The sequence below is a fragment of the Ruegeria sp. E1 genome (assembly GCF_056534225.1).
In genome coordinates this window covers 1-53,887 of the sequence record NZ_JBQFPE010000003.1, presented here as the reverse complement: position 1 = coordinate 53,887, position 53,887 = coordinate 1, and the positions used below count along the sequence as shown (strand labels likewise).

The following is a 53,887-nucleotide window of genomic DNA, read 5'->3' as shown; positions in this document are numbered from 1 at the left end:
GCAGGCGAAATCTTGAAAAGATTTCGGGGCCGCTTTCTTTTCAAGAAAGCGGTGCGTGGCTCAGGTGAGCCAGCGCACCGGGGCGCGGTTGCAGAAGATCACGATCTGGCCCGAGTTTTCGGCCACCTGATAACCGCGCCGGTGAATTTCGGCCATGAACCTGTCCCACCCCGCAAACCGTTCGATATCGCGCGCCTTGCGCCGGATCACGCCACCCTGCTGCACCGCCTTTGACGCAAAGAGATCCTGCAGCCAGATGTCAGGCGAGAGCGGTGAGTTTTGGTTCCACATGCCCGCAGTTTTGGGACGGTTGGGTTAATGTGGGGTTAAACCTCTTGTTCCGGGGCCTCGAGCCCGTCACTTTGGTCGCATGACCCGGGATGAATTCAATACGTTTTGTGCCAGCCTCAAGGCCACCACCCACGTGGTGCAGTGGGGCAATGCAGATGTGTGGAAGGTGGGCGGCAAGGTTTTTGCGATCTGCGGCTGGCACGAGGGCGCGGATGCGTTCACATTCAAGGCCAGTGATCTGGCCTTTGAGGTTTTGGGCGACGAACCCGGCATCCGCCCCGCGCCGTATCTGGCGTCACGGGGGATGAAATGGCTGCAGGTCTATGAGGAACGGGGCATGAACGATGCCTCGCTGCGCGAGCATATCGTGATGTCTTATGATCTGGTGGTGGCGAAGCTGACCAAGAAGTCGCGGGCTGAGTTGGGGATTTAGCCTTGCAACAGGCTTGCGCTGCAACCCTGAAGTGTCAGGCGGCGATCCCGGCTGAGGTGTCAGGTTGAAAATACCCTGAATCCACAAGTATCAATGCGAGATTTCGTGCCTCCATGCTAGGTTGCGCGCGGCGGGGTCGTTCCGGTCGCGCCCTATGGCAATTTCGCCAGATGAGGGAGGAAAGTGATGTTTGCACGTATTACCCAATACAAAATGAAGCCCGGCACGCGCGAGGCGGCGACGGCGAAAATGAATGAACTGAAATCCGAAATCATGGGCATGCCCGGTATGCACAGCTTTACCAATGTGATGAACGAGGACGGGTCGGGCTATGTGGTCTCGGTGGCCGAGCTGTGGGGCCATTTTGCCGAATTCATGGAAGGCCCGCCGACGCCGGTTGGGTATGATGTGATTGCCCATTGGGATAAGGGGTGAACGGCGGGGCGGGGGGTTCCCCGCCCTTTTTTGTGGGTTTGTAGGATGGGGTTTTACCCCATCATGATGCGGATGGGTGTCGAAGTGATGGGTTGGAAACCCATCCTACGGGTGTTTGAGGCACACTGCCATCACATCTTGACGGGTGTTCCCTCCGTAGCGTGTCGTGCTTGGCAAGGCCATCCAAGCCCTTTTTCGGTAACTCCACAGATAGGGCCAATTCTCGACATCGCAGGCAACGCCGTGGGGATACTGATAACCATCGGAGTGGTTCCGGATGGACTCAAAGAGAGATGAGCGTTTTATGATGCGAAGCTCGGATGCATTTGCATACCTGGTCATTTGCCACTGAACTTGCGCGTTTTGCAAAGCGACTGAACCCATCACTACGAGCATAGCGCCAACTATGATGGTCGGGATTTTTGCTTTGCCCGGCATGATCGCGATGGCTGTGCCAGCCAAGATAAGCAGTAGGGACGCGACTCCGAGAAAAATGAAGAGTTTCGCGCCGAAGGCAGCGCTTAGCAACAACAAAACTGAGGCTGGCCATAGTGCCAGGACGAGCCACCGAAGAGTGCCGTAATCTGTGTCCACTCCGAGGCCAAAGATAACGATCAGAAGGAGGAGGAGCCAAAACATCGCCAAGGCTCTGCCCGTGGAAGCCTCGCGCCATCCCGCAACCACGCTTACCCATATCCATGCCATCGCCGAGATAGATATTACGCCAAGAAATCCGACCACACTGAGAAACGCTATCAAAGATTTATCCTAAACCTGTTGTTTAGGGGCAGGTTCACTGAAGCGGCCGCAATTGCAACCATCAGTTGCGCGGCATTCTACCGCTTCCGCCTCTTCACATTCCCACCCCGTTGCCCCGGCCTGCCAGCCGTTGACCGCCCGCGCGACTTGACCGCATCCTCGGACGCTTTCTCAACCGCCCACTGCCGCGCCATGGGGTCGTCGGCGACGGCGAGGTCGACCGCTTCCAGGCGTTTGATCTCATCCCGGATATTGGCGGCCTCTTCGAATTCGAGGTTCTCGGCGGCTTTGCGCATTTGCTCGCGTAGGCCTTCCAGATGCGCCTCGAGATTCGCGCCGTGCATCGGTTTGTCGATGGTGGCGGTGACGCGGTTCATGTCGACGTCGCCTTCGTAAAGACCGGCCAGAACGTCCTCGACATTCTTTTTCACTGTCTCGGGTGTGATGCCGTGTTCCTGATTATAGGCGAGCTGTTTGGCGCGGCGGCGGTTGGTCTCGCCCAAGGCGCGCTCCATGGAACCGGTGATCTTGTCGGCATACATGATCACCCGGCCATCGGCGTTGCGCGCGGCGCGGCCGATGGTCTGGATCAGCGAGGTTTCCGAGCGCAGGAAGCCCTCTTTGTCGGCGTCCAGAATGGCGACCAGCCCGCATTCGGGGATGTCGAGCCCTTCGCGCAGCAGGTTGATGCCGACCAGCACGTCAAATGCCCCCAACCGCAGGTCGCGCAGAATCTCGATCCGTTCCAGAGTGTCGATGTCCGAGTGCATGTACCGCACTTTGATGCCCTGTTCGTGCAGGTACTCGGTCAGGTCCTCGGCCATGCGTTTGGTCAGCGTCGTGACCAGCGTGCGGAAGCCGTTGGCGGCCACTTTGCGCACCTCGTCCAGCAGGTCATCGACCTGCATCGAGACCGGGCGGATTTCGACCTCGGGGTCCAGCAGGCCGGTGGGCCGGATCACCTGTTCGGTGAAAACGCCGCCGGTCTGTTCGATCTCCCACTTCGCAGGCGTGGCTGAGACAAAGACGGATTGCGGGCGCATGGCGTCCCATTCCTCGAACTTCAGCGGGCGGTTATCCATGCAGGACGGCAGGCGGAAGCCGTGTTCGGCCAGTGTGAATTTGCGGCGATAGTCGCCGCGGTACATGCCGCCGATCTGCGGGACAGAGACGTGGGATTCGTCGGCGAAGACGATGGCGTTGTCGGGGATGAATTCGAACAGGGTTGGCGGCGGTTCGCCCGGCGCGCGGCCAGTGAGGTAACGCGAGTAGTTCTCGATCCCGTTGCAGACGCCGGTGGCCTCAAGCATCTCCAGATCGAAATTTGTGCGTTGCTCTAGACGTTGGGCTTCCAGCAGTTTGCCCTCGCCAACCAGTTGATCCAGCCGGATGCGGAGTTCCTTTTTGATGCCGATGATCGCCTGCTGCATCGTTGGTTTCGGCGTCACGTAGTGCGAGTTCGCGTAGACGCGCACTTGTTCCATCGTCGCGGCGCGTTCGCCGGTCAGGGGGTCGAACTCGGTGATCTGTTCCAGTTCCTCGCCGAAGAATGAAAGCTTCCATGCGCGGTCCTCAAGGTGGGCGGGCCAGATTTCCAAGCTGTCGCCGCGTACCCGGAACGAACCGCGCTGAAACGCCTGATCGTTGCGGCGGTATTGCTGGGCGACGAGATCGGCCATCACTTGCCGCTGGTCATATTCGTTTCCGACCTTCAGGTCCTGTGTCATCGCGCCGTAGGTTTCGACCGAACCGATACCGTAGATGCAGGAGACCGAGGCGACGATGATCACGTCATCCCGCTCCAACAGCGCACGCGTGGCCGAGTGGCGCATCCGGTCGATCTGTTCGTTGATCTGCGATTCCTTTTCTATGTAGGTATCGCTGCGCGGCACATACGCCTCGGGCTGGTAGTAGTCGTAGTACGAGACGAAGTATTCCACCGAGTTTTCCGGGAAGAAGCCTTTGAATTCGCCGTATAATTGCGCTGCCAGCGTTTTGTTGGGCGCAAGAATGATAGCGGGGCGCTGGGTTTCTTCGATCACCTTGGCCATGGTGAAGGTCTTGCCGGTACCGGTCGCGCCCAGCAGAACCTGATCGCGCTCGCCGTCATTCACGCCGCCCGCCAGTTCCTTGATGGCCGTTGGCTGATCGCCGGCCGGGTTGAACTCGGTATGCATCACGAACTGCTTGCCGCCTTCCAGTTTCAGTCGGGCGCGGACGTCTTCAGCGGTCAGCTGGGTCTTGTCGGAATGGGCGTAGGGCATCGGTGGGCTCCGGGGATCAGGCCCCTACATTTGTTCTTATTTTGTCCATCTGCAAGGGCTGATCGGGTTTCGCGCGGGCTGGGCCTGAACTTTCGCTGCTGGTGCGTTCAGGTTTTCGATCTAACGTAGCCTGATGACAATTCCTGACATCAGGTCGCCGCGACAATTGTCATCTTGTCCCGGCGCGTGCTGTGGCGCATAAACAGGCCCAGCCAAGTGAGTACGGAGAGGCGACATGCGCGCACGGATTTACCAGCCTTCGCGAAACGCGATGACCTCGGGGATGGCCAAGACCCGGCACTGGGTTCTGGAATATGCACCTGCGACTGCGCGTGAGGTTGATCCGCTGATGGGCTGGACCTCATCGAATGACACGCAGACGCAGGTGCGGCTGAAATTCGACAGCAAGAAAGAGGCGCTGGATTACGCCAAGGACAACGGCATCGATGCGCAGGTCAGCGAACCGCACACACGCAAGCCAAATGTGCGCGCAGGTGGCTATGGCGAGAATTTCGCCACTGGCAGGCGTACCCCCTGGACCCACTGAATGATCGAGCTTCGGCCCGCTGATCCAACGTCGAATGCGTTGCGCCCGCTGGTGCAGGCGCATTTTGCCCATAGTGAAACCGCAGGCCCTGCCGAGAGCAATCACACCATGGATGCCGAGGCGCTGGCCGGGCCGGGGATCCGGTTCTGGGCGCTGTACGAGGCGGATACGCCGCTGGGATGCGGGGCGCTGAAAACCTTGCCGGATGGCACTGCCGAGGTGAAATCGGTGCATGTGCTGACGGCAGCGCGCGGGCGGGGGCTGGCGCGGTTCATTATGCGGGAACTGGCCGATCTGGCGCGGGTCGAGGGGATTTCAGCGCTGGTTTTGGAAACCGGCGCGGATCATCTGCCGGAATATGATGCCGCGCGTCGCCTGTACGAATCACTTGGGTATTCCTATTGCGGCCCGATCCATGGATATGAGGCCGATCCAAACAGCGCCTTTATGCGCTTGCCCCTTGAATACCCGGCATAAAAACCGCAAGAAGGGCGCAGCGGTCCCGTAGCTCAACTGGATAGAGCAGCTGACTTCTAATCAGCAGGTTCGGGGTTCGAGTCCTCGCGGGATCGCCAAATCATTTCATACGCTTAGGTGGATAATGGGCCACCTAATTTACCTGCCTGCCCGTGCCTGGGGGACAAATGGGGGACAGTGCGCCCATTTTCCACCATTATAAAAAGGTGGTGCGTCCAACTCAGAACGTCTACGCGCGTAGACGTTTCTGCCCACGTGGGATCAACAGGCATATTTGCCGCTCGGACTAATGAGGGTGCGCAAATTTGCGCATGCTGGCTGTCTGCGGCCCTGCGAGACTTTCGGCAAATTTGCCGAAGGTTCCAGATCCGCGCGCTCAACCCTCTTAGCTGTTCGAACCGAACGCTCCGCAACGTTCAACATATCAGCGGCTTGTGCCTGAGTAGGACCAACAGGCAAATTTGCCGCTTGGTCGGACACGCGGTCACCGCCATGAGATAGCTTCGCCAGTTTCGCAGCAACCATAGCCCGTTGGCTTTCCGTGAGGTGGCGGCGGTGCAGGTTGTGCGAAATGACGTGAGAAAGAGGATCCGTACCCTCAAACTCAACGCGCGGATATTCAATCCCCAAATCCCGCGAAACTTGCGAAACACCTTACGCAGAAAATCACAACCGGGCTGCTATTCTCGCTATTCCTGCTATTCGCCCTTTCCTGCATAACGGAAAGCTCGGGCCGTCCTGGCCCTGTGCTTAACCTGCTTGCTGGTCAGGTTTTGCCCGTTTTTCCCCGTTAAAAAACGGTGCCGGTATCACTGTTTTCAGCGAAACAACCGGCCCATTTCTGGACCGGCTGCAAGCTGGGGCATTCAGCTTAACTCACGATACCATTCGTTCACTTCGTCCAAGTCCAGACTGTAGGGCGTGATTGGTGACGCAGGGTGCACCGCTCCGCCTGTGCTGTGGTCGGCAATCAGGTAGCCGCCGTCTTTCTTGGACAGCCGATAACCGAGTTTATCCAGTTTCCGGCGCAGTGTGGTTTCGCTCATGGCTTTCATGGTCATTCTCCTAATTGGGGTTTCGGCACGTTGCCGAGGGAAAAGAACCACGCCGGGGCTTGCCTTACCTTGACTAGCAGAGCCTAGACCCTGCCGCGCCTGCGTCCCGGTGCAGACGACTTACAATATACATGCGCAAAGAAACCGCCCGGTTCAAGGGGCGGCTTCCTGCAAAGCTGGAACAAGGGGGACTATCCAGCGTTGATTGCCTTGAGGGCTGGCGCGCTTCCTGACAGGCCGGACGCACCGGCACGGATAGAGCGCACCATCTGCCCGTAGTGGTCGTTTCCGGCATGAATGCAAATGGCGTCGTCATCCGCTTCAAGCGTAAGGATATCAAGCTGCGCGGCCAGTTCTTCGGGTGTGGTGGCGACCTTGCGGCTTGCGGCGCTGAAAACGTCCTGCCGCTTATCGAACAACAGTTCCTGCGCGACCTCATAGCCTGCATCGCTCATCTTGCCGAGTTGGCACAGTTCCCACAGTTCGCTTGACGCGCTCTTTAACTCGCTGTGAAGCTCTTTCATGTCCGTGAGTGCGGCTGGTACTTCCATGTTTTCCCCTCCTACGCCAGCAGGCCAACAGCATCGGAATGCAGGCGGCGATACTGGTCCGCGTCGTGCGCATCCTCAACCCCAAGCGCGATAATGACCTTGATTGCCAAATCCTGCGGGCCTTCAATCGGCTGCTGAATAATCCGGTCCTCAACCGCGACCATTGCCATGTAAGCAGGTGTAACAACCTCGTCATCGTGGTTGTGGGCATTGGTGCCCGTCAGGGCAATACCTTCATCAGCAAGGCGCTCATACTTGGCTGATGCGTCCTGCCATTCCTTGTAAAGCCGCTGGATGGGCGTTGCGCTGCTATCTGCAACAGCGCCCAGAGCGATAGACCCAGCAAGAGCCGGAATGCTCGATTTCAACAATGTGCGACGATGAATGGTCATGCTTGTCCCCTTTCTCTTGTGTGCGGTTAGGCGGTTCTGCGGTTGCGATTGCTGGCCAGAACCATGGGTTTCAGATCCCCGGTAAAGACCCAATCCAGTGACATGCCGGTGTCATCACAGAAGGCCATCAACTCAGGCGACGGTGCGCCGTCATCGCTGAGCAGACGGGCCGGGGGTTCTTTCCCCAATACGCTTGCGAAATAGGCCGCGCGGTCGGATGCCTCTTGGCGCTCGTCCTGTTCCGGCTGGATGGCTGCAACCTCGATACCTGACATGGCCTGCAACGTCCGCGACAGGGTGCGCAGCAATACGCATTCTGTGTCTGTGCTGGTCGCGTCTGTAATGCCAAACTCGGGATGTGCGGCAAGCTCTGCCTGCGCTGCAACGCCTTCAATCGTGGTGGCCGGTGTGGATGCAATGAGCCGTTCAAGTTCGTGATACGGCTTCCAGCGAGTGTCATTGTCATCAATAACCCCGACAGTCGCGTTCAGGTCGCGGCGAATTTCATGCCAGCGGTTCAGCCAGCCGGGGTGTGGGTCATTGTTCCCAGCAGATGCCCCAACGGCCAGCACGGCAACGGGTGCGGATTGAATGAGGGTACGGCGGTCAATCATGCGGTTGGTCCTTTCAGTTGGGGTTCGTCAGGCAGGCTCGCGAGGGACGCGGTAAGCTCTGACGACTTGGCTTTGATGGTGCGGATAAGTGCATCGGCTGCGCCCCATGTTTCGGGGTCGGGGCCTTCCCACGTCAGGCGGTACAGCGCGTTCGCGAGACCTTCCAACGTGGTTACATCCGTCAGAATTTCGTGGTTCTTTTTCATTGCTTCCCCTCTCATTGCGTGAAGTGGTGAATGTGGCCGTCTGCGGCGATACGGGACACGGTTGCGAGGTTCACAGAGCGCGGGGCCTGTGCCTCGGTATCCCAGACCGCCAACAGATGCGGGTGGCGACGTGCGCGCGTCTCGATGGCCTTGCGGGCCGCTTTTGATGCTGCATCGCCCTTGACGTTCTGGCGTAGGTTGGCGGGCTGAACGCGCATGGTGCGCTGTGTTCCGTCCTGTTTGGTGAAGGTGACAGAAACGAACCGGCCTTTTGCCTTGGCAATGAGTTCGCGTTTTTCGGCGTAGTCGTCTGCCTTGGTTTCGTGGTCCATGGCGACGGTCAGTGCCGCCGACAATTCGTCACGCTTGCGGTAATCGGCCTGTGTCCACGTGTCCTTGTTTTCCAGCATGTTGATTGCTTCGCGGATGTGGTCGGCCTCGGTCATGCTGGCACGGCGCACGGCTTCTTTCGCCTCACCCCATGCCTGCCACAGTGCATTGCGCCAGTTGATGCGGTTGAACGGACGATTGCCCAAGATGGCCCAAGCGCGGTTCATGATGTTCTGGCGGTCATACATGGTGGTTTTCCTTACTTGTCTCTGTGTGTTGCTTTCTTATGTCCTTGTGATAAGTTTTTAGAGCAATGACATACCTATGTCAACACTGTGTTATAACTTTTTATGTCAGGGATATAAGAATGACCCCAGAGCAGTTGAGAATGGCCCGCGCAGCGCTAAGGATTGGCGTTCGCGAACTGGCTGAAATGTCGGACACTGCACCGGCGACAATCACGCGATTTGAAACTGAAAAGGGCGGAATCCAACTCTCTACAGCCGAACGGATACAGGCCACGTTAGAGGGTGAGGGTGTTCAATTTCTCAGTGAGACAGATGCGGCTAAAGGGCCGGGTGTGGTATTGGTCAAGAAGTCTGACCAGTGAGCATATCCTACCACCCCAAGAGGGGCACGATTGTTACCGCCGAATTCGAGAAATTCGAATGGGCGAACAGGTAACGAACACGCTGTTCACGTTAGTTTAACTTGCAATTGGTCACTCTGCCTATCATATTGATAGGTATGAAGCAAGGTAAGGCCCCCGTAACTCGCCTGATGACGGCGGCACAATTTGAAGCCCATGTTAAGGATTACTCACGGTTTTCCAGCATGGTTTTCATTGGGGATCATGTCTTTGTGGACAACGCTGACAGGCGTCTAACGCGCAGAAGCATAATTCGAGCACTAACGAAAGGAACTGTAAGAGGAAACCCCACTTGGGATTCGGACCATCAAAACTGGGTGGGGAAAATGCACTATTTGGGAACGGGTATGGGATTGGAGGTGGTCTGTGCGATACAAGACAATGTTCTCACAGTTACCGTTGTGACGGCATACCCGAAGTTCAGATAGGCTGAAAGGAGTATACATGACTGACTTCATGCACGTTTCGGAGGGACGGACCCGCTATCACTACACTGATTGCGGCCTGGATAACGTGTGGTTGATTGGTGGGGTGGAGCGTAAGGATACACCTTACGGTCCAGCAACTTCTATTCATGATTTGGATGAACTTCATCATGCAATAGCACTAGACATTGTTTCCGGTAAGGAGATGACAGGCGCGGAATTTCGGTTCCTGCGCGTGGAACTTGAACTATCCCAAAAGGCCCTAGCTGGTATTCTCAGAGCGACTGAGCAACAGATTCACCGCTGGGAAAACGGCAAGACCGAAATATCCGGGCCAGCACAGGTTGCATTATCCAGCTATTATCTTGAGTCTACGGACGAAAGTAGCAGGATGAAAGACTTGCTGGATCGATACGCCGAACTTGACGACATGATTGACTACGCCGGGGACCGCCTATTTTCCCTGAACAATGACCATTGGGAAGCATCTGGACAACCAGAGGCGGCCTAAAATGCAAGCCTTCGGCTATTACTGAATACGGCCCCGCTTCGGCGGGGCCTTTGCTTTTCCGAGACTGCAGATTCCAGCCTTCAGTCAAGTTCTCTTCCATATGCTGGCATTTCATTCAAACCAACGGTGTTCCCATCACCCCCAATATTCAAACAGTTCGGACTGTAGTACCAACCGGTCTTTCCACCATCAATGTGCTGCCATCCAGCGACGATTCCCGTGCCGCTTTCGTGGGGGAACAGGCCTTGAATGTTGTGGTTGTTTTCTTGGTAAGCGTGAACCGTTTTCCCGCCTCCGCCGCCGACGAATCTACAATCTGGGCTGAAGTACGCCCAGTCAAAATTACCAGGAAAAATTCCACTTCGGAAAACCGAAACGACTCCGCCGTTACATTGCGAAATCGCCGAAAGCGTATTTGTGCCTTCGTAAACAATCTCAACCTCACCTGATGATTTTCTCCACTCCACAAAGCGCTTCTTTCCGTCACTTATTGGAACCAAAGTGCCACCACCACACTGGGCGGTACGCTCCGTTGCAAATGCAGGGTTTGTATTAAAATAAGAAAGAAATGCGACTGCAGTAACCGATAACTTCAAAATAACATTCAGCATACATGGCTCCTAATGTTAGAAATTTCTTTTCAAATTGGCCTTTTGGATAGTGTGCCAATGCCGAAGGTAAAAGGCAACTTTCCTGTCTTTAGCCATAAAATCCCCTCAGAGGGGAATACGGACCCGGCAACCGCGTAACAGTCACACGCGCGCGTATTGCGCAGAAATCCCGGTTTCGACGGTCTACCCGTGCTAAAACCGCTAAACCTGCTAAACGGCTGCATGGGAGCCTTGAATCAGGGCTCCCCGCTTTTCACCGCTGGAAAGCGGGCTTTTGCTCAATTGTGAGCGAAAGCCAAAACGGCGGTTTTGTTGCCTGCATTCAGGCATGGGCGGAGCGGAGCAGTGGGCCAACTGTTCCCACTGGTGACGGCAAGAAACTGGAACAAGTTGTTCCAGTTTAACCGAACACGAATAGGCTCAATCTGGCTGAGGGTATTCGGATCTGAATGGGGTGAGATTGTGTGCGCGCGCACACGGTTCAGCCCGTAAATCACCGCAAATACGGTGCGGCACCTTGAATACCTTGATTGTTTATCAAGTTGGGGTCGCGCCAAATGTGGATTGGCAATCCAGTTTTCCCGCCTCCTGCCCCTGTAAATCCCTGTATTAACAGGAAGCGGTGACACGCTGGCCGAGCCGGTATCTCCCGGTATTAACCGGCGTTGCCGAGTTGTCGGTATCGGTTATTCAGGGGATTGCAAAAAACTCAGATTCCGACCTGACCCCCTGCTACATCTGCTACTTCTGCTACATGGGATATGCTCCACGGTGGAGCGAAGCCATGCATATCTGCATAGAATGTCTAAACTGGAGATAATCTCCACATTTACCAAGTGGCCAACTTGGCCAGTCCAACCGGCAGGGGTCACGTTCCGTTACTCCCCCTCAGACTCGATATGCGGGGCTGTGGGCGCGATACTGGGCGTTTGACGATGTGCTAGCGTCCGAACCCCGTTAATGTGCCTGACGGGCATATTTGGGGCCTGTGCAGTGAAATGCGGGATCATCCCATATTTGTGACACCGTGGAACAATCTCCCCCGCTGTTTGTCCGCTGTATTATCAACGGGGCCGCCCCAAAGCTGGGGGCGTTGTGCATATCGGCAATTATTGCCGATTTACTGGGGCGTCGGGATTCACGACCCCTCTAATGTTCGTCCGCCATTGGCGGTTGTACGATTTGCGCAATAATTGCGCTTTTGGCAGGGTGCGGGAAACACGCACCCCTACGGATGGGGTGCTATATTTTAGCATCCTGTTTCCTACATTGAGGAAAGGACCACAGTCCGTCTATTCCTTCCAATGGAATGCGAGAACCTGAGTATCCACTGAAAGCCCCTGTTCGCGTCGAACCTTTTGCACATGCGCTTCAAGTTGCGCTTCAGTCAATCCGGGCTCCACCCATGTGTAGTGAATTTTTGGCTCTGATGACCGATTTTCCAAATTGCTGATACGTTTCCTCATACTCATTTTGCCGTCTCCAATGCTGTAATCCGGCGCTCTAGTTCAGTCGTTTCCAGCACTCGCCTGTACTGTTCCACCAGCCCCATGACGGTTGCGCCCTCAAGCGGGGTTACATCACCCTGAGAAACAGCATGTAGCACCGCTTGCGCGGCCTCTGAGGCGTCCTCAGCGGATTTGATGGGTGGAAGGTCGAAATTGACGGGCGCATCCTTTCTCGCGGGCGCTACCCGCTCCAGGCACAGCCGCAGGGCCGTTGTGTCGCCCTCTAGGGCTTTGCTGATTGCGCTCTGCGTCAGTTCTTCGACTTGCCCCTGTAGCAACTTCTCAACGGCTTGTGTCGCCCTGTTGCGTGTCCCTTTGGGCTTACCGGGGTTGCCCGTTGCAAAGGTGCCGTTGGGATTTCTATCCCCCGTATTCTCGCCGCTATTTCGGTTTGCCATGGGTGTGTTCCTTCAGTCCCGTCATCAGGTTGCGGCAAGTTCAATTTCACGCGCCAGCGCCATCAGGCGATTGCGCTCCGCCCATAGTACCTTTGCACCCTCAGACTGCCGCTTGCGTCCCTCTGGCGTCTTTGACCCAGTGGATGCGCCACCGTGCCTGTGGCAGCGTGTCTTGCCCTCTACGGGCGCTGCCATGCACCGGGAACCGTCGGGCATTTTGGCTCCGCAAATCTTTGTTTCGCTGGTCATGTTGTGCCTCCTGTCTGGACGTTGTACGCCGGGGCGCTTAGATAGGGGTATGCGTCGATTTTTTGTAACCCTTGCTATTGTCATTGTTTTGCTTTGCAGCCCGATAACGGTGCTTGCGGTAGGGTGGGGATATACACAAATCTATCATCAGTTTGGCATGATCCCCTTCGTTGTCGCTTGCTTCAGCGGCCTTGTGTGCGTTCTAGCTGCTGCGTGGCGGTATGAAAGAGACCCAACGCACCGGAACCGGCAACCACACGCCCGATAAGCTCTGCCTGAGCGTCTTTGACGGGTTGTCCTGCCATTGCCCTTTTCACCGCTGCTAATGCCCTTCTGGCCTCCGGGCCTTCAATCCCCACTAGGGCTTCCGCAATCTCATCGAACATAGCTTTCTCACGCCTGCTTAAGCTGCGCGGATCGACCGATGCGACCTGACTGGTTATTTTCCGGGCCGCCTCCAATGGGTTTCCGACATTCCCGATTGCATCGCGCAGAATGCCGGGTTGGGCCTCATGCGCGGCTTGGCCTTGAATGGACTGGCGGATTGCAGTCTTAGAGTTCTGCGCTACTGCTGCGCGAAGGTCTAAAGCAGTTGCCGCTCGGTCCAATTCGTTCAACAACCTATCGGTTCGGGGGCCGCCAAGAATGAGTCGCAGCTTTTCTGTATTTGCTCGGCTGGACATTTCCTTGACCAGTTGCATCGCTTCCCGAGCGTCCGTGTTCGGATCAGTGATTGTCCGGCGAACATTTGAGAGGTTCTGTTCGATACTCTCACGTACACCTTGGCGCACAGCTTGGCGGGCCTCGTTCGACACACCCTGATTCATGAAGGCTTTCACATCCTCAACAGTGGTCCTTTTGAACAACAGGTTCTTGCCCAAAGCCAAGCCTTCGTCCTGCTGAACCTTGTCGCCGCCAATCCGCAGCGCCCGCCCATAAATGGGGTTGGCTTCCTTCAGCGCCTCGCGGAGCTCACCGGCAAGCTTTCTGGCGCGCAGTCCCTTTGCCGTCATCCTGCCGAACTGGTCAACCGACTCTCGGGCGATCCCGTCTAGGGCCTTCTTGATTTCGTCCAGTTGCTGAACATTCGGCATTTCCCGAAATGTCACGCTGCCATCATCCGCAATCTGCGCCATGATTTGCTGATTGCGTTGACCCGCTGCGGTCATGGCTTCGTTTGCCTCTCCTATCGCTTCATTAAGCGTTTTTGCAGGGATACGAGACAAGGCACCTTCGATATTGCGACCGGCTGTGCTGGCATAGTCGATGGGTTGGGCATAGGCCATCTGGTAAGCCCTCTGCCTTCCGGCTGCTGTGCCCTTCGATATCTCTTTAGCGGCGGTTTTGACGCCCTTGGGCTTGCCAAACACCTTGTCCAGAACTCGGGGAATATGCTGTCCGACCTTGGCCGCTCTGCGTTCCGTCGCATCTCGCGCCACCTTGAGAGCGGTCCCGCCGGTATTGGCAGATGCATCCAGCAAAGCAGCAGTAGACGGCCCTGCATCCGCAAGCATTGCATCGTCGCCTAGTCTGGATAGCTGCCCGAGCGCTGCGTCAAGGTCATCGTTATCAAGAGATGTTTTCACTGTTCTGGCAGCCGCCGGGGTTAGGCCAAATTCTTCCATGATTGTCCGAATATCCAGGCCCTTGATGCGCCGAGCCAAGCCAACAATCTGTTCACCGGAAATTGAGGCAACTGGACCTAACAACGCGCCCAAGGCTCCGCCGAACGTAGCGCCTTTTGCGCCTTCGACCGCGCGACTATCATCATGTGCCCGCCCTGCAAAGCTGGCAGCACCTTCCACAGCACCAGCAGGGGCAGCTACCATGCCCGCCCGAGCGCCACGCGTGAGCATGTTTGTGCCTTTGGCAATGTAGTCTGCCGCCTTAGTCGCTCCAGCCCCTGCCGCAAGCGGAATCGCTGTTGCGATACCACCTGTGACGTTCAATGCCGCTGATTGACCGGGATGCTGGCGCTCCATTGCGTCGGATGTCAGGCGCATGTTTTCCGCTGCCTGTGGACTAACCAATCCAACGGCCTCGTCTGCCCATTCACCAACAAGCGGGGCACCCTGTACGAATTCCTGAGCCCGCGCCGCAATCGGGTTTTCTGCGATGCGTTCCCGGTCTACATCCCGCTGCACCAGATCCACCGACTTTGCGCCCTGCATGATTTCCTGAATCCGGGCTTGGTCATTCGTGGCGTACCCCGGGGATTTGAACGACAACGACCCGTCTTCAAGCTTGAACACCTGTCCGCCGTCATCTGTGGTGGCAACAACCTCTCCTGAAAGCTGCTGCCTGCGCTTGGCAATCCGGTCCTGAATGCCCGCCGTATCGCCCTGCTGAGCCAGTTGTGCGCGCCGGTCAGCGATGCGCTGCTGAATATCACCATTCATAGGCCCATCTCCTGAAAACGGCGCTCCAAAGCGTCAAGCTGGGGGCCGGTCATTTTCTCAATCGGCACCTGCATAAGCTGCTCTTGGCTCATCTGCATGATGCTTTCGGGTGTGTATGCCATGGCGGGTTGGCGGTTGAGGTAGCTTTGCCAATCGCCTTCAGGGTTGGCTTTGACGCCTTTACCGGCTTCAGCAATGAGCGGATTGTCCCTCATGTACTCGGACCAGACTTCTTGTGCGCCCTCAAGGCTACCGTGCTTACGCGCCCAGTTTTCGAAGAAGGCAGCCCGGGATTGCGCCCGTGCGGCTCCGGCCTTCATGACCTGAGCAATGGCCATGTTGCCCTCTTTGGTCTGGCTGAGGTTTGGAACAGCAGCCCGGAACATACCCATTTCCCTGTCCGTGATTGCGCCCTTCGTCTTCTCGGTGAAGGTCAGTTGCGCTTCCATGGCCAGCGACTTGAACGCGCCACGTGCGCCGCTGTCACCGGGGAGGAAGCCAACCATATCATCAACGAAGCCATACGCATCTCCACCGGGGCCGGTATATCCAACCTGCGGTGTGATGGTCTCAAGCTGGGTCGCAAGGCTCTCAAGGTCAGTAGCGGTACGTCCCGCTGTGTTGATTTCCTCAAGGGCGGCAGCGTCTTTCTTGGAAAGCTCACTGCTAAGCTTGCCCGAGTCGCGCGGGGTGCCTGTAGCGTCGGGGTTCTGACCCGGTGGCGTACCGAACTGTTGCCCGCCGCCATAGGATACAACCATGCCGTCAGGTGTGGTGACATTGAAGCCGTTGCCCTTTTTGGCGTTGGCGTAGTCAATCCGGCTTAGAGGCGTTCGGCCTGCCGCTCGTTCTTCAGCCGCATAACGTCCGTATTCGTCAGCAGGGTCGGGCGGTGTTGGCGTGACATTGGGCGCAACCAAGCGCGGGTCTTGTCTGCCGGTCGGATCAATGTAGTAGTAACGTCCATCCGCCAGCTTCGTGACCTGCATTTTCTCAGGGTCTTGTGGCCGGAACTGTTCGACCGCCATTTGCTTCAATTCCGAGGGCACATAGTCGCTGCTAAGAACTTGTGCCAAGCGCTCCGGTGACAGGTTCGCAAATCTCGGTTGAGGTGTATCACCCGGCATTTGAATGCTGCGCGCAATCTGCTCCACCTTCTGGCGGTATTGCGGATCTGTTGCATACCCAGAATTGCCCAGAGCTTCCAACTGTGCGTCCAGACCTTCAGCGGCCAGCATATTGGAATAGCGGGGATTGCTTTGGAGAAAATCGACGTACCCGGCAACAGAGTCACCCATGCCGCCATACTGACGGAAGCTGTCGCGGGTTGAAAGCCGAGTGCCGTTGTTGAACTCAGTCGTCGCCAACACGTTGCCACCCGGTAAGCCGTGAGACTTGATGCCAAAGAAATTGTTGCCCGGTGCAGACCTTCCATAGCCAGTTTCCAGCGCCGATTGTGCCACGATTAGGCGCGGGTCCAAGCCTGTGGTTTCTCCCGCCTCGCGGGCATAGGGCAGCATAGCCGTAATGAAGCTATCCCGGTCCCCCGGCGTGAATGATTCCTTGCCGAGTGCTTTCATAGTGTCCGCGCCGATTCCTGCCGGTGAATTTGGATCAGGCGGCGTGTAAGAGGCAGTGTTGCCCTGAATGTCTCTGAATACATCAGTTGTCAGCTTCAGGGCCTCTGTGCGCTCTGCCTTTTCGCGCGCGGCCTCCTGTTTAAGAAGGTTTGACTGCATCATATGGTTCATGACCGGAGCCACGCTGTTACCTTTGAGGATTTCCCCAAGGCCGAATAGAGCCATTGCCCGCTTTTCTCGGTTCTCTGGCCCCATAATCGAAGCAAGCGCACTACCGCCCCCAGGTGCGCCGCCAAACATCTTGGTTAGTGCTCCCTGCCGGTCTTGCGATGCAATATCCGTGAGTGTCATTGTTAAGTCCCTGTCCAAATCGATTTCATTGCCGCAACCGCCAGCCGATGAGGCAGTGATTGCCTGACGTGGCGGGGATAGAGCCATTGACGACAAAGCCCGCCTGTAGGGCGTGCCAAAGGCTGTCCACTGTTTCGGTGATAGTTGCTGTCACGTAGTCCGGTTGTTCAGAAAGCCAGAAGGCGCGAAGGATTGAACCAACGATTTCGCCCTCTCGGTCCCATTCCTTGAAGTCATCCAGCAGCATGAATGTTGCGTGCCAAACGCCGTTAACTTCAGTCTGGCGCAACGTGACCAAGATACCTTGGCCTTCCCAGAACTGATACAAGTCATCAAAGACTGATGCATCCAGCGAGAACGCGGCAACGCTCGGCATTTGCTCAGGCAGTACCCGTCTCGGCTTGCCGCCTTCAACCTGTGTTTCCTGTGTGCCTGTCATTGCCGCCTCCGTTTGCTCTAGAGGTATCATAATACCACACGAAAAGCAAGAACGGACGCAGAACGCCCGCGCATATATGAGGTAAAATAGCACCTCAAATCGGCTGGAGATTTCTCTTTGTTTTCAATGTAGGGTTTACATGGTAGCGAGATGGAATTTCAGCAGGTTTTCAATTGACTTTAGAAGAAGTACAGCAACTCGCATCTCAGTACGCGGTGATAATAGGATCGATTACGGCCTGCGCTGGTCTAATCGGACTGCTCTACAAGGCAACGAGCGTTTTAGTTCTGAAGTTTCAAGCCTTTCAGCGTCGGAAGAGGCTTAGAGGTCTTTTAGTCGTGCCAACGCCAGACGAAATTGCAAAATACTCGAAGAAAACTGCAAACCATATCAGCCCTGAAGAACGGGCATATGAAAAGTGGTTGCGAGAGCGGAAGCAGATGGTTCAGGTGATATATCGAAGAATAGCCACAAGGCGGATGCTGGTGTTGGCATTTTCCATTGTCTCATTGTTCTTTTTATTGGGTGGATGGATAGCAGTCATTGCCTTGTCATGATGTTGCATTTTTTCACATGCGCCTGTTGCCAAAACGGACCGGAGCATTCTTAGTAAGAAAAACTTGCACATAGACCGCCTGCAATAAACCGGCAGGGGCTGTATGACCTCATGAGCCATCATGCCGCCACCGAGTCGACCAAAGGCAATCCAAAGCTGACTGAGCAAAGCTGCGCCTCAAGCAAAGCCCTGCCATAGCTCGGGCCATCCCACAGCACCAATTCTGCGCCGTCCTCATTGAGCGAGACACAATAAAGCTGCTGCCCTATATCCTCACCTTTGGTGATAACCCCGCCGTCAATCTCGATTCTATCCATTCTGCTTTTCCCACTGCTGAGTTTTTCCGTTCCACACGCGCCCGTCTGGGCCGTGGCGCTCCCAATCCGTCAGACGCCGCCACTCATCCAGACTGACTACCTTGCCGGTCCATGTGACGGGCCTGCCGCCAACGCCGACCTTATCGGGCACTGGCCCCGGATTTGGGGACTGCTGGGGTGGTTCGCGTTCCTTTACGGTATCTACCCGCCGACACATGGCAGAAACCGGCAAAAAGGTCTGAGCCGCCTTATTTGCAGGGGTTTCGTCGTCTCCGCTCGTTGCGGCAGAAAGTGGCAGAAAGTCCCCGGCTTGGTTTTGCTCTGGGGTTTCTGCCGGTTCTTGCCGGTTCGGCTCTGGTTTGCCAAAGCCCTTGTTTTCAACGCTCTGAACCCTTTTTGCCGGTTTTGGCCGGTTGTCGGTAAAGGTAACAGGGTTAGTGTCATACTTTCGTGCGAGTTCAGACCAACGCCCCATAACTTAACCTCCCAACTTCGGATTGACGGCATAGACCACAGACGGACGGCCCCCGGTGTCGATTTTGATTTCTTGCAGCCAATCCGCATCAACCAGAACAGACAACGCGGCCTGCACCTGCTTAGCGGTCCCTAAGCCGGAGCGGTTGCGGTGCTGTATGTCACGGACCTTCAAGCCGGTCAGTTGTTCGTCTTGGATGATACGGGCAATCACTCGTGCACCCTCGACCTCTGGCGCGGGCTTAATCGCTCCATAGGCTCGGAAGGCATGAAGCCTAAGATAGTCGCCTACGAGGTCACACGCACGGCCAACATGGAACGCCTCAATCTGTGACGGGCAGTCTGTCCCGGTAGTTGCTGCCCAGTCGAGATGGGCCAAGACATTGGCGATGCGCACCACAAGCCCCGGCATTTTGCCGATATGGCTTTTGAACAGGCCTGCTGCATCAGTTTCCCATTCCCGACACTGGGCGCGAAACTTGTCCAGGATATCGGCTGCACCATCGCTGAAATGGACGTAGAAGGGACGCTTGCCGCCATCTTCACACACGGAGTGCTGTAAACCCCGAAGGCGATTTATTGCGTCAATCATGCTCTGGTCGCTCATGCCTCGTGAAGGGCGGGAAAGTGGAACCGGGTCAGGGAAAACAACCATGAACCGGGCAAGCAACCCGTCATCGTCCGCTTTGACGAGAAGATCCGAGAGGCGGTCAGGCTGTGTGCCGCCAACTATCGAAACGCTCAAGTGTTCGACAATAATGGGCTCGGGGCTGTTTTTGCGGTCTATGGTGTAACTGCGACCGCCGTAGGCTTCCAACCAGAACGGACGGTCACCGCCACCGTTGTAGCGGTCCATACTGGACAACCAGCCAGACAACTCGTCACGCGCCAGCAACAACCCACGCCATGTAGATGACAGCAGGTCGGCAACTTTTTCCGTGGTGATATCGGTGATGCTGATACGTTCACGAACGGGCGGTTTGCCTGCATCTGCTTCTGTTGGCTTTGCAGGGGGTTCGGCACCATCAGCCAGCGCGGTTTTGGCATCTGCTTTCCATTGTGCCAGAGCGAATGATGCGAGTTCGTTTTCACTCTCCCATTCATCGCGCGCGCGCCTGTAGTCTTCGGATAGGCTGCGTTCTATTTCCTTAACCGGGTCCAGCACACTATCAAGCGCGGGACTTTTGCCTGCGGAGGGATCACCAACCAGCATCGACCAAAGCACCGGGGGCTCTTTCCAGCCCTCCCAAGGCACCGCCCATCGAGAGTTGCCAATGGCAGCACTGGCAGCGCTTAATAGGGTCAGGGCGATGTAATCCCTTGGTGTGCCCTTCACCTCGGCGGCTGTGGTAATCCAATCTGCCCAAGGTCCATAGACATGGTTGAATTCATCCGGCGACATGACCGGCGCGGCGGGCCGACTTGGTTGCCCAATGTTCATATCCGGGTCCGGCCATTGGGTTGCGGGTTCAAATGGTACTGCCTGTGCTACGTTCATTTCACTGCTCCGTCTCTTAGGACGTCATTCCAATCCTGCCCGTCTGGTGCGGGCATCAATGATACATCCCAGCCAAGGGCATGTGCCCGAGATGCAAGCTTGTCGCCCGCTTCCCGTCCGGCTGGTTCTCCGTCTGTTGCGATAATCAGCGCCCCGGGTTTGTTCGGCAGGCGCAGGGCCTTCATTCCCGAGCTACTGAGCGCGCTCCACACCGTTGCAGGACCGCTGAGCAGCCCAGACAGCAGGGAAAGGCCAGTTTCTATGCCCTCGGCCACCACAAGCGGCCCATCGGCCTCTGACAGAGGCACAGCGCCGCCAGCGCAGCTACCCAGCATCATTTTCGGGCTGGTCGTGAGCCTGACGCCCTTCTTATCGAAGAATGTCCGGTGAATTGCGCCGGTCGTGACGTTGGCCACCATTGCCATTGCCCACGATGTTGTCGGGCCGTGGAAGATATCAGGGACAAATCGCAGGGACGGAGGAAGGGGGCAGGTGATGCCCCGCGCCCTTAGATAAGCCTCGGCCTTGGTGCGCTCAATGGGCCGGGATGCCTCCCAGATACCGCGCGCCTGCCGCAATTTGTTTTCTGCGTATTCCTTTCGCTTCTGTTCGGCCTCACGCTGTGCCTGCGGGTCAATCCGCGCAGAACTGGCGGGAACATTGGCCGCGTCGGCAATGTCGTTGAACACGCAACCGGACTTGAAACAGTAGAGCAATAGCTTGCCCCCGGATTCAGACACGGAAAGCGCGTTCTGGTCTTTGCGGCGCTCCTGCTGGCAGACAGGACAGGGCGCAGAGCCCCGTCCATTGCGCCAGACACCACCGAGGTTGAATGTCAGCGATTCAGCGTTCATGGCGTGACTCCCCGTAGTGCAACAGGGCAACCAGTCTTGCTGCGGCCTCTGATAAACCGTATTGGCGGCGTAGAATCTGGACTTGGAGGGTAAAGGTACTCATGACAGCACCCCCAAATCCACGCCGAACCAGTGACACGCCAGAATGGGGCAGTCGCGCAGCATCTCGCGCGGCGGGTTGTTGTCGTTGTTGGGGTTGAACACCGGGGCTACGCCAAAGCGTTTGGCGGGTTCGCGGCGATTGTCATTGCTGAAATATTTCAAGCTCATGCTCTATTCCTCAAGCTTGCGCTTTAGGTCAGAACACGTTACATTTGTTGCAGTCCTGCCAATGACTGAAAACGAAATGCCCCGTGCCCATATTGACCTATGGTGCGCGGGTTTCGTTTATGCGGCAGACGCTTTTACCTTCGCATCAAACCATCGGTCTAACTCGCCATATTCCAGACGAGTTGCGCCACCAAGTTTGACGAACTTCAGATTGCCTGCCTTCATCTCGGCATACAGAGTTGCGCGAGACATGCCGGTGTATTGAGATGCGCCATTCACATCCGTAGCCCTTGGCCTTGGATGGTCCCTGCGCGGCTCGGTATCGGTGGAATTGATTTGATCGTTTCTATCCATCCTGCTCACCTCTGCGTTGCTTCGATACACAGAGGGTGGCAGGTGCTATTCGCGCCGAAAATGCCGCCGAATTCGCGCCATTCGCGCCATTTACGAATATGGATAGATTCTCGCGCGAATTAGCCCTTTTTGGGTTTCACCCCCGGCTTTGAGCCATCCTCGGGTTTGTGTGTCTCCCACATGTGGCGTTCTACATCTCGCCTGATGCCGTGCGCATTGCGCCACGCCTCACGCTGACTAACGGTGGGATTTCTGCCGGGGATCGTATCAAGCCAATTATTATATGCGGATTCTCTTTCGGCGGTCGTGGAAAACGGGTTTCCGGGCTTCGCTTCAAGCATTTGAAATTGCGCCAGCCAGGAGGTTGCATCTTCAATCGGTACCACGGGAAGGTGTCCGCGAAAGCCTCGGCAGTCCTCATCGCGCTCAATAGCGCCGCACCAAAAATCGGCGTCAAACGCCTCAGACGCTGTTTCGATTTCAGTTGGCCATGAATCACCGGGGATGACTGTGTTTGTTTCCTGCGTCCTTGCAGTAACCTCGCAATCGCCCAGCGCCCTCAATAGCTTTAATTGAGACACTGGCATCCAGTCTTGCATTGGCCGCTCAAGGTTGCCGCTGAGGATTTCTATTGCATGGCAAATCTGATGAAGAAGCACATAAGTGTCAGAATCTATCTTGAACCGACGCATCCCCCAAAGGTTCTCTTTCTGGGCAGTCTCGATAACCTCGTATGCCCTTCGCTTTTCCGGGCTCATTTTTCGCCCCCAATCGCAACCACGTTAGCGCTTTCCTGTGTGACCAGTTCTGCCCACTTGTCCAGCGCAACGGCGCGCTCAGCCAGCAATTCAGCCTGATTGTAGACACGGGCAACCGCACTGGCCTTTGACGCCGTGGCGGCGTGGTTTAAGACACGATCCACCACCGATTCAGATACTCCACGTTCGGCCATATGGGTTGCAAACGCGGTGCGGAAATCGTGAAGCCGCCAAGGTTCGAAATCATCACCAAGAAGCTCATCAAGGCTTTCTTTCATGTCACTCCACCCTGACACAGGGGTGCGGCCTGTGGTTGTGAACAGATATTCCGGTGTAGCAGAAGTAGCAGATGTAGCAGGGGGCCTGCCGCGTTTCCGCTTTTTCTGAACCTCCCCATTCTCGGCCCTCATCTGTTCAAGCCGCTCTATCGCTGCCTGTACTTCCGCAAGAGCAGGCGGGGAAAGGTGTGTTGTATGCCCTCGGTCGTTCTTTTCTTGAGAAACGGATTTTTTGAAGCGGCTGTTATCAATCTCCACCTCTGCCAACTCAAGCGCGCCTATAGATCCCCGGCGCTGAACAGTTAGTATCAGCAACCGTATCACAGGCCCCCAAAGGTCTCCCATATCAAAAGACTTGGCCCAGATTTCCCGCACCTCATCCAGTGATAGCACCCGGTCGCGGATTCTCTCTTTCGTAGCCCGCTCCAACCTGCTGCCGGGGTCTTGGTCGATGTATTCCCTACGCCACGCCCAGCGCGTCATTGCCTTGAGTGCCGCACGAATGCGGTTAGCCATTATCAGGCGTCCCTCTTTGGCCTTGTCGTCAATGGCCTTCTGTAGGATGGATCGCGTCAGGCTCGGGAAGGGTTCGGATAGATGCGCATCAAGGGCCAGTTCCAATTGTCGCTTTCGCTCACCGCCTGTTTTCAGGTTCTTGAGCTTCAAATCAGAATACAGATTGATGACTTCCTGAACGGTTTGGATTCGAGCCGCTGCGCGCTCTTTTTCCAAGCGTTGCTCTTGAGCCTCTAGCACCCGGTCAAAACCTCTTGCCGCTTCGGCTTCGATTTCCAGAGCCAAAGCGCGGGCATCTGAAAGACCGATTCCCCCATCCTCTCGCTTACCGGCAGGGGACCATGTGCAGTAAGTGCCAAAGGTGTGCTTTCGCTTGGCTCCACCCTTAACGCGCTTCTCATACATCCAAACCGCCCGAGTCGGGTAAACCCTCAAACGCAGGCCTGCGCGCTTCATATCGGATATCTCGATTCGCCCCGTATCTGGCCGTTTCAGCTTAGATAGAAATCCGTGTGTGAGTTCTATTTTCACTGATTGATTCCTTTGGGGGACATCTGGGGGACAAGGTGGGCTGGATACTGGTGGACGAGTATGGACAACTATATACGCTTTTTGATTGGGGGACAATACAGGCAATGCCCTAAAATATATGAATTTACTGTAGCAATTGGACCGGGGCAGATTGTCATGGACGAATATGGACAATCACAGGATTTTACGCCGCTTCTGACTTCTAATCAGCAGGTTCGGGGTTCGAGTCCTCGCGGGATCGCCAATCATTTCATACGTTTAACCCCCCAAATATAGCGGGGCGATTTTGGTGGGGTTTTGTGCTATAGTAACCTTGCGGCCCGGATCGGGCCTGCAGGGGAGAAACCGCCGTCTCACAAATGATTGAGAGTGAAAGGTGGTGCGAGGGGCTGGGTGAGGGGGTCTTGACCAGCCCCTCTCTCTATTTTTCTTGGAGGGGGTACACGGATCGATGAAAGTGGTCCGTTGAATTCAACCTATCAAATCCCAGTGATCCTGAATATTGGGGGTTTCCCGTAGGGTCGGATTTCACTGTTCAGACATATTTCAGACATTCTGACGCGATAGGAAGAACAGGCGACGCGCCCGATCCTGTCTGATGATTGACCGAGGGGGTAGCGAGTTCGGCGCGTCGCACCCCTTTTTTGCAGGTGGTGCGCGAACCCGGCTTAAAGCGCCCGGTATTAAACCTGAGACACGAATATCCTGCCACGCCTTTGGCGTTCTTGCGACATTCGTTTCGCTTGCGATTCAGGTCAAAGCCGGGCGCTACAGTTAGCTGACGCCAAACTCACCCAGCACCTGCTCTGCTTGATCCGGGGGCAGTGCGAATTCATCTATGTACCTGATTTTATAAGGCAAACGCCCTTTGGTCTGCTGAATATTCTCACCGTGGCCGACCACATAAACCATGGCGTTGAAGGGCACGGGGTGCAGGCGCATCAGGCCATCCTGATTGGCGGGCAGGATCAGCCTGTGGTCGATCTCGGGCATGATGATGTTGGCCTGGTCTTTGTCGCCGCAGCGATAGCGCCAGGCCACGCAGGACCCGCAGGTCGAGCCGAATGAACGCATCTTGGACAGGCGCGGCGGGAATTTGGCCAGGTTTCGGCCGGTTACCCTGCGAAACAGATCATTCAGGCGCCGGGGAATCATGGCCAGCCCCAGCGGGCCTTCCTGCGCGCGGATCGCCTCTTTTGTCGCGCGGTTCAGAGGTGCGATCCGGTGCGATGCGGTGTCGAACATATAGCCGCGATCGATCAGATAACCTTCGGTCGCGCGGGTTTCGATCAAATGCTCCACCAGCGCGGGATGGGCAAAATCATCGGCGTCGAGCTTGAACAGGTAGATGTCGCCTGTTTCCGTGCTTTGGCAATGATTGGCGATTTCCCTGCGCTTGCGTGTGCTGTCATTGCCGTCGATCTGTTCCGAGAAGGGCAGGAACCGGACCTGATCATCAAAGGTGATGCCATCGGGTTTGGACTGACTGCAGATGACGGCCTTCCAGTTCGGATTTGTCTGCCGCTGCAGGGTTCCGATCGTGCGCTTGAGGTTGGCGCAAACCTGCGCCCAGTCATGCGCCTTGTCGCGGGCAATGAGGGGAATGGCAAAAATCACCACCGGTGTACCCGAGATCGGCTCCTGCGCCATCACGGTCCGCCATGGGTCGATGCGGGATGTGCAATAGCTGCGTTGGGCGCTGGTCAGGGGCATAGAGGCGATCTTTTCATTAGCGTCTTGCTGCGGCGCAGCCTGACCGGACCCTATTGGGCGATGTCTGTCTTTTCAAGCTGGTGTGGGTCTATGCCCGCCCCGAGGCCCCAAGTCCGCGGATCACCGCGCGGGCGGTGGCCTCGACCGGGTCGTGCGTGTCTTTCAGGATCGCCACGCGGTCAAATCGGTCGGGATCGGCCATGACCGCATCCCGCAGTGCCGAACCAAAGGCCATGCGCAGTTCGGTGCCGATGTTGAATTTGCAGATCTTCGACTGGGCCGACAAGTCAGCCCGCTGGGCCAGTGGCACGCCCGAGCCGCCGTGAATGACCAATGGGATGTCCGTTACGGCCTCGATCGAGCGGATGCGATCTACGTCCAGACCGCCTTCTTTGTTTTGTTGCAGGTGCACGTTGCCGACGGAAATCGCCATCGCATCAACGCCGGTGTCGCGGGCGAATTTGGCAGCCTCGTCCGGGTCGGTGCCTGCCGATTCCTTGCCGCCGGAATAGCCGACAAAGCCAATCTCGCCCTCGCAGGAAATCCCGGCCTGAGCCGCGATCTGCGCGACGGTCGCGGTTTCCTCGATATTCTGCTGCAGGGGCTTTTGCGATCCGTCATACATGAGCGAGGTAAAGCCTGCATCCCGCGCTTCGCGGCATTCATCCAGCGTATAGCCGTGATCCAGATGCGCGACCACTGGTACGTCGACCGCGGCGGCCAGATTGCGGAACATGGCCCCCAGAACCGGCAGCGGGGTATGGGCGCGGCAGGACGGACCGGCCTGCAGGATAACCGGTGCGCGTTCGGCCTGTGCCGCCATCGCAAAGGCGCGCATGTCTTCCCAGCCCAGACAAACCAGACCGGGCACCGCATAGCCCCCAGCCAACGCAGGGCGAAGAACGTCGGAAAGGGTCGCCAATGTCATTTGAACTTGGCCACCATGTCCATGATCCCGGGGATGGTGTGCAACTGCTCGGCATGGGTGGGTTGGAAATACTGTTTCAGGCTGCGCTGGCTTTGCCCGCCTAGGATAGTGAAATAGTACATCTGGTACCCCGGCAGAACACAGCAGGGGTGATAGCCCTTGTCGATCAGTACGGTCGAGCCATCGACGATGTGATAGGCATCGCCCGGTTCATTATCGACCCGCTGTAGCATTTGCAGCCCCGAGCCGTAGTTCGGTTTGAACCGGAAGTTATAGCATTCGTCGTGGCGGCTTTCGTCAGGCAAACGGTCGGTGTCGTGCTTGTGGCTGGGAAAGCCCGACCACCCGCCCTCGCCAACGGTGAACAGCTCGCTGACCAGCAGGCGGCCAACGCGGTCGTGATGCGCCGCGCCAAGGATGTGCTTGATCTTGCGATGGGTTTTCGTGTCGTCCGAGCCGTATTGGACAAGGTCCAGCTCGGCCTGTCGTACGGCAAAGGGTTTCAGGGTCTCGGCGAATTTTGCGCCGGCGATGAACACTTCGGTATCGGTTCGAGCGGTGATCCGCGCGCCGGTGTCGGTGGGGATATAGACGCCTTCGGGTTCACCATCCCAGACATCCTCGCCCCGGTTGCCGATATCGGCATAGGTTTCCCCGGCCGTTTCCACTGTGACCGTGCCGGTCGCAGGGACGACGCAGGTTTCATACCCTGCAACGCGATAGTCGAAATGCTCACCGGCTTTCAGTTTGACGATGTTGAAATAGACCAGCGGAACATGCGCGTCATCCACGTCTACGATTGGGGCTTGCTGGTTGTCGAAGGGGGCTATGTGCATGGCGTATCCTTTCAGGCCGCGTTCGGGCCAGCATGTTGGGCGCGGAACTGGTCAAGCTCGGCGCGTGTCGGCATCGCCGGGGCGCAGCCGACGCGGGCGACGACCATGGCGGCACTGGCCGAGCCTTGCAGAACGGCGTCGCGTACCGAAAGACCATCTGCCAGACCCGAGACAAACCCGCCCATGAAACTGTCGCCAGCGCCGGTGGGTTTCAGGGCCTCGGTCCGATAGATGCCGGTCTCAATCTCGCCCTCGGGCGTGATCGTGATCGCGCCTTTCTCGCCCATTTTGTAGACCGCGATGGCAGCGCCGTTGGCGACCAATTCGCGCGCCTTGTCGAGGCCACGGTCGTAGTCTCCGGCCATGAAGCCGAATTCGACATCATTGCCGACGATCACGTCGCACATCGCCCCGGCGCGGGAATAGACATCTGCCGCGACCTGCGCTGAGGGCCAGGAATAGGGGCGATAGTCGACGTCGAAGATCAGCGGCAGCCCGGCCTGTTTCGCCAGATCAAAGGCGTGAAAGGCTGCACTGCGCGAGGGCTCGGCGGCCAGCACCGTGCCGGTGGTGATCAGGGCCGAATAGGCGCTGTAATCCACGGCGTCCACATCGTCCTTGGTCATTTCGAAATCAGCGGCACCATTGCGGTATATGACCGACTGATGATCCTCGACCCGGGTTTCCACAACCGCCAGTGAATTGCGGGCCTCGCCACCGACTGAGCGCACATGAGCGCGTCCGATCCCGTATTTGTCCAGCTCGTTCAGGGCAAAGCGCCCGATGGCGTCATCCGCGACGCAGGTGACAAGATCGGCCTTTGCACCCAGTTTGGTCAGGGCGACCCCGATATTGGCGGAGGAGCCGCCTAGGCAGGAAAAGAACTGCGTCGCCTCTTCGGTTTTGGTGCCGGGCGGGTCTGGGTACAGGTCCATGCCCGCGCGTCCGATGATCACGAAGGTGTTGCCGGAAAGACGTGAGAGATCGGTCATCACACGCCCTGCCTTTGCTTGGCGCGTTCGGCTTCGATCTCGGCATGTTTTTCGCGGACATTGGGGTTGTCGGAGACCTCAGGCGTGCCGACCTCCCACCAGGTATGGCCTTGTGTGGTCCAGCCGTCATAGGCGTCGACATTCATGACAATAACACTGGTCTTGTCCGATGCTTTGGCGCGTTTGAACGCATCACCCAGCTCTGCCGGGTTGGCGACGGTTTCGGCGTTGGCCCCCATGGCGGCGGCGTGCTGGGCAAAATCCACCGCAAAGGCCTCGGGGATCGTTGGGCAATCCTTGATCAGGTTGTTGAAGCTTTCGTTCCCGGTGTTGTTTTGCAGCTTGTTGATCACCGCAAAGCCGCCATTGTCGAGCACCAGAATGATCAGTTTCTTCTGCGACAGCACCGAGGAATAGATATCCGAGTTCATCAGCAGATAGCTGCCATCGCCGGTAAAGACGATTGTGTCCTGATCCGCCTCACCCTCGGACTGCGCAATGCGCGCACCCCAGCCGCCTGCGATTTCGTAACCCATGCAGGAAAAGCCGAACTCAACATCGACGGTGCCGATATCCAGCGTGCGCCAGTTGGCGGTGACCTCGGCAGGCAATCCGCCCGCAGCCGCCACCACCCGGTCGCGCGGGTCGCAGAGGGCGTTTACGACGCCAATGGCCTGCGCGTAGGAATTGGGCCGGTTGCCGTAGGATGTGTTTTCTTCGACATAGGCATCCCATGTCTTGCGCTCGGCCTGCGCCTGCGCGGTCCAACTGTCCGGGGCGCGATAGCCGTCCATGGCGGCTTGCAGTGCAGAAAGCGCAAGTTTGGCGTCGCCGACTACGGGATGCGACAGGTGTTTGATCGCATCATGCCGTCCTACGTTCAGGCCGATAAATTTCGAGTCTTTGGCAAAGGCGGTCCAGGATCCTGTAGTGAAGTCCTGCAACCTTGTGCCAACGGCCAGAACCACATCTGCGCGCTCGGCAATCGCGTTTGCGCTGTCCGAGCCGGTGACGCCGATGGGGCCGATGTTCAGGGCGTGGTCCGCCAACAGATTGGCGCGTCCTGCGATGGTTTCGACAACAGGGATGCCGTGGGTTTCGGCAAAACTCGTCAGTTCCGCAACCGCGCCGGAATATTGCACCCCGCCGCCCGCGATGATCATCGGGCGTTCGGCGTTGCGCAGCAATGCGGCAGCATCGGCGATTTCGGCAACATCCGGGGCCTGACGGCGGATGCGGTGGACGCGGCGGGCAAAGAACTCTTCGGGGTAGTCATAGGTCCAGCCTTGCACGTCCTGCGGCAGGCCAAGAAAGGCGGGTCCGCAATCGGCGGGGTCCAGCATTGTGGCCAGTGCCGCGGGAAGGGACTGAATGACCTGCGCAGGATGCGTGATGCGGTCCCAGAACCGGGTCACGGATTTGAACGCGTCGTTTACGCCCAGTGTCGGGTTCCCGAAATGCTCAAGCTGTTGCAGGACAGGATCGGGCAGGCGGGTCAGAAAGGTGTCGCCGCACAGCATCAGCATCGGCAGCCGGTTGGCATGGGCCAATGCCGAGGCTGTCAGCAGATTCGCGGTGCCGGGGCCGGCGCTGGCGGTGCAAAACATGATTCGGCGGCGCAGGTGGTATTTGGCATAGGCGGCAGCAGCGAAGCCCATGCTTTGTTCGTTCTGCCCGCGATAGAGCGGCAGGATGTCCTGAACCGGATACAGCGCCTCGCCCAGACAAGGGACGTTGCCGTGACCAAAAATGCCGAAACCCCCGCCGAATATACGGGTTTCAACGCCATCGATCTCGATGAACTGATTGACGAGATACCGCACAATCGCCTGGGCTGTCGTCAGTTTGATCGTTTTTCCTGACGGGGTCATGTTACCTCCTTGCGGGTCGAAATGCGGCGCGGTGCCGTCGATTGACAGTTGCGAAGCGCCCGCGCTCAGGATACGACTTTTGCAACCGGTTGCAACAAGATGATGAAGGGGAGGGCGCGTCATGGCTGAAATCGGGATCGGCCTGATCGGCGGCGGCTACATGGGCAAGGCCCATGCTGTGGCTATGTCTGCGGTCGGCGCGGTGTTCGACACCGAGTTGCGCCCGCGGCTGGAAATGATTGCCGCATCCAGCCCCGCATCGGCCGAACGGTACCGCAAGGCTTATGGCTTTGCGCGGGCAGGGGCCGACTGGCAAGAGGTTGTTGCAGACCCGGCGGTCGAGGCCATTGTGATTGCCTCGCCCCAGCACACGCACCGCGCCATTGCCGAGGCTGCTTTTGCGCGGGGCAAACCAGTGTTCTGCGAAAAACCGCTGGGCGCGTCGCTAGAGGATGGCGAGGCTATGGTTGCCGCTGCCGAGGCATCGGGCCTGACCAACATGATCGGGTTCAACTATGTGCGCACCCCCGCAACGCAGCTTGTGCGCAAGCTGCTGGCGGATGGGGTGATCGGCGACGTGACCTGGTTTCGCGGCGAGCATACCGAAGATTTTCTGGCCGATCCCGAGTTGGCCGCCAATTGGCGGACCGAAGGCCGAGCCAATGGCACGATGGGGGATCTTGCGCCGCATATGGTCAATTGCGCACTGGCGCTGATGGGGCCGATCGATACGCTCTCAGCCCAGATCGAGACCATCCATGCGACCCGACCGGGTGCCGAGGGTCCGGTTGCGGTCGACAATGACGATCAGGCGCAGATGATGGTGCGGTTCGCAAGCGGGGCCTCGGGCCATCTGCATTTCAGCCGCACCGCGACGGGCCGCAAGATGGGATACGCCTATGACATCCACGGCACCAAGGGCGCGATCCGCTTTGATCAGGAGGATCAGAATGCCGTCTGGCTGTATCAGGCCGAAGGCCCGGATGCGACGCGCGGGTTCACCAAGATCCTGACTGGGCCGGATCACCCCGATTACCTGCAATTCTGTCAGGGGCCGGGGCATGGGACCGGCTATCAGGATCAGATCATTATCGAAGCGCGGGATTTCCTGCAGGCCATTGCGACGCAGACGCCAATCTGGCCGACGTTCCGCGATGGGCTGGCCGTTTCGCGCGTCATTGACACTGCATTTGCCTCGGCCGAAACCGGTCGCTGGCTACCCGTACCGCAAGATTGAAAGGACCCCGGGTATGACAATTCGTATCGGCAATGCGCCCTGTTCCTGGGGTGTTGAGTTTGCCAATGACCCCCGCAATCCGGAATGGCGCAGCGTTTTGAAAGACTGCGCCGAAGCCGGGTACAAAGGGATCGAGCTGGGACCGGTGGGCTTCATGCCCGAAGACCCGGCCATTCTGTCCGAGGCACTGTCGGAGCATGAACTGGACCTGATCGGAGGCGTCGTGTTCCGCGCGTTCCACGACGCGGACCAGTGGGACGATGTGTTGGATGGCGCGGTGCGGACCTGCAAGGCGCTGGTGGCGCATGGGGCGCAGCATCTGGTGCTGATCGATTCAATCTCGCCCCGCCGCGCACCCACGGCGGGTCGCGCCGACGCGGCAGAGCAAATGAACCAGCAGGAGTGGGAGGCGTATCGCGACCGGATTGCCCATGTCGCCAAGATGGGGGCCGAAGAATATGGTCTGACTGTGGGTATCCATGCCCACGCTGCGGGGTTCATGGACTTTGAGCCGGAACTGGAACGCCTGCTGGATGAGGTCGATGAGAGCATTCTGAAGATCTGTTTTGACACCGGCCATCATTCCTATGCCGGGTTCGATCCGGTGGCATTCATGAAGCGCCATATCGACCGTATCTCGTATATGCATTTCAAGGATATTGATCCGGTCGTAAAGGCGGATGTGATCGACAAGGGCACCGGGTTTTATGATGCCTGCGGTCAGGGGATTTTCTGTAATCTCGGGCAGGGGGATGTCGATTTCCCGGCGGTGCGCCAGATCCTGCTGGATGCAGGTTTCAAAGGGTGGTGCACCGTCGAGCAGGATTGCGATCCGACGCTGGATGTCAGCCCCATCGATGATGCGCGGGCCAACCGTGAATATCTTGAATCCACCGGTTTCAACTGAGGAACACTGCCATGGCGAAACTGAAATGGGGCCTTATCGGAGGCGGCGAAGGAAGTCAGATCGGGCCGGCGCACCGCTTGGGCGCTGGGCTGGATGGCGCGTTTGAATTCGCAGCCGGAGCGCTGGATCATCGCCCGGACGCGGGCCGCGAATATGGGCAGCGATTGGGTCTGGCCGCTGACCGGGCCTATGGTGACTGGCGCGAGATGCTGGAGGGGGAACGCAACCGCCCCGACCGTATCGATCTGGTGACCATCGCGACGCCAAACGCGACGCATTACGAGATTACCAAGGGTTTTCTTGAGGCCGGGTTCAACGTGCTGTGTGAAAAGCCCATGACCATGACCGTTGAAGAGGGCGAGGAGATTGTCAGGATTGCCCAGTCCGTCGGGCGCATTTGCGCGGTGAATTACGGCTATTCCGGCTATTCCCTTGTACGACATATGAGGGCGATGGTGGCGCGGGGTGATCTGGGGGCGATCCGGCTGGTGGTGGCCGAGTTTGCTCACGGCCACCATGCCGATGCGGCGGATGCAGATAATCCGCGCGTGCGCTGGCGGTACGATCCCGCGCAGGCCGGGGTTTCGGCACAGTTTGCCGATTGCGGCATTCACGCGCTGCATATGGCGTCGTTTGTCATCAACCAGCAGGTGTCGCGTCTGTCGTCCGACATCGCGTCCTGTATCTCAAGTCGGGTTCTTGAGGATGATGCGCAGGTCAATCTGCGGTTTGATGGCGGGGCTGTGGGGCGGCTGTGGACCTCATCCGTGGCCATTGGGCGTCAGCATGGCTTGACCTTACAGGTGTTCGGGGAAAAGGGCGGTTTGCGGTGGTCGCAAGAGCATCCGAACCAGTTGTACTGGATGCCTTTGGGCGGGCGGTTGCAGGTGCTGGAACGTGGCGAGGCCAATCTGAGCCCCGAAGCGGATCGCACAACCCGCGTCACCATTGGCCATGCCGAAGGGATGCCGCTGGCTTTTGCCAATATCTACAAGGATCTTGCCGAGGTTATCAGTGCGGCCAATGCGGGTGTAAGCCCCGATCCGGCGGCTGATCTTTACCCCCGAGCTGAAGATGGGTTGCGGTCGATGGCGGCGGTATATGCGGTTGCGGAAAGCGGCAAGCAGGAGGGCGCATGGCTGGACGCCCGCCCACCGATGTTTCAGGATTGAACCGAGTCTGACGGCGGGCGCAGGGTCCGCCGTTCAATGATCCGGCAGGGAAACAGCCGGGTTTCGGCAAGCCGGTCGGGGTTTTCAATCGTGTCGATTACAAGGTCGATCGAGGCGCGGATGATCTCGGACACCGGCTGCCGGATCGTGGTCAGATCAATGTTCTGCCAGCTTGCCATCTCCATGTCATTCAGGCCGATCAGGCCGACGTCATCCGGCACGGACAGGCCCGCATCCCGCACCGCGCTGAGCGCGCCGATGGCAATCACGTCATCGCCGCAGAAATACGCCTGAGCCGGGTTCTCGAAGAGTTGTTTTGTCATCTCTGCGCGGCCTGCTTCAAACGAATAGGCCGACGCGCAGCTGGTGCTGACCGTGATGTTGGGATTCGTTTTGGCAGCTTCCACAAACCCCCGCGTGCGATCCTGAGTCGATGTGGCGGATTCGGGCCCGCCCAGAAAGGCGATGCGTGTGTATCCGCGAGATATCAGCACGTCGGCGGCCATGCGCCCACAGGCCACGTTGTCGATGCCAACCACATGCACATGCGGCGAGGGCGTGAAACGGCCAAAGGAATGCACCACCGGAACGCCCGCGTTTTTGAACGCCTCGGCAAAGCTGGGCGGCAGGGTCGAGGATGCGACGATCACCCCATCAACCGAATACTGACGCAACATGCGGATCGAGTTCACCGGGTCGGTCTCATCTGTGAGATTAACCAGCAGCGGGCGCAGGCCGCGATCCTGTAACCCCCGGGTAAACAGATCAAAAACCTCAAGCAGCAGAGGGTTGTGAAAGTTGTTCGAGACCAGCCCGATCAGTTTGGTTCGCCCGGTCGTCAGGCTGGAGGCCAGCGCATTGGGGCTGTAGCCAAGTTCGGCAGCGGCGCGTTTGACTTTGGTGCGCGTCTTTTCCGAAACCGAGGCGCCTTCGGTGAATGTCCGTGAAACGGCCGAGCGGGAAACGCCTGCCTTTTTCGCCACATCCTTGAGGGTTACTGCCATCGTTTTCTTTCACCACGCCCAGATCAGCACGCGGCTTAGCACGGACCGCGCCCAGATTACAGACTGCGCTGAGCCTGTGAAAATTGCAACCGGTTGCAAAATGATCTGATCGGCGTTACCGTTTTGCCTGAGGCACCGGGCCTGTCCCGGAACCTGCCTTTGAAAGCTTGGGAGGACATCATGAAATCATTTATTGCATCCGTTGCGATTGGCGTGGGCGCATTGACGGCACCGGTCGCTGCGGTGGCTGACGGCCATGGCTCGTTGAACTATGTGCTGGTAAGCCATGCACCTGACAGCGATACCTGGTGGAACACGATCAAGAACGGCATCGCGCTTGCGGGCGAGCAGATGGGAGTCGAGGTCGAATACCGCAACCCGCCCACCGGTGACATTGCCGACATGGCGCGAATCATCGATCAGGCGGCGGCATCGAGCCCCGATGGCATCATCACCACGCTGGCTGATTTCGACGTGCTGAAAGGCCCGATCCAGAATGCGGTCGATCAGGGGATCGACGTAATCATCATGAACACCGGCACGCCCGAGCAGGCACGTGAGGTTGGTGCGCTGATGTATGTGGGCCAGCCCGAATATGACGCGGGCTTTGCCGCCGGTCAGCGGGCCAAGGGCGAAGGTGTGACCAAGTTCCTGTGCGTGAACCACGCGATCCAACAGCCAACTGTGGGCGAACGCTGCCGGGGCTATGCCGATGGTCTGGGCATCGAACTGGGCGACGCGATGATGGATTCCGGCACCGACCCGGCGGAAATCAAGAACAAGGTCAAAGCCTATCTGACCGCAAACGAAGATGTGGACGGCGTTCTGACACTGGGCCCGGTTTCGGCTGACCCGACCATCGCTGCGCTGGATGAGATGGGGCTGGCTGGTGAGATCCACTTTGGCACGTTCGATCTGGGCGAAGAGATCGTCAAAGGCATCAAGGGTGGCACGATCAACTGGGGTATCGACCAGCAGCCGTTCCTGCAGGCCTATATGCCGGTCATCATCCTGACCAACTGGGACCGCTATGGCGTGCTGCCGGGCAACAACATCAACTCTGGCCCCGGTTTCGTAACCGCCGCCGGTCTTGAAAAAGTCGAAGAGTTCGCGGGCGAATACCGCTGACCCTGTAAGCTGGGGCAGCGCGCAATTCAGCGCCGCCCCAGCGCAAAACTTGCCAAAAACACCATACCGGAGGACCTGAGATGGCTGAGACTGCCACATCCGGGGACGAACGGGTAAAAGAGTTACCCGCGTGGCGCCGCGCGCTGATCCGCCCAGAGCTGGGTGGGATATGCGGAACCGTGCTCGTCTTCACCTTCTTTCTGCTGACCGCGTTCGACAGCGGTATGTTCGAGCCACAGGGCATCATGAACTGGACCCTGGTTTCGGCGCAGTTCATGATCATTGCCGTCGGCGCCTGCCTGCTGATGATCTCGGGCGAGTTCGATCTGAGCGTGGGCTCGATGATCGGGTTTGCGGGCATGATGATCGCGGTCTTTGGCGTGGTTCTGGCCTGGCCCATGTGGCTGGCCATCATTGTGACCTTTGTCATGTGCACATTGATTGGGGCGATCAACGGGTTCATCGTTATCCGCACCGGTCTGCCCAGTTTTATCGTGACGCTGGCGTCATTGTTTATTCTGCGCGGCTTTACCATCTACATTCCGCAGAAGGTGGAAAGCAAAACCATCATTGGCGGCATCCGGGACGCAGCCGAGGGCGACTGGCTTGCGCCGATCTTCGGCGGCAAGATCGGGCAGGGCTTTTTCCAGTGGCTGGGCGATATGGGCGTGATCGAGGTCTTCACACGCGGCAGCCGTCAGGGCCAGCCTGTTGTGGACGGATTGCCGATGCTGGTGGTCTGGGCCATCGTTCTGATCGTCTTCGGCCATATTCTTTTGACCCGCACGCGCTTTGGCAACTGGATCTTTGCGGCTGGCGGCGATGCCGAAGCCGCGCGCAATTCGGGTGTTCCGGTGAACCGGGTCAAGGTTTCGATGTTCATGTTCACCGCCTTCTGCGCCTGTGTTTTTGCGACCTGTCAGGTGATGGAGTTCGGATCAGCCGGGGCCGACCGGGGCCTGCTGAAAGAATTCGAGGCGATCATTGCCGTGGTCATTGGCGGAGCGTTGCTAACCGGCGGATATGGCTCGGTCATCGGGGCCGCTTTGGGTGCTTTGATCTTTGGCGTTGTACAGCAGGGCCTGTTCTTTGCGGGCGTCGAATCCAGTCTGTTCCGGGTGTTCCTGGGCGTTATCCTTTTGGGCGCTGTGGTGCTGAACACCTATATCCGCCGCATGATTACCGGAGAGCGTTAAGATGAACACACGCAGCGAACACGCCCCGATCATCCAGATGAAGAACATCGAGAAGCACTTTGGCAGCGTCATTGCGCTCGCCGGGGTGTCGGTGGACGTCTATCCCGGCGAATGCCATTGCCTGTTGGGCGACAATGGCGCGGGCAAGTCGACCTTTATCAAAACCATGTCGGGTGTTCACAAGCCCACCAAGGGCGAGATCATCTTTGAAGGCGCGCCGATGCATTTCGAAGACCCGCGCGATGCGATTTCCGCCGGGATCGCCACCGTGCATCAGCATCTGGCAATGATCCCGCTGATGTCCGTCAGCCGCAATTTCTTCATGGGCAACGAGCCCACCAAGAAACAGTTCGGGCTGTCGTTCTTTGACCATGAGTTCGCGGATCGCGTGACCATGGAAGAGATGAAGAAAATGGGCATCAACCTGCGCGGCCCGGATCAGGCGGTGGGTACTCTGTCAGGGGGTGAACGCCAAACCGTCGCCATTTCCCGCGCGGTCTATTTCGGGGCCAAGGTGCTTATTCTGGACGAGCCGACCTCGGCCCTGGGGGTTCGTCAGACCTCGAACGTGTTGGCCACTATCGACCGGGTGCGCAAACAGGACATTGCGGTCGTCTTCATCACTCACAACGTCCGCCACGCCATGGCCGTCGGGGATCGTTTCACGGTGCTGAACCGGGGTCAGACCCTGGGCACCGCCCAACGCGGCCAGATCACCCCGGACGAGTTGCAGGACATGATGGCTGGCGGGCAGGAACTGGCAACGCTGGAGGGCTCGCTGGGCGGGACGGTTTGAGCGGATAACCCGGAAATCCGGCACGCGGTTTGCGGGTGCCGGGTTTTTGACGCTTGCAAGGTCAGGATGGTGGGTGATGAGAGACTCGAACTCCCGACATCTTCGGTGTAAACGAAGCGCTCTACCAACTGAGCTAATCACCCGTGAGGGGGGATTTAGCCAAGCCTGCGGGCGGGCGCAAGAGGGTTGAGGAGAATTTCTTTTCCAATCTCGTGCCCGTCGCTGAGTCAGCCGCCCAAATTCTTCAGAGCGGCCAGCAATTGGGCGACTTCGTGCTCGGTATTGTAGTGGCACAGCGAAATGCGGATGCAGTCGCTGAGCCCCAGAGGGGTCAGAACATTGCCGCTGTAGTGGTCGGCCTTGCGGGTGTGGGTGCGAATCCCCTGCGCGTTCAGCCGCGTCACAACATCGGCCGAGGCCATGTCGCGGACCACGATCGAGACCAGCCCCTCGCGCGCGGGGTTATCGGCCCCGGCCAGGATGGTGATGTGGTCCATGTCGCGCAGGCCGGGCAGGTTTCCGGTGCCGTTGATCATGGCTTGTGTCAGGTGGGTTTCATAGGCGTGGATGGCGCGGCCTGCGGCCTCGATCCGCGCGCGTTGGTCGACGGTGTCTGACACTTGTGCACCAAGCCAGTCGAAATAGCCCACAACGTCCGACATTGTGGCATAGGCACCGGTGTCGCGGGTGCCGAACTCCCACCCCTCAGCCGGGGCGTTGATCAGTTGGTCGTGGGGCAGAGCCGTCAGCCGGTCCGAGATCCAGGCGATGCCGTAGCCGTGGCGCGAGAACACTTTGTAGGGCGAAATCGCATAGCCATCGACGCCGTAGCTGTCGATATCCATCTGGCCGTGGGCGGCGTGCTGGATGCCGTCGACGACGATAAAGCAGTCAGGCGCGACCGCGCGGATCGCCTGCGCGATTGCTGCCACGTCCATGCCCATGCCGGTCACGGGTGAGGCGTGCAGGATCGTCGCCACTGCGACATCCGGTGTCATCAGCGCTCGGTAGTCATTCGCCGTGACCAGCCCTGTTGCGTCGTCATGCGGGATGTTCACATAGTCCAGCCCCGCGATCCCGGCCCAACGGTGCGCGGCGCTGCGGCTGGCGGGGTGCTCGATCGAGCTGCCGATGACCTTGCTGCCTTTGGGCGCGTTCACACAGGCGGTGCGGATCATGCGGAACAACAGCTCGGTGCCGCTTTCGCCGACAAAGAACTGGCCGGCGCTTGCGTTCATGAAGACTGAAAGGTCTGCCTTGGCGGTGTTGATGATATCAACCAGCGCATGGCTGGCGATGTTATCGCGCCCCTGATTGTCCGGAATCGCCGCAAATTTCGCCGAGGTTTCAACGACCGAATTCAGGGTCAGCGCCCCTCCGGCATTTTCGAAAAAAATGCGCGGACCCTGAAACGGACAGGTGTCGACATGGGCGAAGCGTGCCCGGATTGCGTCGATAAGGTCAGGGTTTTGATGCAGCATGAGGCAGGTCCAATCTTCTTTGAGAGCAGATCAGCTTGTATTCGGGGCGGGATCAATCCAATTTGCGACAGAAAATGGACCAATCCAACCCGTGCGGCGCATATCCGGGGCCTTGTCTGCCGGATGCCGCAACCCATTGAAGCGGAGGCAAAGATGACCCGTGCGTTTCGCTGTCTCATTGCGGCCCTGTGCCTGTGGGGCGCGCTGCCGGTTTCGGCGCGGGCGGACGGGGTTTTGGTGTTCGCGGCGGCCAGTCTGAAAACCGCGTTGGATCGGGTTGCCGAACAGTATGAAGACGAGAGCGGGCAAGAGGTGACAGTCTCTTACGCGGCCTCATCGGTGTTGGCGCGGCAGATTCAGTTGGGGGCCCCGGCGGATCTGTTTATCTCGGCCAATGTGGATTGGATGGATGTGCTTGAGCGCGACGGGTTTGTGGATGCGGCGTCACGGGTTGATCTGCTAGGCAATCGGCTGGTTCTAATCGGACCGGAAGGCAGCGAGCCAGCCGGGATCAGTTCCGGGCTGGACTTGCCCGCCCGACTGCAAAATGGATTTCTGGCGATGGCGCTGGTTGAGGCAGTTCCGGCCGGGGTCTATGGCAAATCAGCCCTCGAATGGCTGGGTCTTTGGAATGGCGTGCAGAATCAAGTGGCACAGGCCGACAATGTCCGTGCGGCGCTGGCGCTGGTTGCAACAGGGGCTGCGCCGCTGGGCGTGGTTTACCATTCGGATGCGCTGGCTGAGCCAAGGGTCAGCGTGATCGGCACCTTCCCCGAGGGCTCTCATGCACGGATCGTCTATCCTGCGGCTCTGACCACGGATGCAGGCCCCGACCCGGGGGCATTTTTGGCCTATCTCACCACGGACAAGGCGCAGGCGGAATTCCAGAGGCAGGGGTTTACCCTGCCGGGGCAGTAAGCGCATGGGGTGGCTAGGGCCTGCCGAGGTTGAGGCGTTGCGCCTGTCGCTGCGGGTGTCGTTCTGGGCCACGCTGGTCACGTTGCCCTTTGGGATTTTGGTGGCATATGCGCTGGCGCGTTGGCGGTTTCCGGGGCGGCAGGTCTTGAACGGGCTGGTGCACTTGCCGTTGATCCTGCCGCCGGTGGTGACGGGGTATCTGCTGCTGTTGACCTTTGGGGTGCAGGGGCCGTTGGGCAGGCTGCTGTCCGAGATCGGCATCGTCGTCGCCTTTCGCTGGACCGGTGCTGCGTTGGCCGCCGGGATCATGGCGTTTCCGTTGATGGTCCGCGCCATCCGCCTGTCGATTGAGGCTGTCGATCCCCGCTTGGAGCAGGCAGGTGCGACGCTGGGGGCGCCGCGGTTTCTGGTCTTTCTGACCGTTACGCTGCCGATGATCCTGCCCGGTGTCATCGCCGGTGCCATTCTGGCCTTCGCCAAAGCGATGGGAGAGTTCGGGGCCACGATTACCTTTGTCTCGAACATCCCCGGGCAGACGCAGACCTTGCCCTCTGCGGTCTATGCGTTCCTGCAGGTGCCGGGCGGTGAGGCTGCGGCGACACGACTGGTCATCATTTCGATTGTGATCGCGATGACCGCGCTGCTGCTGTCGGAATTTGTCGGACGGCGCGTCGCGAAACGGGTGGCCGGATCGTGAGCCTGTCTGTCCGCCTGCAACACCAATTGCCGGGGCTTGCTCTGGATCTGGATTTCGACGCGCCGCCGGGTGTGACCGTTCTGTTCGGGCGTTCGGGCGCGGGCAAGACAACGGTGGTGAATGCTGTGGCGGGGTTGTTACGTCCCGAGGCCGGACGGGTGGTGATTGACGACCGGGTCTTGTTCGACACTGAACAGGGCATCTGGCTGCCACCGCACCGGCGGCGCTTGGGGTATATCTTTCAGGAAGGACGGCTGTTTCCGCATCTGAACGTGCGTCAGAACCTCGCCTATGGCCGTTGGTTTGCACCGCGCAACGCGCGGCGTGAGGACCCGGATCGGGTGATTGAGATGCTGGGGATCGGCCATCTGCTGGATCGCCGCCCCGCCAAGCTGTCGGGGGGTGAAAAACAACGCGTCGCCATTGGCCGGGCGCTGTTGGCGGCCCCTCGCCTCATTCTGGCGGACGAACCGCTTGCGGCGTTGGATGAGGCGCGAAAGGCTGAAATTCTGCCTTATTTCGAACGGCTGCGGGACGAGGTGTCGGTGCCAATCCTATATGTCACCCACGCAGCGGCCGAGGTAGCGCGTCTGGCGACTTCGGTCGTGGCGCTTCAGGATGGCAAGGTCGTTCGGCAGGGGCCTGCCTCGGATGTGCTGGCCGACCCGTCGGTTGCACCAGCGGGCATCCGTGCGGTTGGCGCGGTTCTGCGGGTCCGCGTTGCGTGCCACCATGACGACGGGTTGTCCGAACTGGATGCCAACGGTGCGTGTCTGTTTCTGCCGCGCGTTCCGCACCGGGTCGGAGAAGAGCTGCGCATCCGCATACCCGCGCAAGAGGTCATTCTATCCGCCAAAAACCCCGAAGGGCTTTCGGCCCTGAACGTGTTGAGTGGTCACGTTGAGGCGATCCGCGCCGGAGAGGGGCCGGGCGCGATTGTGTCGGTGAAAACGCAAGCGGGTGTCGTTCTGGCACGGGTCACGCGCCGCTCGATCGAGGCGTTGGCGTTGAAGCCGGGATGCCCGTGCCATGCCGTGATCAAAACCGTCGCATTGGCCCCACAAGATGTGGGCGGGGTTGTCGCGCGTTAACCCAATGCAATCGCTTCGTGTTCGCGCAGGATCAGACGCGCCGCATGGCCAAAACCCGGCCCATCCTCGGTCGGGCGATCCGGGAAGATGGCCGCCAGTTCCTGCAGCGCATCGGATGACAGGCTGTGCAGGGCCTCCTCGCCCAGAAACAGACTTTCGGCAAGGGCCCCTTCGGCGGTCAGCAACTCGTGACGATCCAGCAGAATATGCAGGTATTCGACGGGTTCGTCCGACATGTCGATTCCGATACCGGGCCATGAACACAGGTGTTTGGCGGCCACAAGAACTTCGGGCGCGCCAAACAGGATCTCGACCTTTGGGCCGCTGATCAGGACGCGATGCTGTTGCGAGACCAGCAGATCGCGCTTTGGTGTGTCGCGATCCAGACTGCCCGCAGTGATCCGAACCGGCCGCATCGCGGGGTTTTCGCGCAATCGTCGCCTGTCCAATCGATTGCTTTCGATCCATCGGATCGGTTGCGCCCCATGATCGGCGGTTTCAACGACATCTCCGGCCGACAGTGTTTCGATGCGGCGCTGCCCGTCCGGGGTTTTGATCCAAGTTCCGGCTGTAAAGCATACGCCTTCGATCGTGATGCTGATCGTTGTCGGCGCCGGGGTGACAGGGACCGGGCCAAAAATCGTGCCCAAAGTGGCGGTGACCTGAATTTCGAACGTGTCGTCCAGCGTCTCTCCGAAGTCCAGATTGTCGTAAACGGTTGGATCAACCGTATAGGTCCACTCACCCGTATCGGGATCGACCGAGGCGGTTCCAAAGGCCGGAGGGGTCGAGATCTGCCAGAATTCATCAAGGATGGGCAAACCGCTTGTTGCGTCCAGATCACCAGTGGCCTGGTTCGGCGGATCACCGGTCACAACTCCTGTGGTATCTCCTGTGATCGAAACCATCTATTTGTCCGTCGCTTTCAGAACCTCTGCAAATTCCTTCTTTCGATAGAGACGCATGTGAACCTCGCCAGCACTATCCCGAGTCCACTCGACAATCCGGTTGCGAGTCAAGTCGCTGTCCATTCGGTTGGTACGGACCCTTGGGTGCGGGATTTCGGTTTTCAGGATATCGACGATTTGGTTGGTTTGGCCAAAAGGGGCCACCATATCGATGATCCAGAAGGACGACCCGCTGGTGAAATCAGCCTCGGTCAGAGGTTTTTTTTGCACGGCATAGCGGTATTCGGCATCCGGGCTGAGGCCAGCAAAGGTCACGAAGCCACGCGGATAGCCATTCTGCCGAAAGATGTGATACTGGCCCAGGCGCAGCGGGGTTTCGAAGGCGTAAAGCGTCTGACCCAGCGTGCGGCCGCGATGGGTTGTTGTCAGCGATGCCAGATAGAACAACACGCCGAAATCTGCGTATTTCTCAGGGGATAAGTCGAACCAGTCCTTTGGAAATGGCTTTTTCAAATGACACCTGATCGTGCTGATATATTAGAATAATACCCGGTCTCATGTTGAGATAAAGTGTTTTCATTTCTGCGTGCATGACACGTGTTTTACTACCCTGGGTATTCCCACGATGACCTGAATGCCCTAGGTTTGAAAGGGTACAATGTTCCAATTTCGAAAACGGGATATGGCTATGCGTATGAGTGTGATTTTATGTGCGGCGATCTTTGTGGCGACCTCGGCGGGTGCGCAAGGGGTTGGATTGGGCTACAAGTTGGCACCGCAATTCAAAACCCAGATCACGCCGCTGAAGGATGGGACCTATCAGGTTAAGCCGGTTGGCGGTTCCTCTGCCGCTGTCACCTATTGGTGCGGGATTGGGGACTATGCAATCCGCAAGCTGGGCGTTTCGAATTCGCAGCGGATCTATGTTTCGAAAGCCTATGAAAAGGGCATTCGTACGGTCAATTTTTCCTTCACCCCACCGCCTGGGGCCGATACCGATCCAGGGTATTCCCTGACCGTCAACAAAGTGGGCGAGAATCTGTCAGCCGCCTCGGCGCAGAACTACTGCTTTGACAATTTCATCGGGTTCGGACTGTAGGTTTCGGGTTCATCCCGAGACACGGATACCCTGCCACGACAATGGCGTGGTCAGGGCTGTCACATAGCAGACTGTGTCAGGTCAGTCCCTAAACGCCTGGGCTATCAGAGCCATTTTGCCAGCGGCGGCAGGCTCATCAGAACCGCGTCCGGGTCGTGGCCGGTTTCAAGGCCGAACTTGGTGCCCCGGTCATAGACCAGGTTGTATTCGGCATAGAGCCCGCGATGGACCAGCTGAGTGTTCTTGTCGCCTTCTGAAAAGGGCTGAACTCGGCGTTTTTCAACCAAAGGCACAAATGCGGGCAGAAAGGCGCGACCGATATCCTGCGTGAGACTGAAATCGGCCTGCCAGTCACCGGTGCAATAATCATCCATAAAGATGCCGCCCACCCCACGCGCGCGTTTGCGGTGGGGGATGTAGAAATACTCATCCGCCCAGTCTTTCAGGCGCGGATAATGCGCTGGTCCGTGCGGGTCCAGATGGGCCTTTTGCGTGGCATGGAAATGGGCCGTGTCTTCGTCGTATTCGATACAGGGGTTCAAGTCCGAACCGCCACCGAACCACCAGGCGTGTGGGGTCCAGAACATGCGGGTGTTCATATGAACGGCTGGCACATGCGGGTTCTGCATATGGGCCACAAGGCTGATACCCGAGGCCCAGAACCGCGGATCGTCGGTCATGCCGGGAATACCCTTGCGTGCCGCCATGGCCTGCTGCGCCCGTTCCCCCAGCGTGCCATAGACGGTCGAGACATTGACGCCGACTTTCTCAAACACACGCCCGCCACGCATGACAGACATCAGCCCGCCACCAGCATCTGATCCGTCGTCTGAGGTCCGCGTGGTCTCGCGAACCTCGAACCGGCCTGGTTTTGCATCTGAAAACGGGCCGATGTCGTGGCTGTCTTCCAGCGCCTCAAAGGCGGAAACGATGTCGTCGCGCAGCTGGCGGAACCAGGCTGAGGCGGTGGATTTTTCTGTGTCAAACATTGGCGTCAATGGGCCGGGGCGGCGACCGGGTCCAGCAATGTGCGGCCACCGTCGATTGTCAGGATTTGGCCGGTCATGAAGCCTGCTGCGTCCGAGGCGAGAAATTGCGCAGTTTCAGCCAGTTCATTCGGGGCTGCGATGCGGGACAGCGGGGTATGCTTTTCGATATCATCGCGGAAATCCCGGTTTTCTTTCAGCGTTGATTGCAATGATGCGCTCATCACCGATCCCAGCGCGATCGAGTTGACGCGGATGCGGTTGGGGGCCAGCGCCACGGCAAGCGACCGCGTCATCTGATCCAATGCGGCGGTGGAAACGGAATAAGCCATCAGGTCCGGGTGCGTCCGGCGGGCGGCAATCGAGGACAGGTTGATGATTGACCCGGCAGGGTTCTCGTCATCATCTCCGGCCTGTTTGATCATGCGTTTGGCGATCAGCTGGCTCAGGCGCAGGGCGGGCATCAGGTTCTGGTTCAGCAAGGTGCGCACCGAGTCGTCCTCCATATCCAATGGATCAGACGGGATAACCTGCCGCGCGCCGTTGATCAGGATATCGACCTGATCAAACGCATCCAGCGTCGCCGAGAGCAGGTTGGCAATCGTTAGCCTTTCGCGCAGGTCGCCTGCGAAATAGCGGATGTTGCTGTCATCCGCCTGTTCGCCCAGTTCTTCGGCCAGACGTTTTTCATCCATATCGGCGAACATGACATTGGCGCCTGCGTCGGCAAAGTGCCGCCCGATGGCCAAACCGATGCCATTGGCACCGCCGGTCACAATCGCGGTTTTGCCTGCTATGGAAAAGGACATGGGCTTCCTCCTGAGTTGCCGTGCAGGTTAGCCGGGATCATCGGCGAGGGCGAGAGGCGTGAAACACCTTGAACCGATTATCTCCGGCGATCTCTTCGACACGGGTAAATGCTTCGGCCAGGGTGGCCTCGTAGGGCAGGTGGCGGTTGGCGACCATCCAAAGGCTGCCGGACCGGATCAGGTTGCGCGCGGCGGATTGGATGAAGCCCTGTCCAAGGGCGGGATCGGCGGCGCGCGCGGTGTGGAAGGGCGGGTTCATCACCACGGCGTCCAGCGGCTCGGCAGCGGTCCATGTGGTGGCATCGGCCCAGTGAAACTGCGCGCGGTCGTCTTTGACATTTGCGCGGGCGCAGGTGAGGGCGGTGTGATCCGCCTCGACCAAATGCAGTTCGCGCAGACCTTCATCCCGCAGCAGAGCGGCGGACAGAAAGCCCCAACCCGCGCCCAGATCGGCGACCCGTTGCCCCGGTTTGGGCGGCAAGGTCCGGCGCAGCATTTCCGAGGCCGGATCGATCCCGTCCGCTGAAAACACACCCGGTGCAGTTTCGAACCCGTCGACCTGTTGCGCGGCGGGTGCGGCCCAATCGGCAAACGCCTGCGCGTCAGATTGAAACCAGAAGATCTTGCCATGTGCTTTGGAAATCGGCCCCTGCACCGAAACCCGCTTGCGGATGTCTTTCAGCAGGCTGTCGACCCCATCCGTTTTGGCCCCGTCCACCACGACGGTTCCCGATGCGCGCTGGCAGGCCAGATGAATCTGCGCCCGGGCCAGCGCCTTGGCCCGTGGCAGAAACAGGATGGCGTCGTGGCAGGCCGCGTCCGATTCAGGCACCGCATCAAACCCCAGTGCGGCAAAGTGATCGTGAAACGGTTTGAACGGCTGCACCACCTGCACGCGGGACGGCACCACCGACAGATCATGGGCAGGCGTTGCCCCGATGACAGACACCGGGTCCGACAGGGTCAGACCGTTCTCAAGGGCGAGGTTGAGGCGAGGGGACATAAGGGGTTCAAACGCGGCGGGCCTTTGGCCTCACTCTTCGCGTTCCATAGTACATTGCAGGGGGTGCTGATGGCGGCGCGCAAAATCCATGACCTGACCCACTTTGGTTTCCGCAATCTCGTGGCTGAACACGCCAACAACGGCGACGCCTTTCTTGTGGACGGTCAGCATGATCTCGAACGCTTGCGCATGGGTCATGCCAAAGAAACGTTCCAGAACGTGAACCACAAACTCCATCGGCGTATAGTCGTCATTCAGCAGCAGCACCTTATACAGCGGTGGCCGCTTGGTCTTGGGACGCGTTTGAACCAGGACCGACGTATTGTCGTCCTCGTCCGGGTTGTCAGACATCATCCAAGGGGTTTCGAACATTTGCTGTGAGAATCCGATTCACGCTTCGGTTTATTTCAGGGCTTATATAACGTCAGAACCGTCAGAGGAAAGAGGGCCGCGCGGAAACAATATGGACGACAGGTTGACCACCATCGGCTTTGATGCCGACGACACGCTTTGGCATAACGAGCGGTTTTTCAAACTGACACAGGCGCATTTTGCCGATCTGCTGTCTGACTATGCCGGTCACGATCACCTGATGCAGCGTCTGCTTGCCGCGGAAAAACGCAACATCCATCACTATGGGTATGGGATCAAAGGGTTCACCCTGTCCATGATCGAAACCGCAATCGAAGTCACCGAAGACCGCGTGCCTGCCAGCGTGATCCGTCAGTTGATCGAAGCGGGTCAAGAGATGCTGGCGCACCCGATTGAACTGTTGCCCCATGCCCGCGCGGCGGTCGAGGCGGTTTCAGGGACACATCGGGTGGTTCTGATCACCAAGGGCGATCTGCTGGATCAGGAACGCAAGCTGGCCCAATCGGGACTGGGTGAGTTGTTTGATGCGGTCGAGATTGTGTCGGAGAAAACGCCCGATATCTACCGCTCGGTATTCGAGGCGCATGGCGATGGGCCGGACCGCGCAATGATGGTGGGCAATTCCATGCGATCTGATGTGGTAGCCCCGATCGATGCAGGGTGCTGGGGTGTATACGTTCCGCATGGGCTGGTCTGGGAGGTCGAGCAGGCCGAGGTGCCGATCGACAATCCCCGCTATCGCACGCTGCGCGATCTGGGGGAACTGGCTGGGCTGGTTCAGACCCTGACATGATGTTGCCATTTGGCCCCAGTTCAAAACTTTTCGTGCGCAGTTTGGCCCTAATCCCGCCATCATCGCCGGTCTGGTAGTCTGGGAGTGCCGCGCCACTATATCTGGACCATTCCGGGCAAGAAAAGAAACCGGTCGAGAACCAGCTTGCGGTTTATTTCACGCCGACTCTGTGATAGCCTGCTTTGAATTACAAAAAATGACGCTGACCGGGAAAACCCGGCGGCCCGAGGCAGACAGAGGCAAAGATCGTGCAGGTTCGGCGGACAGTTCCGGCCCGGATGGGCTTCCTTCTCATTTTGTTGTTGTGGGTGCTTTCGTTTGTGCCGTTGCAATCGCAGGCGGCCCCCTATGCCGCCATGGTGATCGACGCGCGCACCGGTGAGGTGCTGCATTCACGCAACGCGGATTCCAGGCTGCATCCGGCCTCGCTGACCAAGATGATGACGCTGTATATTGCGTTCGAGGCGGTGCGGAATGGCGAGATCACCTTGGACACCCCCGTCCGTATTACCAAGAAAGCGGCATCCGAGCCGCCGTCGAAACTGGGTTTGAGAACCGGTCAGAAGATCGCGTTCCGCTATCTGATCCGAGCCGCTGCGGTGAAATCGGCCAATGACGCGGCCACCGCCATCGGCATCGCGCTGAGCGGATCAGAAGCTGCGTTTGCCCGCCGCATGACCCGGACGGCAAAGGCCATGGGCATGAGCCGGACGACATTCAAGAACGCCCATGGTCTGACCGAGTCGGGGCATTTGTCGACCGCGCGCGACATGACCACGCTGGGCCGTCATCTGCTATATGATTATCCCGAATACTATAACCTGTTCTCGCGTACCTCGACCCATGCGGGGATCAAGACGGTGCCGAATACCAACCGGCGTTTGCTGGCGGCCTATCGGGGTGCTGACGGTATCAAGACCGGCTATACCCGTGCTGCCGGGTTCAATCTGGTGGCTTCGGCCAAGCGCAAGAATGAACGAATCATCGCGACCGTGTTTGGCGGCAAATCCGGTGCCTCGCGCAATGCGCGGGTGGCTGAATTGCTGGACATGGGCTTCCGCCGTGCGCCGTCGCGCGCACCGATCCGCAAACCGGCACGACCGGCCTATGCGGGCAATGCGGGTCTGGGGTCGGTGCAGGTTGCCGGTCTGGCCCGTGCACCGAAATCCAGCCTGCGTCCGGTTCAGCGCCCCAGCGCCACTGTTCAGGTTGCAGGCACTGTCGCAGAAACCGCAGCCAAGAACGGATCGCGCATTCAGGACGGCATCGCCGCAGCGATTGCAGCGGCTGATATCGCGCCTGCGGATGATGCAGGTCAACGTCCTGTCGAACGTCCAACCGATCTGGTACTGGCCTCGACAGAGCCTGCGAAACAGCCCGAGCCCGAACCCGAGATCGTCACCCGCCTGTCAACGTCCGGCGGGCATCTGTGGGGCGTGAATGTCGGGCGATATACCACCCGGTACGAGGCCGAGAAGGTATTGCTGAAAACCGCCCTGTCCGAGATGACGACGCTGGAAGGTACACTGCGCAAGGTCAACCAAAGTACCCGCGGGTTTGACGCAACTTTTCAGGGCATGACGCGCGAACAGGCTGATCTGGCTTGCCGCCGCTTGCAGGCCCGGAACGTCACCTGCTTTATGATCGGGCCATCCTAACAAGACCCGACACTCACTCTTGAACTTTGGCTGCGAGGGTAACTTCGCAGCCTTTTTCATTCCGGCATGTCAGTCGAAGACGTGCCCGTGCTCATATTGCTCGTCCTGCCCGGCGGCGGCGGTCAAGGCGGCAACGTTGTCTTTGGTGAAGAAGCCGTCATAGTGGTGGCAGCGCTCGATATACTCGGTGATCAACAGGGTGTTTTTTGAGTGTTTCGAGAAGATCTGTTTCAGGTTCGGATCATCTTTGCACTCGCCCACTACATGGGCCAGGAACGGCACCCCTTTGTCCTTGAGCGTGTTGACCACGAAATCGACGTTCTTTTCCCCTGCGCCATGGTCACCGTCCTGAATTTCGACGGCCATGTGATGCAGCCTGCGTCCGAAATTGCGCACGAAATCCTCGGTCGGCATCGGTAACTTAGCGAAAGAGTTCACGAAAGACGGCGTATTGTTCGCGGTAAAGACCTTGGCGGGTGATTTCTTGTCGTCATCCACATTGGCATTGCGGTTTACATTGGTCGACGAGTTCATCTCGAAAATGTTGTAGGCCCCCCAGAAGTAATAGGGCACCATTGTCAGGAATTCGAGGATCGCATCCTCACGCTCACCCGCCAGAACGCGGGTGGCCAGATGGTCGATGCCCAGCATCAGGGGCGATATTTTGGTGTCCGCGCCAAAGGCGGCGGCCTCATCCAGCCGCGCCTGTTCTGAGGCGCTCAGCAATACGCGGTCGCCCAGACCGAGGCTGTCAGTGTCGTTGAAATCCAGCGTGGAATACCCCACCCGGTTGCAGGTGAAATCAGACGGCGTGGTAAACAGGAACCCTTGGGCGGTGTAGAACGGGTTTTCGGTGTCGCCGGAATATTCGAACCGAATATTCTGATCCTCCAGTGTGCCAGTCAGCGCCTTCAGATCGGAGGCCCCGTAAATCTCGCCCACATAGCGGGTTTGCGGTGTGCTGCGCGCAAGGGGGTACATGCGGTTGATGCGGGGGATGAAATCCTCAAACGCTTCGCTCAGCGGGGCCATCACGATCATTGCCGGATAATCGGGATGCGAATGCAGAACTGCATATTTATGCGTGCTGCCCAGATAGCTGGCGGTATGCCGGTAGGGCGTCATCACATACAGTTCGACCAGCGTGTCGAACAGCGCGGCGGGCTCGACCTGAATGACGATGGCGCGCATCGGCCCGACCTGATCGGCGATGCCCGAACTTATCCGGCGCTCGTAGATCATCGGAAGGTATTCGGCGAAGAAGTCCGAGTTCTTCTTGTCGCCCCTGGGCTGATAGGACATCAGGTCGAATGACATAGGCTTGCCTCCTTGCGCGATGTGGCTTGGATTTGTTGTATTCAGAACATGCACTTGGGGCCATGCTAGGCGCTTGGTGCCGTTCGGGCAACAACCTATGCGGTGCAGGTTACGCCGGGCTTTCTATCTGGTGAATTTTGTCACCTCGACCCCGCCCGCAATCAGGTTCTCACGCACCGAGCGGGCAATCTGCACCGCAGTCGGGCCGTCTCCATGTAAGCAGATCGTGTCGATCGAGGTTTCCAGCCGCTTGCCACTTTCAGTAATGATCGCCCCTTCGCGCACCATGTTCACGATGCGCGGACCTGCGATGTCGGGATCATGGATCACCGCCCCCGGCAGGCTGCGGTCAACAAGGGTTCCATCGTCATTATAGGCGCGGTCGGCAAAAATCTCTCCGACCCATTTGCAGCCAAGTTGGCGCACGGCGTCTTCCTGTTTGGTGACGGCCAGCACCATGATGATAATGTCTGGATCAACCTCTAGCGCCCCCCGATAACAGGCAAGCGCCATGTCGATATCGACCGAGCACATATTGGCCAGTGCCCCGTGCAGCTTCAGATGCCGTACCTTTGTGCCAACCGCGCGCGCCATGCCTTGCGCCGCGCCCAGTTGATAGCGCACAAGATTGCGCAAACTGTCATGGGGGATTTTCATGTTGCGGCGGCCAAAGCCCTGAAGATCGGGAAAGCCGGGATGAGCACCAATGCCGACATCATTGTCCGCCGCCAGTTTCATGGTCGCGGCCATTACATCAGGATCGCCTGCATGAAACCCGCAGGCAATATTGGCCGAAGTCACGATCTTTAGCAGGCTGTCATCGTCCCCCATGTTCCAGGGGCCAAAGCTTTCGCCCATATCGGCATTCAGATCGACGCGGGGCATCGGCATTTCTCCTTAGTCGGTGGCGGATATCATTCCGCTGATCAATTGATAGGACAGCAAATCAGGGATGTCATGGGGATCGCGCACCAGCGGCTCGACCTGCGTTGACAGCCGCTTCAGATCCTTTTGGTGGGCGGCCATCAGCGCCGATGCCTCATTCAGCGAGACAAATCGGAACCGGATCGCCCCATTTGCCGGAGTTTGCGCCGCCCGCGGCAGGTCGCAGGGCAGAACACTCGCAATCCGTGGGTATCCCCCAGTCGTTTGACATTCCGGCAACAAGATAAACGGGCGTCCGGTCCCCGTCATCTGGATGTCGCCGGGGGTGATCACCTCGGACAGGATGTTCAATTGGCCCTTGGCGGCAAAGCCTTCGCCTTCACTGTCCAACTGCATCCCCATCCGGTTGGCGCGCGCTCCACGCCGGAATTCGGTCTCGGTAAACCGGTCGAGCGTGGACTGATCGAAGAGAGGGGTCTGAAAGCTGGCAACCACGCGCAGTTCGCCACCGGCAAAGCGTTCGGTCGGACGCAGTTTCATCCCGGTCTCGCCCGCAATGCCCTGAGAGGGTAATATATCCCCGGTCTGAACGGCACGGCCGATATTGGCCGTCAGATGCGCCGAGCGCGAGCCCAGAAACGGTTCGGACGCGATGCCGCCGCTCAGGTGCAGATAGCCATAGCTGCCCCGCAACACCGCGCCGATGGTCAGCCGTTGCCCCTTTTCCACCAGATGCGAGGCGTTCCAGACCACCGGGCTGCCATCGATACTGGCTTGCATCGGTGCACCGGTCAGTGCGATGCGTGTGTCCTGTGTCGCCTCGAACTCTCCTCCCAGCCCGGCCATTTCCAGCGCGGCGCGATCGGGCGGATGGCCCAGCAGCGCTGCGCCTTCGTGCAATGCGATCGGGTCAGCAGCGCCCGAGCGTGACAGGCCCTGATCCAGATATCCGGTGCGACCAAGGTCCTGAATCGTGCAGGCAGGGCCGATGCGAATGACCTTTACGCTCATGCGTCAATATCCTGACATGTTGCCCCGCCATTGCCATCTGCATTGTTGGCCTGGATCTGGGCCAGTTCGTCTGGCGTAACAGGTTGAAACAACATCTCATCCCCTGGATTCAAGGCAAAGCTGTTTGCCATTTCTGGCCGGAAACAGCGAAACGCCGTCTGGCCGATGTGACGCCAGCCGGTGGGGGTCGGACCGGAAAACAGTACAAACTGGGAAATCGCCATCACCAGTGCCCCTTCGGGCACCATCGGCGTCAGATCCTGAAGTCTGGGAATATTGAACTCGGGGCCCAATGGGCCAAGGTATGGCTGACCCGGCGCAAAGCCGATCGTCAGCACCCGCAACCGCGTTTGACTGAGGCGTTTGACCGCCTCGTCCGCCGTCAGCCCGGCGGTCTGTGCGGCATCCTCCAGCTGCGGCGCTAGGTCGGTGCCATAAACGGTCGGCACGCGCCAAAGCTTGCGGCCCGTGGGCAGCGGTGCCTGATGCCAGTCGCGTGCGCCCAGCAAGGTTTGCAAATGCGCCGAGATATCGGTCAGTGCCACCCGCGCCGGGTCGATGCGAACATAGGTCGAGGCCAGTGAGGTCGACGTTTCCTCGACCCCGTTCCATGCACTTTGTTCGATCGCATCACGCAGTGCCAGCGCGGCCCGGTTCGCGCTTTCATCCATCCTGTCGGCAAAGCTGACAAGGACGCCGTCTACACCAACGGTGCGAACCTGCGGGGCGTGCTGGGTCTGGGTCATCTGTCCTCAAGTTTATTTGGTCGCCCGAGATGAGCGCATCTAACCGCAAGACGCAAGCACACGGCGCGGTCGGCAGGTATCAATTTCTGTATGCGAGTTGTAAAACTCCGAGTCGTTTTCGTCAGATCATCTTCGAGATTCTTGTATCGAGTCGTGGGCGCATCTCAATATATAGTAGTCACGCGTAGGCCCGCTCATGCCGAGTCGGTTGCCAACGCAATTCAGGGGTGGGAAGTGTCCCGGATCTGGCGGAATTATAGTTCTCTACTACTTTGTTTTTATTATATAAAATGCGTTTTTTCAAAAAAAACTAACAGAACTTCATTTTCTGCTTGCGGGAATTGTTTGTATTACTTAGAACGCCCTTCACCGGCGCAGCTGCGGTTGTGATTGGGACGCTGGGAATGGCGGAGACGGGCCGGAGAGACGGTTGGACGCATCGGAGAGACGGTG

The 53,887-nt window shown here is 58.4% G+C and carries 59 protein-coding genes and 3 tRNA genes; 21 read left to right on the top strand and 41 right to left on the bottom strand.

Annotated elements, in window-relative coordinates; translation table 11 throughout:
- Window positions 1–60: 60 nt before the first annotated feature.
- Entirely contained in the window at window positions 61–291 is a 231-nt protein-coding gene (locus tag ACR0FG_RS03850; RefSeq protein ID WP_480890304.1) for an aspartate aminotransferase, read from the bottom strand.
- 79 nt (window positions 292–370) lie between these two features.
- Here ACR0FG_RS03850 and ACR0FG_RS03845 point away from each other — a divergent pair, with 79 nt between their 5' ends.
- Together ACR0FG_RS03845 and ACR0FG_RS03840 are read left to right on the top strand one after the other, a co-directional pair.
- Window positions 371–724, top strand: coding sequence for an MmcQ/YjbR family DNA-binding protein (locus ACR0FG_RS03845; protein WP_480890301.1), 354 nt, complete (start codon window positions 371–373; stop codon window positions 722–724).
- Between the two features lie 186 nt (window positions 725–910).
- Complete coding sequence (locus ACR0FG_RS03840) at window positions 911–1,159, top strand: hypothetical protein (RefSeq protein WP_480890299.1); 249 nt, start codon at window positions 911–913, stop codon at window positions 1,157–1,159.
- Window positions 1,160–1,264: 105 nt separating this feature from the next.
- Here the strand turns inward: ACR0FG_RS03840 and ACR0FG_RS03835 are convergent, their stop codons facing one another.
- Window positions 1,265–1,918, bottom strand: coding sequence for a hypothetical protein (locus tag ACR0FG_RS03835; protein WP_480890296.1), 654 nt, complete (start codon window positions 1,916–1,918; stop codon window positions 1,265–1,267).
- 77 nt (window positions 1,919–1,995) lie between these two features.
- The gene (gene uvrB, locus ACR0FG_RS03830) at window positions 1,996–4,182 is read right to left on the bottom strand and encodes an excinuclease ABC subunit UvrB (RefSeq protein WP_480890293.1); all 2,187 of its coding nucleotides are present in this window, start codon (window positions 4,180–4,182) and stop codon (window positions 1,996–1,998) included.
- 235 nt (window positions 4,183–4,417) lie between these two features.
- Here uvrB and ACR0FG_RS03825 point away from each other — a divergent pair, with 235 nt between their 5' ends.
- The 3 genes from ACR0FG_RS03825 to ACR0FG_RS03815 all read left to right on the top strand — a co-directional run bounded on the left by ACR0FG_RS03825 (window position 4,418) and on the right by ACR0FG_RS03815 (window position 5,304).
- Window positions 4,418–4,729 carry an ETC complex I subunit gene (locus ACR0FG_RS03825; protein WP_480890290.1) on the top strand — a complete coding sequence of 104 codons (312 nt, stop codon included), beginning with the start codon at window positions 4,418–4,420 and terminating at the stop codon, window positions 4,727–4,729.
- A complete protein-coding gene (locus ACR0FG_RS03820) occupies window positions 4,730–5,206 on the top strand; it encodes a GNAT family N-acetyltransferase (RefSeq protein ID WP_480890287.1) in 477 nt (158 codons plus the stop codon).
- A 21-nt stretch (window positions 5,207–5,227) separates the two neighbouring features.
- Window positions 5,228–5,304: transfer RNA gene (locus ACR0FG_RS03815), tRNA-Arg, on the top strand.
- 768 nt (window positions 5,305–6,072) lie between these two features.
- On the opposite strand, the gene ACR0FG_RS03810 is transcribed toward ACR0FG_RS03815, so the two are convergent.
- The 6 genes from ACR0FG_RS03810 to ACR0FG_RS03785 form a co-directional block, all read right to left on the bottom strand.
- A complete protein-coding gene (locus tag ACR0FG_RS03810) occupies window positions 6,073–6,261 on the bottom strand; it encodes a hypothetical protein (RefSeq protein WP_480890284.1) in 189 nt (62 codons plus the stop codon).
- A 191-nt stretch (window positions 6,262–6,452) separates the two neighbouring features.
- Entirely contained in the window at window positions 6,453–6,812 is a 360-nt protein-coding gene (locus tag ACR0FG_RS03805; protein WP_480890283.1) for a hypothetical protein, read from the bottom strand.
- Between the two features lie 11 nt (window positions 6,813–6,823).
- Window positions 6,824–7,204 carry a hypothetical protein gene (locus ACR0FG_RS03800; protein WP_480890280.1) on the bottom strand — a complete coding sequence of 127 codons (381 nt, stop codon included), beginning with the start codon at window positions 7,202–7,204 and terminating at the stop codon, window positions 6,824–6,826.
- Between the two features lie 26 nt (window positions 7,205–7,230).
- Window positions 7,231–7,818, bottom strand: coding sequence for a hypothetical protein (locus ACR0FG_RS03795; protein WP_480890277.1), 588 nt, complete (start codon window positions 7,816–7,818; stop codon window positions 7,231–7,233).
- Window positions 7,815–8,024, bottom strand: coding sequence for a hypothetical protein (locus ACR0FG_RS03790; RefSeq protein WP_480890274.1), 210 nt, complete (start codon window positions 8,022–8,024; stop codon window positions 7,815–7,817). The genes ACR0FG_RS03795 and ACR0FG_RS03790 overlap by 4 nt, the downstream gene beginning before the upstream one ends.
- An 11-nt stretch (window positions 8,025–8,035) precedes the next feature.
- Window positions 8,036–8,602 carry a hypothetical protein gene (locus ACR0FG_RS03785; RefSeq protein WP_480890273.1) on the bottom strand — a complete coding sequence of 189 codons (567 nt, stop codon included), beginning with the start codon at window positions 8,600–8,602 and terminating at the stop codon, window positions 8,036–8,038.
- A gap of 119 nt (window positions 8,603–8,721) precedes the next feature.
- On the opposite strand from ACR0FG_RS03785, the gene ACR0FG_RS03780 reads away from it, so the two are divergent.
- Together ACR0FG_RS03780 and ACR0FG_RS03775 are read left to right on the top strand one after the other, a co-directional pair.
- On the top strand, window positions 8,722–8,964 hold the full coding sequence (locus ACR0FG_RS03780) for a helix-turn-helix domain-containing protein (protein ID WP_480890270.1): 243 nt from the start codon (window positions 8,722–8,724) through the stop codon (window positions 8,962–8,964).
- 483 nt (window positions 8,965–9,447) lie between these two features.
- On the top strand, window positions 9,448–9,939 hold the full coding sequence (locus ACR0FG_RS03775) for a helix-turn-helix domain-containing protein (RefSeq protein ID WP_480890268.1): 492 nt from the start codon (window positions 9,448–9,450) through the stop codon (window positions 9,937–9,939).
- Window positions 9,940–10,019: 80 nt separating this feature from the next.
- Here the strand turns inward: ACR0FG_RS03775 and ACR0FG_RS03770 are convergent, their stop codons facing one another.
- From ACR0FG_RS03770 to ACR0FG_RS03745, 6 genes are all read right to left on the bottom strand, one after another.
- Entirely contained in the window at window positions 10,020–10,550 is a 531-nt protein-coding gene (locus tag ACR0FG_RS03770) for a hypothetical protein (RefSeq protein WP_480890266.1), read from the bottom strand.
- Window positions 10,551–12,018: 1,468 nt separating this feature from the next.
- Window positions 12,019–12,456: a DUF5681 domain-containing protein gene (locus ACR0FG_RS03765; RefSeq protein WP_480890263.1), complete on the bottom strand. Its 438-nt coding sequence runs from the start codon at window positions 12,454–12,456 to the stop codon at window positions 12,019–12,021.
- Window positions 12,457–12,480: 24 nt separating this feature from the next.
- Window positions 12,481–12,705, bottom strand: a complete 225-nt coding sequence (locus tag ACR0FG_RS03760) for an HGGxSTG domain-containing protein (protein WP_480890261.1) — start codon at window positions 12,703–12,705, stop codon at window positions 12,481–12,483.
- A gap of 182 nt (window positions 12,706–12,887) precedes the next feature.
- On the bottom strand, window positions 12,888–15,104 hold the full coding sequence (locus tag ACR0FG_RS03755; protein ID WP_480890258.1) for a hypothetical protein: 2,217 nt from the start codon (window positions 15,102–15,104) through the stop codon (window positions 12,888–12,890).
- Window positions 15,101–17,035 carry a glycoside hydrolase family 73 protein gene (locus ACR0FG_RS03750; protein ID WP_480890255.1) on the bottom strand — a complete coding sequence of 645 codons (1,935 nt, stop codon included), beginning with the start codon at window positions 17,033–17,035 and terminating at the stop codon, window positions 15,101–15,103. Before ACR0FG_RS03750 ends, ACR0FG_RS03755 begins: the two co-directional genes overlap by 4 nt.
- A 25-nt stretch (window positions 17,036–17,060) precedes the next feature.
- Window positions 17,061–17,474 (bottom strand): hypothetical protein, encoded by a 414-nt coding sequence (locus ACR0FG_RS03745; RefSeq protein WP_480890253.1) that lies wholly within the window; start codon window positions 17,472–17,474, stop codon window positions 17,061–17,063.
- 173 nt (window positions 17,475–17,647) lie between these two features.
- On the opposite strand from ACR0FG_RS03745, the gene ACR0FG_RS03740 reads away from it, so the two are divergent.
- Window positions 17,648–18,031, top strand: coding sequence for a hypothetical protein (locus tag ACR0FG_RS03740; RefSeq protein WP_480890250.1), 384 nt, complete (start codon window positions 17,648–17,650; stop codon window positions 18,029–18,031).
- A gap of 118 nt (window positions 18,032–18,149) precedes the next feature.
- Here ACR0FG_RS03740 and ACR0FG_RS03735 read toward each other — a convergent pair whose 3' ends face one another.
- From ACR0FG_RS03735 to ACR0FG_RS03700, 8 genes are all read right to left on the bottom strand, one after another.
- Complete coding sequence (locus tag ACR0FG_RS03735; protein ID WP_480890248.1) at window positions 18,150–18,347, bottom strand: hypothetical protein; 198 nt, start codon at window positions 18,345–18,347, stop codon at window positions 18,150–18,152.
- A complete protein-coding gene (locus ACR0FG_RS03730; RefSeq protein ID WP_480890245.1) occupies window positions 18,340–18,822 on the bottom strand; it encodes a hypothetical protein in 483 nt (160 codons plus the stop codon). The genes ACR0FG_RS03735 and ACR0FG_RS03730 overlap by 8 nt, the downstream gene beginning before the upstream one ends.
- A 3-nt stretch (window positions 18,823–18,825) precedes the next feature.
- Window positions 18,826–20,319 (bottom strand): YfjI family protein, encoded by a 1,494-nt coding sequence (locus ACR0FG_RS03725; protein WP_480890242.1) that lies wholly within the window; start codon window positions 20,317–20,319, stop codon window positions 18,826–18,828.
- Complete coding sequence (locus ACR0FG_RS03720; protein ID WP_480890240.1) at window positions 20,316–21,173, bottom strand: DUF7146 domain-containing protein; 858 nt, start codon at window positions 21,171–21,173, stop codon at window positions 20,316–20,318. The genes ACR0FG_RS03725 and ACR0FG_RS03720 overlap by 4 nt, the downstream gene beginning before the upstream one ends.
- Window positions 21,174–21,272: 99 nt before the next feature.
- A complete protein-coding gene (locus tag ACR0FG_RS03715; protein ID WP_480890238.1) occupies window positions 21,273–21,443 on the bottom strand; it encodes a hypothetical protein in 171 nt (56 codons plus the stop codon).
- Window positions 21,444–21,560: 117 nt separating this feature from the next.
- Window positions 21,561–21,797 carry a helix-turn-helix transcriptional regulator gene (locus ACR0FG_RS03710; RefSeq protein ID WP_480890236.1) on the bottom strand — a complete coding sequence of 79 codons (237 nt, stop codon included), beginning with the start codon at window positions 21,795–21,797 and terminating at the stop codon, window positions 21,561–21,563.
- A 119-nt stretch (window positions 21,798–21,916) separates the two neighbouring features.
- Window positions 21,917–22,555 carry a hypothetical protein gene (locus tag ACR0FG_RS03705; RefSeq protein ID WP_480890235.1) on the bottom strand — a complete coding sequence of 213 codons (639 nt, stop codon included), beginning with the start codon at window positions 22,553–22,555 and terminating at the stop codon, window positions 21,917–21,919.
- Window positions 22,552–23,880: a tyrosine-type recombinase/integrase gene (locus tag ACR0FG_RS03700; RefSeq protein ID WP_480890232.1), complete on the bottom strand. Its 1,329-nt coding sequence runs from the start codon at window positions 23,878–23,880 to the stop codon at window positions 22,552–22,554. The genes ACR0FG_RS03705 and ACR0FG_RS03700 overlap by 4 nt, the downstream gene beginning before the upstream one ends.
- Window positions 23,881–24,023: 143 nt before the next feature.
- Between ACR0FG_RS03700 and ACR0FG_RS03695 the strand changes: the two genes are divergently transcribed.
- A tRNA-Arg gene (locus tag ACR0FG_RS03695) sits at window positions 24,024–24,124 on the top strand.
- Window positions 24,125–24,654: 530 nt separating this feature from the next.
- Here the strand turns inward: ACR0FG_RS03695 and ACR0FG_RS03690 are convergent.
- The 5 genes from ACR0FG_RS03690 to iolD form a co-directional block, all read right to left on the bottom strand.
- Entirely contained in the window at window positions 24,655–25,593 is a 939-nt protein-coding gene (locus tag ACR0FG_RS03690) for a hypothetical protein (RefSeq protein WP_480890230.1), read from the bottom strand.
- Window positions 25,594–25,681: 88 nt separating this feature from the next.
- Window positions 25,682–26,521: a class II fructose-bisphosphate aldolase gene (locus tag ACR0FG_RS03685; protein ID WP_480890227.1), complete on the bottom strand. Its 840-nt coding sequence runs from the start codon at window positions 26,519–26,521 to the stop codon at window positions 25,682–25,684.
- Window positions 26,518–27,357 (bottom strand): 5-deoxy-glucuronate isomerase, encoded by an 840-nt coding sequence (locus tag ACR0FG_RS03680; RefSeq protein WP_480890225.1) that lies wholly within the window; start codon window positions 27,355–27,357, stop codon window positions 26,518–26,520. Before ACR0FG_RS03680 ends, ACR0FG_RS03685 begins: the two co-directional genes overlap by 4 nt.
- 11 nt (window positions 27,358–27,368) lie before the next feature.
- Window positions 27,369–28,349, bottom strand: coding sequence for a 5-dehydro-2-deoxygluconokinase (gene iolC, locus ACR0FG_RS03675; RefSeq protein ID WP_480890223.1), 981 nt, complete (start codon window positions 28,347–28,349; stop codon window positions 27,369–27,371).
- The gene (iolD, locus tag ACR0FG_RS03670; RefSeq protein WP_480890221.1) at window positions 28,349–30,220 is read right to left on the bottom strand and encodes a 3D-(3,5/4)-trihydroxycyclohexane-1,2-dione acylhydrolase (decyclizing); all 1,872 of its coding nucleotides are present in this window, start codon (window positions 30,218–30,220) and stop codon (window positions 28,349–28,351) included. Before iolD ends, iolC begins: the two co-directional genes overlap by 1 nt.
- Before the next feature lie 121 nt (window positions 30,221–30,341).
- Here iolD and ACR0FG_RS03665 point away from each other — a divergent pair, with 121 nt between their 5' ends.
- From ACR0FG_RS03665 to ACR0FG_RS03655, 3 genes are read left to right on the top strand one after another with little or no spacing between them, the layout of a single operon-like run.
- Window positions 30,342–31,457, top strand: a complete 1,116-nt coding sequence (locus ACR0FG_RS03665; RefSeq protein ID WP_480890220.1) for a Gfo/Idh/MocA family protein — start codon at window positions 30,342–30,344, stop codon at window positions 31,455–31,457.
- Window positions 31,458–31,470: 13 nt separating this feature from the next.
- On the top strand, window positions 31,471–32,364 hold the full coding sequence (locus ACR0FG_RS03660; protein WP_480890218.1) for a sugar phosphate isomerase/epimerase family protein: 894 nt from the start codon (window positions 31,471–31,473) through the stop codon (window positions 32,362–32,364).
- Window positions 32,365–32,375: 11 nt separating this feature from the next.
- Window positions 32,376–33,536 (top strand): Gfo/Idh/MocA family protein, encoded by a 1,161-nt coding sequence (locus ACR0FG_RS03655; RefSeq protein ID WP_170717174.1) that lies wholly within the window; start codon window positions 32,376–32,378, stop codon window positions 33,534–33,536.
- On the opposite strand, the gene ACR0FG_RS03650 is transcribed toward ACR0FG_RS03655, so the two are convergent.
- On the bottom strand, window positions 33,527–34,540 hold the full coding sequence (locus tag ACR0FG_RS03650) for a LacI family DNA-binding transcriptional regulator (RefSeq protein ID WP_480890216.1): 1,014 nt from the start codon (window positions 34,538–34,540) through the stop codon (window positions 33,527–33,529). The two genes, ACR0FG_RS03655 and ACR0FG_RS03650, sit on opposite strands and share 10 nt — an antisense overlap.
- A gap of 180 nt (window positions 34,541–34,720) precedes the next feature.
- Here ACR0FG_RS03650 and ACR0FG_RS03645 point away from each other — a divergent pair, with 180 nt between their 5' ends.
- From ACR0FG_RS03645 to ACR0FG_RS03635, 3 genes are all read left to right on the top strand, one after another.
- Window positions 34,721–35,668: a sugar ABC transporter substrate-binding protein gene (locus ACR0FG_RS03645; RefSeq protein ID WP_480890213.1), complete on the top strand. Its 948-nt coding sequence runs from the start codon at window positions 34,721–34,723 to the stop codon at window positions 35,666–35,668.
- Between the two features lie 80 nt (window positions 35,669–35,748).
- Entirely contained in the window at window positions 35,749–36,864 is a 1,116-nt protein-coding gene (locus tag ACR0FG_RS03640) for an ABC transporter permease (RefSeq protein WP_480890211.1), read from the top strand.
- Between the two features lies 1 nt (window position 36,865).
- A complete protein-coding gene (locus ACR0FG_RS03635; RefSeq protein ID WP_170717165.1) occupies window positions 36,866–37,660 on the top strand; it encodes an ATP-binding cassette domain-containing protein in 795 nt (264 codons plus the stop codon).
- Window positions 37,661–37,727: 67 nt separating this feature from the next.
- Here ACR0FG_RS03635 and ACR0FG_RS03630 read toward each other — a convergent pair.
- Both ACR0FG_RS03630 and ACR0FG_RS03625 read right to left on the bottom strand, forming a co-directional pair.
- Window positions 37,728–37,803 (bottom strand) — tRNA-Val (locus tag ACR0FG_RS03630).
- Between the two features lie 84 nt (window positions 37,804–37,887).
- Window positions 37,888–39,141, bottom strand: a complete 1,254-nt coding sequence (locus tag ACR0FG_RS03625; RefSeq protein WP_480890209.1) for an aminotransferase class V-fold PLP-dependent enzyme — start codon at window positions 39,139–39,141, stop codon at window positions 37,888–37,890.
- 153 nt (window positions 39,142–39,294) lie between these two features.
- On the opposite strand from ACR0FG_RS03625, the gene modA reads away from it, so the two are divergent.
- From modA to modC, 3 genes are read left to right on the top strand one after another with little or no spacing between them, the layout of a single operon-like run.
- Window positions 39,295–40,059 (top strand): molybdate ABC transporter substrate-binding protein, encoded by a 765-nt coding sequence (gene modA / locus ACR0FG_RS03620; protein ID WP_480890206.1) that lies wholly within the window; start codon window positions 39,295–39,297, stop codon window positions 40,057–40,059.
- Window positions 40,060–40,063: 4 nt separating this feature from the next.
- The gene (gene modB, locus ACR0FG_RS03615) at window positions 40,064–40,756 is read left to right on the top strand and encodes a molybdate ABC transporter permease subunit (RefSeq protein ID WP_480890203.1); all 693 of its coding nucleotides are present in this window, start codon (window positions 40,064–40,066) and stop codon (window positions 40,754–40,756) included.
- Entirely contained in the window at window positions 40,753–41,847 is a 1,095-nt protein-coding gene (gene modC / locus ACR0FG_RS03610; protein WP_480890200.1) for a molybdenum ABC transporter ATP-binding protein, read from the top strand. Before modB ends, modC begins: the two co-directional genes overlap by 4 nt.
- Here modC and ACR0FG_RS03605 read toward each other — a convergent pair.
- A complete protein-coding gene (locus tag ACR0FG_RS03605; protein WP_480890197.1) occupies window positions 41,844–42,755 on the bottom strand; it encodes a Hint domain-containing protein in 912 nt (303 codons plus the stop codon). The two genes, modC and ACR0FG_RS03605, sit on opposite strands and share 4 nt — an antisense overlap.
- On the bottom strand, window positions 42,756–43,268 hold the full coding sequence (locus ACR0FG_RS03600) for a toxin-activating lysine-acyltransferase (RefSeq protein WP_480890195.1): 513 nt from the start codon (window positions 43,266–43,268) through the stop codon (window positions 42,756–42,758). It abuts the gene before it with no gap.
- Window positions 43,269–43,443: 175 nt separating this feature from the next.
- Here ACR0FG_RS03600 and ACR0FG_RS03595 point away from each other — a divergent pair, with 175 nt between their 5' ends.
- Window positions 43,444–43,854, top strand: a complete 411-nt coding sequence (locus ACR0FG_RS03595) for a hypothetical protein (RefSeq protein WP_170717196.1) — start codon at window positions 43,444–43,446, stop codon at window positions 43,852–43,854.
- A gap of 104 nt (window positions 43,855–43,958) precedes the next feature.
- Here ACR0FG_RS03595 and hemF read toward each other — a convergent pair whose 3' ends face one another.
- Genes hemF through clpS form a run of 4 tightly spaced genes read right to left on the bottom strand, consistent with a single transcriptional unit; the run spans window position 43,959 to window position 47,024 of the window.
- Window positions 43,959–44,843 (bottom strand): oxygen-dependent coproporphyrinogen oxidase, encoded by an 885-nt coding sequence (gene hemF / locus ACR0FG_RS03590; RefSeq protein WP_480890192.1) that lies wholly within the window; start codon window positions 44,841–44,843, stop codon window positions 43,959–43,961.
- A 5-nt stretch (window positions 44,844–44,848) separates the two neighbouring features.
- The gene (locus tag ACR0FG_RS03585) at window positions 44,849–45,649 is read right to left on the bottom strand and encodes an SDR family NAD(P)-dependent oxidoreductase (protein ID WP_480890190.1); all 801 of its coding nucleotides are present in this window, start codon (window positions 45,647–45,649) and stop codon (window positions 44,849–44,851) included.
- A gap of 37 nt (window positions 45,650–45,686) precedes the next feature.
- A complete protein-coding gene (locus ACR0FG_RS03580; RefSeq protein WP_480890187.1) occupies window positions 45,687–46,652 on the bottom strand; it encodes a class I SAM-dependent methyltransferase in 966 nt (321 codons plus the stop codon).
- A gap of 30 nt (window positions 46,653–46,682) precedes the next feature.
- Window positions 46,683–47,024: an ATP-dependent Clp protease adapter ClpS gene (gene clpS, locus ACR0FG_RS03575; protein WP_170717145.1), complete on the bottom strand. Its 342-nt coding sequence runs from the start codon at window positions 47,022–47,024 to the stop codon at window positions 46,683–46,685.
- A 91-nt stretch (window positions 47,025–47,115) separates the two neighbouring features.
- Between clpS and ACR0FG_RS03570 the strand changes: the two genes are divergently transcribed.
- Both ACR0FG_RS03570 and ACR0FG_RS03565 read left to right on the top strand, forming a co-directional pair.
- Window positions 47,116–47,817, top strand: coding sequence for an HAD family hydrolase (locus tag ACR0FG_RS03570; RefSeq protein ID WP_480890185.1), 702 nt, complete (start codon window positions 47,116–47,118; stop codon window positions 47,815–47,817).
- Between the two features lie 278 nt (window positions 47,818–48,095).
- Window positions 48,096–49,475 carry a D-alanyl-D-alanine carboxypeptidase family protein gene (locus ACR0FG_RS03565; protein ID WP_480890182.1) on the top strand — a complete coding sequence of 460 codons (1,380 nt, stop codon included), beginning with the start codon at window positions 48,096–48,098 and terminating at the stop codon, window positions 49,473–49,475.
- A gap of 69 nt (window positions 49,476–49,544) precedes the next feature.
- Here the strand turns inward: ACR0FG_RS03565 and ACR0FG_RS03560 are convergent, their stop codons facing one another.
- The 4 genes from ACR0FG_RS03560 to ACR0FG_RS03545 all read right to left on the bottom strand — a co-directional run bounded on the left by ACR0FG_RS03560 (window position 49,545) and on the right by ACR0FG_RS03545 (window position 53,434).
- Window positions 49,545–50,792 carry a hypothetical protein gene (locus ACR0FG_RS03560; RefSeq protein ID WP_480890179.1) on the bottom strand — a complete coding sequence of 416 codons (1,248 nt, stop codon included), beginning with the start codon at window positions 50,790–50,792 and terminating at the stop codon, window positions 49,545–49,547.
- A gap of 123 nt (window positions 50,793–50,915) precedes the next feature.
- A complete protein-coding gene (locus tag ACR0FG_RS03555; protein WP_480890176.1) occupies window positions 50,916–51,677 on the bottom strand; it encodes a LamB/YcsF family protein in 762 nt (253 codons plus the stop codon).
- Between the two features lie 12 nt (window positions 51,678–51,689).
- Window positions 51,690–52,688 (bottom strand): 5-oxoprolinase subunit C family protein, encoded by a 999-nt coding sequence (locus ACR0FG_RS03550; protein ID WP_480890174.1) that lies wholly within the window; start codon window positions 52,686–52,688, stop codon window positions 51,690–51,692.
- On the bottom strand, window positions 52,685–53,434 hold the full coding sequence (locus ACR0FG_RS03545) for a 5-oxoprolinase subunit B family protein (protein WP_480890173.1): 750 nt from the start codon (window positions 53,432–53,434) through the stop codon (window positions 52,685–52,687). Before ACR0FG_RS03545 ends, ACR0FG_RS03550 begins: the two co-directional genes overlap by 4 nt.
- Window positions 53,435–53,887 lie beyond the last annotated feature (453 nt).

What these genes read in the sequence shown, in the direction of transcription:
- ACR0FG_RS03850 (WP_480890304.1), bottom strand. Translation starts at nt 291, where the DNA reads ATGTGGAACCAAAACTCACCGCTCTCGCCTGACATCTGGCTGCAGGAT.
- ACR0FG_RS03845 (WP_480890301.1), top strand. Translation starts at nt 371, where the DNA reads ATGACCCGGGATGAATTCAATACGTTTTGTGCCAGCCTCAAGGCCACC.
- ACR0FG_RS03840 (WP_480890299.1), top strand. Translation starts at nt 911, where the DNA reads ATGTTTGCACGTATTACCCAATACAAAATGAAGCCCGGCACGCGCGAG.
- uvrB (WP_480890293.1), bottom strand. Translation starts at nt 4,182, where the DNA reads ATGCCCTACGCCCATTCCGACAAGACCCAGCTGACCGCTGAAGACGTC.
- ACR0FG_RS03825 (WP_480890290.1), top strand. Translation starts at nt 4,418, where the DNA reads ATGCGCGCACGGATTTACCAGCCTTCGCGAAACGCGATGACCTCGGGG.
- ACR0FG_RS03820 (WP_480890287.1), top strand. Translation starts at nt 4,730, where the DNA reads ATGATCGAGCTTCGGCCCGCTGATCCAACGTCGAATGCGTTGCGCCCG.
- ACR0FG_RS03810 (WP_480890284.1), bottom strand. Translation starts at nt 6,261, where the DNA reads ATGAAAGCCATGAGCGAAACCACACTGCGCCGGAAACTGGATAAACTC.
- ACR0FG_RS03805 (WP_480890283.1), bottom strand. Translation starts at nt 6,812, where the DNA reads ATGGAAGTACCAGCCGCACTCACGGACATGAAAGAGCTTCACAGCGAG.
- ACR0FG_RS03800 (WP_480890280.1), bottom strand. Translation starts at nt 7,204, where the DNA reads ATGACCATTCATCGTCGCACATTGTTGAAATCGAGCATTCCGGCTCTT.
- ACR0FG_RS03795 (WP_480890277.1), bottom strand. Translation starts at nt 7,818, where the DNA reads ATGATTGACCGCCGTACCCTCATTCAATCCGCACCCGTTGCCGTGCTG.
- ACR0FG_RS03790 (WP_480890274.1), bottom strand. Translation starts at nt 8,024, where the DNA reads ATGAAAAAGAACCACGAAATTCTGACGGATGTAACCACGTTGGAAGGT.
- ACR0FG_RS03785 (WP_480890273.1), bottom strand. Translation starts at nt 8,602, where the DNA reads ATGTATGACCGCCAGAACATCATGAACCGCGCTTGGGCCATCTTGGGC.
- ACR0FG_RS03780 (WP_480890270.1), top strand. Translation starts at nt 8,722, where the DNA reads ATGACCCCAGAGCAGTTGAGAATGGCCCGCGCAGCGCTAAGGATTGGC.
- ACR0FG_RS03775 (WP_480890268.1), top strand. Translation starts at nt 9,448, where the DNA reads ATGACTGACTTCATGCACGTTTCGGAGGGACGGACCCGCTATCACTAC.
- ACR0FG_RS03770 (WP_480890266.1), bottom strand. Translation starts at nt 10,550, where the DNA reads ATGCTGAATGTTATTTTGAAGTTATCGGTTACTGCAGTCGCATTTCTT.
- ACR0FG_RS03765 (WP_480890263.1), bottom strand. Translation starts at nt 12,456, where the DNA reads ATGGCAAACCGAAATAGCGGCGAGAATACGGGGGATAGAAATCCCAAC.
- ACR0FG_RS03760 (WP_480890261.1), bottom strand. Translation starts at nt 12,705, where the DNA reads ATGACCAGCGAAACAAAGATTTGCGGAGCCAAAATGCCCGACGGTTCC.
- ACR0FG_RS03755 (WP_480890258.1), bottom strand. Translation starts at nt 15,104, where the DNA reads ATGAATGGTGATATTCAGCAGCGCATCGCTGACCGGCGCGCACAACTG.
- ACR0FG_RS03750 (WP_480890255.1), bottom strand. Translation starts at nt 17,035, where the DNA reads ATGACACTCACGGATATTGCATCGCAAGACCGGCAGGGAGCACTAACC.
- ACR0FG_RS03745 (WP_480890253.1), bottom strand. Translation starts at nt 17,474, where the DNA reads ATGACAGGCACACAGGAAACACAGGTTGAAGGCGGCAAGCCGAGACGG.
- ACR0FG_RS03735 (WP_480890248.1), bottom strand. Translation starts at nt 18,347, where the DNA reads ATGGATAGAATCGAGATTGACGGCGGGGTTATCACCAAAGGTGAGGAT.
- ACR0FG_RS03730 (WP_480890245.1), bottom strand. Translation starts at nt 18,822, where the DNA reads ATGGGGCGTTGGTCTGAACTCGCACGAAAGTATGACACTAACCCTGTT.
- ACR0FG_RS03725 (WP_480890242.1), bottom strand. Translation starts at nt 20,319, where the DNA reads ATGAACGTAGCACAGGCAGTACCATTTGAACCCGCAACCCAATGGCCG.
- ACR0FG_RS03720 (WP_480890240.1), bottom strand. Translation starts at nt 21,173, where the DNA reads ATGAACGCTGAATCGCTGACATTCAACCTCGGTGGTGTCTGGCGCAAT.
- ACR0FG_RS03715 (WP_480890238.1), bottom strand. Translation starts at nt 21,443, where the DNA reads ATGAGCTTGAAATATTTCAGCAATGACAATCGCCGCGAACCCGCCAAA.
- ACR0FG_RS03710 (WP_480890236.1), bottom strand. Translation starts at nt 21,797, where the DNA reads ATGGATAGAAACGATCAAATCAATTCCACCGATACCGAGCCGCGCAGG.
- ACR0FG_RS03705 (WP_480890235.1), bottom strand. Translation starts at nt 22,555, where the DNA reads ATGAGCCCGGAAAAGCGAAGGGCATACGAGGTTATCGAGACTGCCCAG.
- ACR0FG_RS03690 (WP_480890230.1), bottom strand. Translation starts at nt 25,593, where the DNA reads ATGCCCCTGACCAGCGCCCAACGCAGCTATTGCACATCCCGCATCGAC.
- ACR0FG_RS03685 (WP_480890227.1), bottom strand. Translation starts at nt 26,521, where the DNA reads ATGACATTGGCGACCCTTTCCGACGTTCTTCGCCCTGCGTTGGCTGGG.
- ACR0FG_RS03680 (WP_480890225.1), bottom strand. Translation starts at nt 27,357, where the DNA reads ATGCACATAGCCCCCTTCGACAACCAGCAAGCCCCAATCGTAGACGTG.
- iolC (WP_480890223.1), bottom strand. Translation starts at nt 28,349, where the DNA reads ATGACCGATCTCTCACGTCTTTCCGGCAACACCTTCGTGATCATCGGA.
- iolD (WP_480890221.1), bottom strand. Translation starts at nt 30,220, where the DNA reads ATGACCCCGTCAGGAAAAACGATCAAACTGACGACAGCCCAGGCGATT.
- ACR0FG_RS03665 (WP_480890220.1), top strand. Translation starts at nt 30,342, where the DNA reads ATGGCTGAAATCGGGATCGGCCTGATCGGCGGCGGCTACATGGGCAAG.
- ACR0FG_RS03660 (WP_480890218.1), top strand. Translation starts at nt 31,471, where the DNA reads ATGACAATTCGTATCGGCAATGCGCCCTGTTCCTGGGGTGTTGAGTTT.
- ACR0FG_RS03655 (WP_170717174.1), top strand. Translation starts at nt 32,376, where the DNA reads ATGGCGAAACTGAAATGGGGCCTTATCGGAGGCGGCGAAGGAAGTCAG.
- ACR0FG_RS03650 (WP_480890216.1), bottom strand. Translation starts at nt 34,540, where the DNA reads ATGGCAGTAACCCTCAAGGATGTGGCGAAAAAGGCAGGCGTTTCCCGC.
- ACR0FG_RS03645 (WP_480890213.1), top strand. Translation starts at nt 34,721, where the DNA reads ATGAAATCATTTATTGCATCCGTTGCGATTGGCGTGGGCGCATTGACG.
- ACR0FG_RS03640 (WP_480890211.1), top strand. Translation starts at nt 35,749, where the DNA reads ATGGCTGAGACTGCCACATCCGGGGACGAACGGGTAAAAGAGTTACCC.
- ACR0FG_RS03635 (WP_170717165.1), top strand. Translation starts at nt 36,866, where the DNA reads ATGAACACACGCAGCGAACACGCCCCGATCATCCAGATGAAGAACATC.
- ACR0FG_RS03625 (WP_480890209.1), bottom strand. Translation starts at nt 39,141, where the DNA reads ATGCTGCATCAAAACCCTGACCTTATCGACGCAATCCGGGCACGCTTC.
- modA (WP_480890206.1), top strand. Translation starts at nt 39,295, where the DNA reads ATGACCCGTGCGTTTCGCTGTCTCATTGCGGCCCTGTGCCTGTGGGGC.
- modB (WP_480890203.1), top strand. Translation starts at nt 40,064, where the DNA reads ATGGGGTGGCTAGGGCCTGCCGAGGTTGAGGCGTTGCGCCTGTCGCTG.
- ACR0FG_RS03605 (WP_480890197.1), bottom strand. Translation starts at nt 42,755, where the DNA reads ATGGTTTCGATCACAGGAGATACCACAGGAGTTGTGACCGGTGATCCG.
- ACR0FG_RS03595 (WP_170717196.1), top strand. Translation starts at nt 43,444, where the DNA reads ATGCGTATGAGTGTGATTTTATGTGCGGCGATCTTTGTGGCGACCTCG.
- hemF (WP_480890192.1), bottom strand. Translation starts at nt 44,843, where the DNA reads ATGTTTGACACAGAAAAATCCACCGCCTCAGCCTGGTTCCGCCAGCTG.
- ACR0FG_RS03585 (WP_480890190.1), bottom strand. Translation starts at nt 45,649, where the DNA reads ATGTCCTTTTCCATAGCAGGCAAAACCGCGATTGTGACCGGCGGTGCC.
- ACR0FG_RS03580 (WP_480890187.1), bottom strand. Translation starts at nt 46,652, where the DNA reads ATGTCCCCTCGCCTCAACCTCGCCCTTGAGAACGGTCTGACCCTGTCG.
- clpS (WP_170717145.1), bottom strand. Translation starts at nt 47,024, where the DNA reads ATGTTCGAAACCCCTTGGATGATGTCTGACAACCCGGACGAGGACGAC.
- ACR0FG_RS03570 (WP_480890185.1), top strand. Translation starts at nt 47,116, where the DNA reads ATGGACGACAGGTTGACCACCATCGGCTTTGATGCCGACGACACGCTT.
- ACR0FG_RS03565 (WP_480890182.1), top strand. Translation starts at nt 48,096, where the DNA reads ATGGGCTTCCTTCTCATTTTGTTGTTGTGGGTGCTTTCGTTTGTGCCG.
- ACR0FG_RS03560 (WP_480890179.1), bottom strand. Translation starts at nt 50,792, where the DNA reads ATGTCATTCGACCTGATGTCCTATCAGCCCAGGGGCGACAAGAAGAAC.
- ACR0FG_RS03555 (WP_480890176.1), bottom strand. Translation starts at nt 51,677, where the DNA reads ATGCCCCGCGTCGATCTGAATGCCGATATGGGCGAAAGCTTTGGCCCC.
- ACR0FG_RS03550 (WP_480890174.1), bottom strand. Translation starts at nt 52,688, where the DNA reads ATGAGCGTAAAGGTCATTCGCATCGGCCCTGCCTGCACGATTCAGGAC.
- ACR0FG_RS03545 (WP_480890173.1), bottom strand. Translation starts at nt 53,434, where the DNA reads ATGACCCAGACCCAGCACGCCCCGCAGGTTCGCACCGTTGGTGTAGAC.